The 42,487-nt window shown below is 67.1% G+C and carries 39 protein-coding genes and 1 tRNA gene; 12 read left to right on the top strand and 28 right to left on the bottom strand.

The features are described from left to right. Positions 1-38 precede the first annotated feature (38 nt). From A9975_RS10620 to A9975_RS10590, 7 genes are all read right to left on the bottom strand, one after another. A complete protein-coding gene (locus A9975_RS10620; RefSeq protein ID WP_183032648.1) occupies positions 39-1,229 on the bottom strand; it encodes a Xaa-Pro peptidase family protein in 1,191 nt (396 codons plus the stop codon). 69 nt (positions 1,230-1,298) lie between these two features. Next, positions 1,299-2,267: a tripartite tricarboxylate transporter substrate binding protein gene (locus A9975_RS10615; protein ID WP_183032647.1), complete on the bottom strand. Its 969-nt coding sequence runs from the start codon at positions 2,265-2,267 to the stop codon at positions 1,299-1,301. Positions 2,268-2,398: 131 nt separating this feature from the next. Further along, the gene (locus A9975_RS10610; RefSeq protein WP_183032646.1) at positions 2,399-3,061 is read right to left on the bottom strand and encodes a TetR/AcrR family transcriptional regulator; all 663 of its coding nucleotides are present in this window, start codon (positions 3,059-3,061) and stop codon (positions 2,399-2,401) included. An 88-nt stretch (positions 3,062-3,149) separates the two neighbouring features. Then, complete coding sequence (locus A9975_RS10605) at positions 3,150-4,034, bottom strand: alpha/beta hydrolase (protein ID WP_183032645.1); 885 nt, start codon at positions 4,032-4,034, stop codon at positions 3,150-3,152. 13 nt (positions 4,035-4,047) lie between these two features. After that, on the bottom strand, positions 4,048-4,707 hold the full coding sequence (leuD, locus tag A9975_RS10600) for a 3-isopropylmalate dehydratase small subunit (RefSeq protein WP_183032644.1): 660 nt from the start codon (positions 4,705-4,707) through the stop codon (positions 4,048-4,050). After that, positions 4,700-6,118 (bottom strand): 3-isopropylmalate dehydratase large subunit, encoded by a 1,419-nt coding sequence (gene leuC, locus A9975_RS10595; RefSeq protein ID WP_183032643.1) that lies wholly within the window; start codon positions 6,116-6,118, stop codon positions 4,700-4,702. Before leuC ends, leuD begins: the two co-directional genes overlap by 8 nt. 54 nt (positions 6,119-6,172) lie before the next feature. Next, positions 6,173-7,183 carry a tripartite tricarboxylate transporter substrate binding protein gene (locus A9975_RS10590; protein WP_183032642.1) on the bottom strand — a complete coding sequence of 337 codons (1,011 nt, stop codon included), beginning with the start codon at positions 7,181-7,183 and terminating at the stop codon, positions 6,173-6,175. A 164-nt stretch (positions 7,184-7,347) separates the two neighbouring features. On the opposite strand from A9975_RS10590, the gene A9975_RS10585 reads away from it, so the two are divergent. After that, complete coding sequence (locus A9975_RS10585; protein WP_183032641.1) at positions 7,348-8,268, top strand: LysR family transcriptional regulator; 921 nt, start codon at positions 7,348-7,350, stop codon at positions 8,266-8,268. A 5-nt stretch (positions 8,269-8,273) separates the two neighbouring features. Here A9975_RS10585 and A9975_RS10580 read toward each other — a convergent pair whose 3' ends face one another. From A9975_RS10580 to A9975_RS10565, 4 genes are read right to left on the bottom strand one after another with little or no spacing between them, the layout of a single operon-like run. Continuing rightward, the gene (locus A9975_RS10580; RefSeq protein ID WP_183032654.1) at positions 8,274-8,414 is read right to left on the bottom strand and encodes a hypothetical protein; all 141 of its coding nucleotides are present in this window, start codon (positions 8,412-8,414) and stop codon (positions 8,274-8,276) included. Beyond that, positions 8,411-9,046, bottom strand: coding sequence for a flavin reductase family protein (locus A9975_RS10575; protein WP_150992047.1), 636 nt, complete (start codon positions 9,044-9,046; stop codon positions 8,411-8,413). Before A9975_RS10575 ends, A9975_RS10580 begins: the two co-directional genes overlap by 4 nt. A gap of 22 nt (positions 9,047-9,068) precedes the next feature. Continuing rightward, positions 9,069-9,881, bottom strand: coding sequence for a GntR family transcriptional regulator (locus A9975_RS10570; protein ID WP_255503152.1), 813 nt, complete (start codon positions 9,879-9,881; stop codon positions 9,069-9,071). A 13-nt stretch (positions 9,882-9,894) separates the two neighbouring features. Continuing rightward, on the bottom strand, positions 9,895-10,881 hold the full coding sequence (locus A9975_RS10565; RefSeq protein WP_255503151.1) for a polysaccharide deacetylase family protein: 987 nt from the start codon (positions 10,879-10,881) through the stop codon (positions 9,895-9,897). A 312-nt stretch (positions 10,882-11,193) separates the two neighbouring features. Here A9975_RS10565 and A9975_RS10560 point away from each other — a divergent pair, with 312 nt between their 5' ends. Genes A9975_RS10560 through A9975_RS10550 form a run of 3 tightly spaced genes read left to right on the top strand, consistent with a single transcriptional unit; the run spans position 11,194 to position 15,901 of the window. Continuing rightward, positions 11,194-12,369: an ABC transporter substrate-binding protein gene (locus tag A9975_RS10560; RefSeq protein WP_183032640.1), complete on the top strand. Its 1,176-nt coding sequence runs from the start codon at positions 11,194-11,196 to the stop codon at positions 12,367-12,369. 44 nt (positions 12,370-12,413) lie between these two features. Further along, entirely contained in the window at positions 12,414-13,292 is an 879-nt protein-coding gene (locus tag A9975_RS10555) for a branched-chain amino acid ABC transporter permease (RefSeq protein WP_183032639.1), read from the top strand. After that, on the top strand, positions 13,289-15,901 hold the full coding sequence (locus tag A9975_RS10550; protein ID WP_183032638.1) for an ATP-binding cassette domain-containing protein: 2,613 nt from the start codon (positions 13,289-13,291) through the stop codon (positions 15,899-15,901). Before A9975_RS10555 ends, A9975_RS10550 begins: the two co-directional genes overlap by 4 nt. A 17-nt stretch (positions 15,902-15,918) precedes the next feature. Here the strand turns inward: A9975_RS10550 and A9975_RS10545 are convergent, their stop codons facing one another. The 4 genes from A9975_RS10545 to A9975_RS10530 form a co-directional block, all read right to left on the bottom strand. Next, on the bottom strand, positions 15,919-17,028 hold the full coding sequence (locus A9975_RS10545; RefSeq protein WP_183032637.1) for a bifunctional nicotinamide-nucleotide adenylyltransferase/Nudix hydroxylase: 1,110 nt from the start codon (positions 17,026-17,028) through the stop codon (positions 15,919-15,921). Continuing rightward, complete coding sequence (locus A9975_RS10540; RefSeq protein ID WP_183032636.1) at positions 17,025-17,468, bottom strand: GNAT family N-acetyltransferase; 444 nt, start codon at positions 17,466-17,468, stop codon at positions 17,025-17,027. The genes A9975_RS10545 and A9975_RS10540 overlap by 4 nt, the downstream gene beginning before the upstream one ends. 264 nt (positions 17,469-17,732) lie before the next feature. Beyond that, a tRNA-Cys gene (locus tag A9975_RS10535) sits at positions 17,733-17,807 on the bottom strand. A 107-nt stretch (positions 17,808-17,914) separates the two neighbouring features. Continuing rightward, positions 17,915-18,334: a hotdog fold thioesterase gene (locus A9975_RS10530; RefSeq protein WP_043343203.1), complete on the bottom strand. Its 420-nt coding sequence runs from the start codon at positions 18,332-18,334 to the stop codon at positions 17,915-17,917. A gap of 321 nt (positions 18,335-18,655) precedes the next feature. Here A9975_RS10530 and A9975_RS10525 point away from each other — a divergent pair, with 321 nt between their 5' ends. From A9975_RS10525 to A9975_RS10510, 4 genes are read left to right on the top strand one after another with little or no spacing between them, the layout of a single operon-like run. Then, on the top strand, positions 18,656-20,437 hold the full coding sequence (locus A9975_RS10525; protein ID WP_255503150.1) for a bifunctional diguanylate cyclase/phosphodiesterase: 1,782 nt from the start codon (positions 18,656-18,658) through the stop codon (positions 20,435-20,437). Between the two features lie 8 nt (positions 20,438-20,445). After that, complete coding sequence (locus A9975_RS10520; RefSeq protein ID WP_183032635.1) at positions 20,446-21,888, top strand: HDOD domain-containing protein; 1,443 nt, start codon at positions 20,446-20,448, stop codon at positions 21,886-21,888. 54 nt (positions 21,889-21,942) lie between these two features. Further along, entirely contained in the window at positions 21,943-22,296 is a 354-nt protein-coding gene (locus tag A9975_RS10515) for a phosphonate transporter (protein ID WP_220810695.1), read from the top strand. Between the two features lie 7 nt (positions 22,297-22,303). Beyond that, positions 22,304-23,605, top strand: coding sequence for a sensor domain-containing diguanylate cyclase (locus A9975_RS10510; RefSeq protein WP_183032633.1), 1,302 nt, complete (start codon positions 22,304-22,306; stop codon positions 23,603-23,605). A 1-nt stretch (position 23,606) separates the two neighbouring features. Here the strand turns inward: A9975_RS10510 and A9975_RS10505 are convergent, their stop codons facing one another. From A9975_RS10505 to glmU, 5 genes are all read right to left on the bottom strand, one after another. Next, on the bottom strand, positions 23,607-23,927 hold the full coding sequence (locus A9975_RS10505; protein ID WP_183032632.1) for a hypothetical protein: 321 nt from the start codon (positions 23,925-23,927) through the stop codon (positions 23,607-23,609). Between the two features lie 285 nt (positions 23,928-24,212). Then, positions 24,213-25,004 (bottom strand): response regulator transcription factor, encoded by a 792-nt coding sequence (locus A9975_RS10500; protein WP_183032631.1) that lies wholly within the window; start codon positions 25,002-25,004, stop codon positions 24,213-24,215. Further along, positions 25,001-27,025: a sensor histidine kinase gene (locus A9975_RS10495; RefSeq protein ID WP_255503149.1), complete on the bottom strand. Its 2,025-nt coding sequence runs from the start codon at positions 27,023-27,025 to the stop codon at positions 25,001-25,003. The genes A9975_RS10500 and A9975_RS10495 overlap by 4 nt, the downstream gene beginning before the upstream one ends. Before the next feature lie 579 nt (positions 27,026-27,604). Further along, positions 27,605-29,443: a glutamine--fructose-6-phosphate transaminase (isomerizing) gene (gene glmS / locus A9975_RS10490; RefSeq protein ID WP_183032630.1), complete on the bottom strand. Its 1,839-nt coding sequence runs from the start codon at positions 29,441-29,443 to the stop codon at positions 27,605-27,607. Between the two features lie 120 nt (positions 29,444-29,563). After that, positions 29,564-30,925, bottom strand: coding sequence for a bifunctional UDP-N-acetylglucosamine diphosphorylase/glucosamine-1-phosphate N-acetyltransferase GlmU (gene glmU / locus A9975_RS10485; RefSeq protein ID WP_183032629.1), 1,362 nt, complete (start codon positions 30,923-30,925; stop codon positions 29,564-29,566). Between the two features lie 257 nt (positions 30,926-31,182). Between glmU and A9975_RS10480 the strand changes: the two genes are divergently transcribed. After that, the gene (locus tag A9975_RS10480) at positions 31,183-32,049 is read left to right on the top strand and encodes a DUF6279 family lipoprotein (protein WP_183032628.1); all 867 of its coding nucleotides are present in this window, start codon (positions 31,183-31,185) and stop codon (positions 32,047-32,049) included. Positions 32,050-32,084: 35 nt separating this feature from the next. Here the strand turns inward: A9975_RS10480 and ttcA are convergent, their stop codons facing one another. From ttcA to A9975_RS10465, 3 genes are all read right to left on the bottom strand, one after another. Further along, positions 32,085-33,026: a tRNA 2-thiocytidine(32) synthetase TtcA gene (gene ttcA / locus A9975_RS10475; protein ID WP_183032627.1), complete on the bottom strand. Its 942-nt coding sequence runs from the start codon at positions 33,024-33,026 to the stop codon at positions 32,085-32,087. A gap of 155 nt (positions 33,027-33,181) precedes the next feature. Then, positions 33,182-33,595, bottom strand: a complete 414-nt coding sequence (locus A9975_RS10470) for a dihydroneopterin aldolase (protein ID WP_150992011.1) — start codon at positions 33,593-33,595, stop codon at positions 33,182-33,184. Positions 33,596-33,663: 68 nt separating this feature from the next. After that, a complete protein-coding gene (locus tag A9975_RS10465; RefSeq protein ID WP_183032626.1) occupies positions 33,664-34,491 on the bottom strand; it encodes an SDR family oxidoreductase in 828 nt (275 codons plus the stop codon). A 15-nt stretch (positions 34,492-34,506) separates the two neighbouring features. On the opposite strand from A9975_RS10465, the gene A9975_RS10460 reads away from it, so the two are divergent. Then, complete coding sequence (locus tag A9975_RS10460; RefSeq protein WP_183032625.1) at positions 34,507-35,715, top strand: class I SAM-dependent methyltransferase; 1,209 nt, start codon at positions 34,507-34,509, stop codon at positions 35,713-35,715. 39 nt (positions 35,716-35,754) lie between these two features. After that, on the top strand, positions 35,755-35,949 hold the full coding sequence (locus tag A9975_RS10455) for a DUF2905 domain-containing protein (RefSeq protein ID WP_150992005.1): 195 nt from the start codon (positions 35,755-35,757) through the stop codon (positions 35,947-35,949). A gap of 176 nt (positions 35,950-36,125) precedes the next feature. Here the strand turns inward: A9975_RS10455 and A9975_RS10450 are convergent, their stop codons facing one another. From A9975_RS10450 to A9975_RS10435, 4 genes are all read right to left on the bottom strand, one after another. After that, a complete protein-coding gene (locus A9975_RS10450; RefSeq protein WP_183032624.1) occupies positions 36,126-37,361 on the bottom strand; it encodes a multifunctional CCA addition/repair protein in 1,236 nt (411 codons plus the stop codon). An 8-nt stretch (positions 37,362-37,369) separates the two neighbouring features. Beyond that, positions 37,370-38,059, bottom strand: a complete 690-nt coding sequence (locus A9975_RS10445) for a glutathione S-transferase family protein (protein WP_183032623.1) — start codon at positions 38,057-38,059, stop codon at positions 37,370-37,372. Positions 38,060-38,259: 200 nt separating this feature from the next. After that, on the bottom strand, positions 38,260-39,285 hold the full coding sequence (locus A9975_RS10440) for a complex I NDUFA9 subunit family protein (RefSeq protein ID WP_183032622.1): 1,026 nt from the start codon (positions 39,283-39,285) through the stop codon (positions 38,260-38,262). 104 nt (positions 39,286-39,389) lie between these two features. Continuing rightward, positions 39,390-41,342: a lytic transglycosylase domain-containing protein gene (locus A9975_RS10435; protein ID WP_183032621.1), complete on the bottom strand. Its 1,953-nt coding sequence runs from the start codon at positions 41,340-41,342 to the stop codon at positions 39,390-39,392. A gap of 96 nt (positions 41,343-41,438) precedes the next feature. Here A9975_RS10435 and A9975_RS10430 point away from each other — a divergent pair, with 96 nt between their 5' ends. Beyond that, positions 41,439-42,047 (top strand): 5-formyltetrahydrofolate cyclo-ligase, encoded by a 609-nt coding sequence (locus tag A9975_RS10430; RefSeq protein ID WP_220810694.1) that lies wholly within the window; start codon positions 41,439-41,441, stop codon positions 42,045-42,047. Between the two features lie 199 nt (positions 42,048-42,246). Here the strand turns inward: A9975_RS10430 and A9975_RS10425 are convergent. Then, positions 42,247-42,487 (bottom strand): IS3 family transposase (locus A9975_RS10425; protein WP_183032620.1); only part of this gene is annotated, 241 nt, incomplete at its 5' end.

Raw genomic sequence — 42,487 nt, 5'->3', positions numbered from 1 at the left:
CTCCCGCTATCCCCCACTATCCCCGCTTGTCGCCGGCGTCACGCCACGGTTGCGTACTCCAGGGTCTTTGGCGTCTTCACGATGACCTCGGGGCGCTCGCCCACCACGACAGTATCGTCGAGCCGGAAGCCGCCCAGCCCATAGACATAGATGCCCGGCTCGGCCGAGTAGACCTCGCCGACCAGCAGCGCGCGCGTGTTGAAGGCCATGTCTTCCGGATACTCGTGCAGCATCAGCCCGACCGCGTGGCCGGTGCGGTGGAAGATGTACTCGCCCAGCCCCGCGCGCTCGATCACGGCCTGCGCGGCGGCGTCCATGTCGCAGACACGCCGGCCGGTCACCGCGGCCGCCACGGCGGCGTCGGTGGCCTCGGCGGCAACCTGGTAGCAGCGTGCCTGGCGCTCGTCCGGTTTGCCGCAGAACCACGTGCGCTCGTTCTCCACGTAGTAGCCATTCAGGCGCGGCAGGATCAGGTTGACGATGGTATCGCCGGCCGCGATGCGCGCGCCGCACGCGGCGCCGTCGCCATGCGGCGAGGCCGAGGCCGGCCCCGTCAGGGTCCAGCATTTGAGGATATCGAAATCCTCGCCGGGAAAGCGGCGCGCGGCCTCCTCCACCATCAGCGCCGACATGGCATGGTCCAGTTCCTGCACCAGCCGCCCCGGCCGAATGTTCTCGCGGTAGCGGTCCTGCACCCAGTCGGTCAGGCTCCCGAGCTCGCGCATCACCTGCAGTTCTTCCGCATGCTTGACCCAGCGCATGGCGCGCATCTCCGCCATGGCCGGGCGCAGCGTGAGCTCCGGCAGGTAGCGCTGCGCCGCCGCGAGAATCGGGTGGGCCACGTCCACGGCAATGCGCGAGCCGCCCAGCCCGTGCGACGCCAGCAGCGACGCCACCACCTCGGGCAACTGCGGCGCCAGCGCCAGCCGCTGCGATACGCGCGGATGCTCGGCGTAGTACGTCACGTCGCGCAGCCAGACCTTGTCCTTTTCCGTGCACAGGCGCATGTGGTTGGTGGACAGTTCGTTCATCACGGCGAAGGGTTCGCCGTTGCGCGGCACGAACACGAAAACGGGGCGCTCCCACGGCCAGACATCCAGCTGGAAATTGGTGGCGAACTGGAAGAAGTCCGGCGTGCTGAACACCAGCGCGTCAACGCGGATGCGGTCCATCAGCGCGTGCATCATCGCCAGGCGATAGTCGCGCACGGCGGTCGTGATCTGGGGCATATCTAGTCTCCTTGCTTCCTTGGTTCCTTGGTAATGGGGCCAGGCGGGTACGGGCAGATCCGGCCAGGATCAGAGGGCAATGCCGAGCTTGCGGATCATGGGGCCCCAGGCCTGCGCGTCGCGCTGCATATGGCGCTCCACCTCGGCCGGCGGCCCCTTGATCGGATCGAGGAACTGATTGGCCAGCTTGTCCTTGAATGCCGGCTCGTCCATGGCTGCGTTGATGTCGGCGTTGATCCTCTGCACCAGCGCCGCCGGCGTGCCGGTCTTTGCGACGATGGCGTACCAGCCCGGCACCGCCACGTCGTAGCCAAGCTCCTTGAAAGTCGGCACATCGGGCAGCGCGGCCAGGCGCCGTTCGCCGGTCACGGCCAGCGCCACCAGCTTCTTGCCCGCGATATAGGGCTGCACGCCCGCCACCACATTCATCATGGCCGGCGTCTCGCCCGACATCAGGCTGGTTGAGCCGCCGGCGCCGTTGAACGGCACATGCTGCAGCTTGACGCCGGCGCGTTCGGCCACCAGCTCCATGGCCAGGTGCGTGGAGTTGCCGATGCCGCCGGAGGCGTAGCTGATGCCGCCCGGCCGCGCCTTGGCGAGCCGCACGAATTCGGCAAAGCTGGTGGCATGCATCGCCGGCGCGACCACTAGCACGAACGGCGAGTTGGCCAGCATCGCCACGCCGGTCAGGTCGCGTTGCGGCACATAGGGCAACGTGGGGTACAGGAAAGGATTGAAGGCCAGGTTGGACACGCCCGCGAAGAACAGGGTGTAGCCATCGGCCGGCTGCTGCAGCACGTAGTTGATGGCCAGCACGCCGTTGGCGCCGGGCTTGTTTTCCACCACAACGCTGCGCCCCCAGCGCTTGCCCAGCGCTTCGGCCAGCGCGCGCGCGAGCACGTCGTTGCCCGTGCCGCCAGCCTGCGGCACCACCAGCCTGACAGGGCGCTGCGGCCAGTCCTGCGCCCAGCCGGCTGCGCCGCATGCCATGCCCGCAACCGCGAGCGCGGCGCTTAGTATCAGTGTGCGTCTGTTCACTTCGATCTCCTCTCGCATCCCTTGAGCGGCACCCTCGCATCGAGGTGCATCCGGTTTACTGTACCATGTGGTACACGAAGAGGGAAAAAATTTTCCGAGACTGCGGCGCCGATGCCGGCGCCGCGTACGGATCAGGCTTCGGGTGCGGATTTCGCGCCCGGGGCCGCAGGCGCATTCAGCATGCGCGCGAAGTATTTCAGCGCGGCAGTGGTGCCCTTGCGATCACCCGTGGTGACGAGATCCAGCAACAGGCCGCGCACGGTGGCGACCTCGATGCGAGCCCGCAGCTTAGCCTCGCTCGTGCTCAAACCAAGCTGCTTGTGAAAGCGCTCGGTCAGCGCGCCGGTCCAGCTGCCAATCACATCGTCGAGGAACACCTGGAAGCGTTCGCGATCGCGAATGGCGCGGCCGTAGATCTCGAACAGCAACTGGATGATGGGCAGGTAGTTGTCCGCCGAGTAGCGTGCCCAGGCCACCTCCAGCGCCCGTGCCGGATCGGACTCGCTGGCGGCCAGGCTGGCGCGCGCATCCAGCTCGGCATGGCGGATGCGGCGCAGCACCGCCTCCCAGAACTGGTCCGCCGAGCCGAAGTAGTAGATCAGCATGCGGTGGCTGGTGCCGAGCGCCTCGGCGATATGGCGCAGCGACAAGTCGCCGATGCCGTGCTCCAGCACGTGGTTGACGGCGCCGTCGAGCAGCTGGATGGCCTGGTCGCTGGCGGCGCGGCCTTGTGCGAGTGTTTCGAGCCTATCGAGCGTCTCGGTGGCAGCGGCGGGATTCTTGCGGGGCGGCATGGACTGGGGAAAGCGTTCGGTTGGGCACAGGGGCGAAGACAGCGAGTGTAAGCCAGCCCGGCTCGCCGCGCATTCGCCCGTTGCGTCCTTAGCCTGCGCCCAGCAGGAAGGGCAGCGTCTCGTCCAGCAGCAGCTCCGGCACTTCCTCGGCCATGTAGTGCCCGCATGGCAGGCTCTTGCCGCTCACGTTGCGCGCCACCTTGCGCCACTCTTCAAGCGGTGCGAAGCAGCGGCCCACCGCGCCCTGCTCGCCCCACAGCGCCAGCATCTCGCACTCGACCTTGCGCCCGGCGGCGAGGTCGGCACGGTCGTGCTCGAGATCGATCGACGCGCTGGCCCGATAGTCCTCGCACAACCCGTGCGCCGCGCCCGGCAGGCTAAGGCAACGCAGGTACTCCGCCATGGCCGCCTCGGTAAACGGCGCCAGGCCAGCGCTGCGGCTGCCCATGGTGCTGCGCAGGTAGAGCGCCGGATCGGCCTCGATCAGCGTCTCGGGAAACGGCGCGGGCCGGATCAGGAAGAACCAGTGGTAGTAGGCCAGCGCGAACTGCAGGCTGGTCTGCTCGTACATCGCCAGCGTGGGCGCAATATCCAGCGTGACCAGCCGCTGCACGGCATCCGGATGATCCACCGCCATGCGGTGCGCCACGCGCCCGCCGCGGTCATGCGCCATCACCAGGAAGCGCTCGAAGCCCAGCGCGCGCATCGCCGTGACCTGGTCCTGCGCCATGCAGCGCTTGCTGTAGTTGGCGTGGTCCGGCAGGCCGGCGGGCTTGCTGCTATCGCCGTAGCCGCGCAGGTCGGTGGCAACCACCGTGAAATGCCGCGCCAGCGTGGCGGCCACCTTATGCCAGATCACATGCGTTTGCGGATGGCCATGCAGCAGCAGCAAGGCCGGGCCCTGGCCGCCGACGACTGCGTGGATCTCGACGTCGCCGCATGGAATGCGATGTTGCGTGAACCCTTCGAACACGTTCCGTCCTCCTTCAGGCGGACAGCCGCGCCATGGTCTTGGCGGCGACGTCCTGCAGCCAGGGCTGCGACTGGTGATGGCGCTGCGCGAACGCGGCGATTTGCGACGACTGTGCCAGCGTTGCGCCGATCATGTCCAGCCCCTGGCGGAACATGGTGCGGTGGCGCTCGGCCAGCGTGAAGGTAAAGCGCAGCGCGTCGGCGCTCACCGACATCGCCGCGAGGTCGATCTCGATCCGCGCGGGCGTGCCGCCCGACACGGCGGCCATCAGCGCGTCCACTTCCGCCTGCGGCAACATCACCAGCAGCAGCCGGTTATTGATCGCGTTCGAGTAGAAGATCTCGCCAAAGCTGGGCGCGATCACCGCGCGAATGCCGTATTGCTGCAGCCCCCAGACGGCGTGCTCGCGGCTCGAGCCGCAGCCAAAGTTCGGGCCGGCCACCAGCACGCCCGCGCCCTGGTACCGCACCTGATTGAGCGTGAACTCCGGGCGCGGCACGCCTTGCGCGTCGAAGCGCATATCGTAGAACAGGCCACGGTCCAGCCCAGCCTTGTCGATGATGCGCAGGAACTGCTTGGGCATGATCTGGTCGGTGTCGAGGTTGCCGATGGGCAGCGGCGCGCCAAGCGCGGCGATCAGGTCGGAATCGTAGTCGGGCAAGGCATCAGGCATTGGTTTGCTCCAGGCGGCGCACATCGGTGATGCAGCCGGTCAGCGCCGCCGCGGCGGCCATGGCGGGACTCATCAGGTGGGTGCGCCCGGCGCGCCCCTGGCGACCCTCGAAATTGCGGTTGGTGGTGGACGCGCAGCGCTCGCCGGGTGCGAGTACGTCGTCGTTCATGGCCAGGCACATCGAGCAGCCCGGCTTGCGCCATTCGAAGCCGGCGTCCAGCAGCACCTGCGCAATGCCTTCGTCCTCGGCCTGCTGGCGCACCGCGCCGGAGCCCGGCACCACCATCGCGCGCACGCCTTCGGCCACCTTGCGCCCGCGCACGATGGCGGCCACCGCGCGCAGGTCTTCAATGCGGCCATTGGTGCAGGAACCGATGAACACGCGCTGCACCGGCAGGCCTTCAAGCTTGGCGCCCGCCTGCAGGCCGATATAGTCCAGCGCCTTGGCGGCAGCGCTGCGCGCCGTGTCGTCGACCGCATCCTCCACCGGCGGCACGCACGCATCGATGGGAATCGCCTGATCGGGGCTGGTGCCCCAGCTCACATACGGCGCCACGTTGCTGGCGTCGAACACCAGTTCGCTGTCGAACCTGGCATCCGCATCGGAATGCAGCGCCCGCCAGCAGGCCAGCGCGCGCTCGCGCAGCGTGGCATCGATATCGGCGGCGCGGCCCAGCACGTACTCGATGGCCGCCGCATCCGGCGCGATCAGCGCGCCACGCGCGCCGGCTTCCACCGTCATGTTGCACAAGGTCATGCGCGCCTCGATCGACAATGCGGCGATGGCGCTGCCGGTGAACTCCACCACATAGCCTCGCGCGCCCTGCGCGCTGATGCGGCTGATGATATGCAGGATCAGGTCCTTCGCGGTGGCGCCACGCGGCAGCACGCCATCCACGCGGATACGCATGTCCATCGCCACGCGGTACACCAGCGTCTGCGTGGCCAGCACGTGCTCCACCTCGGACGTGCCGATGCCAAAGCCAAGCGCGCCCAGCGCGCCGTAGGTGGTGGTGTGGCTGTCGCCACACAGCACCACCATGCCCGGGCGGATCATGCCGTGCTCGGGCGCGATCACGTGCTCGATGCCCTGCAGCGCGTCATCGGTATCGAACAGCGGGATGCCGTGCTGGTCGCAGTTGCGCTTGAGGTTGCGCGCCTGCAGCGCCGAGGCGGGATCCTGGATGCGGCGCGGGCTTTGCGCGTGGGTGGGGATGATGTGGTCCACCACCGCCACCTGCTGGCCCGGCGACGGCACGCCCCGGCCCCGCGCGGCCAGCCCGGCGAAAGCCTGCGGACTGGTGTATTCGTTCATCAGGTGCAGATCCGCGTAGAGCAGCACGTGGTCGGCATCGAGCGCGGCCACGGTGTGCGAATCCACCAGCTTGCGATAGTAGGTAAGGCCTGACATGGGACAGCCTGCTTGATATGCGTTGAAAAAAATGCGCGGCAGAAAGCACCGCGCTTACTCCGGCGTGATGCCGGCCTGCTTGATCTGCGCGGCCCAGCGCTTGATTTCCTTGTGCAGCATGGTGTCGGCCTGGGACGGGCTCATGGTGAGCGGCTCGAAGCCTTCCTTGAGCAGGCGCGCCTTGATCTCCGGCGCGGCCAGTGCCTGGTTCAGCGTCTGGTTGAGCTTGGCGATCACGTCCTTGGGCGTGCCGGCCGGCGCGCTGACGATGAACCAGGTCTCGAAGGTGTAGTTGGGCAGGCCCGCCTCGGCAATGGTGGGCACATCGGGCAGCAGCGCAGAGCGCTTGGGCCCGGTCACCGCCAGCGCGCGCAGCTTGCCGGCCTGCACCTGCGGCAGCGCGGCGGAGAGCACCGGGAAGCTGAGCTGCACCTGGCCGGCGATGGTATCGACCATGGCCGGGCCGCCGCCCTTGTACGGCACGTGCAGGATGGCCGTGCCGGATTCCGACTTGAACAGCTCCGCCGCCATATGGAAGGTACTGCCGGTGCCCGCCGAGCCAAAGCTCAACTGCCCGGGGCGGCTCTTGGCCAGCGCGATCAGTTCCTTCACGTTCTTGGCCGGCAGGCCGTTGGTCACCACCAGCACATGCTGCGAGGTGCCCATGGTGCCAACCGACATCAGGTCGCGCTCGGTGTCGAACGGCAGCCTGGCGAAGAGCGAAGGATTCACCGCCAGCGCCACGTTGTTGATGGCCAGCGTATAGCCATCGGGCCTGGCCTTGGCCACCTGGTCCATGCCGATATTGCCCGAGGCGCCTGCGCGGTTGTCCGCCACCACGGGCTGGCCGAGTTGCCGGCCCCACGCTTCGGTGATCAGCCGCGCGGCGATGTCGACGCTGCCGCCCGGTGCGAACGGCACGATCAGGCGAATCGGGCGTGCGGGAAACGTCTCGGCTCGCGCCGCCGCCGGCGCGAGCGCAACGGACAAGGCGACAGCACTCAAGGCGAGCGGTGTGCGGCAAATCCGGCAGATCCGGCGGGCGATGGCGGTAAAGCGGTTCATGTGGGGTCTCCTGGGTGGCAGGCTGGCTGCAAGGGAACGTCCCCGACGCCGCCGCGCTTATTGAGATTTGAGATGCCAGTTTAACCATTGAACCTGCCGCTATAATTTCATCCAAAGACTTTCATTCAGTCGCCTCATTCACTAATTGGGCCGCGGGCCGCATCGTGGACAACTTCTCCGACCTTGCCTTCTTCGTCACCCTGGTCAAGCGCGGCAGCCTGGCCGGCGCGGCCCAGCAGTTCGGCATCACGCCGTCGGCCGCCAGCAAGCGGCTGACGGCGCTTGAGGCGCGGCTCGGCGTGCGCCTGCTCAACCGCACCACGCGCCGGCTGAGCGTGACGCAGGAGGGCGAGGCTTACCTGGCGCAGGGCGCGCGCATCCTGGCCGAACTGGAGGAACTGGAGCAAGGGCTTGGCGGCAGTCGGGTGGCGCCGCGCGGGCTGCTGCGGGTCAATGCCACGCTGGGCTTCGGCAGGCGCCACGTGGCGCCGGCGGTGGGCGCCTTCCTGCTGGCCTGCCCGGAGGTGGAGGTGCAACTGGAACTCACCGACCGGCCGCTGAACCTGGCCGAGGCGGGCTTCGACGTCGGCATCCGCGTGGGCGATTTGCCCGACGCGCGCCTCACCGCCCGGCCCATCGCGCACAACCGCCGCCTGCTATACGCCGCGCCGCGCTACCTGGCCAGCCACGGCGAGCCGGCCTCGCCGCGCGAGCTGCAGCAGCACCGCTGCATCGTGATCCGGGAGAGCGACGCCACCTACGGCACCTGGCACCTGCGCTCGGCCAGCCGCCACGAAACCGTCAAGGTGCGCGGGCCGGCCAGCACCAACGATGGCGAAGTGGCCCTCGGCTGGGCCTTGCAGGGTCACGGCATATTGATGCGCTCGGAATGGGAGGTGGCGCCGATGCTCCGCTCGGGGCGGCTGCGCCAGGTGCTGCCCGACTGGGAGACGCCGCCGGCCGATGTGTTCGCCGTATTCCTCACGCGCGACCACCTCACGGCCAAGGTGCGCGCGTTCGTGGACTTTCTGGCGGAGCACTTCGCGGCCCATCGGATAGCGGGCGCGCCCTATAGTGGCTGGTAGCCCGGTCAGGCCATGCCGAGCACGAACACCAGCGCCAGCCTGTCGATCACCTGCGGCGCGCCAAGCCATTGGTAGTGCGCCACCGCGCCCTGGTTGACATGGGGCGGCACCGCATAGGCACCGCCATGCAAAAGCAGCCAGCTCACATCTCGTCCACCGCCGTGGTCGCCGTCACCACGCCCGCCTCTTTCTCCATCGAGAACCGATCCCGCGTGGTGACGTAGAAGCTGGCGCCGAATCGGCCCACCGGAAAGTAGTTCTGCAGCCGCACGCGCCAGGCCTGCGTATCGATCAGCTCGTCGCGCGCATGCAGCCGCAGCACGCGGCCTATGAAAATCTGCCGGCTGGTCGTCTCCAGCGTTTCCCACAGGGTGCACTCGAACGCCACCGGCGCCTGGGCAATTCGCGGCGGCGCCACCGCGCTCGATGGCAGCGACGTCAACCCCACGCGCGCGAGCTCGCTCTGCTCCGGCGGCAAGCGCTCGCCGCAGCCATGCATCTGCTCCGCCATCGCTTCATCGCACAGGTGCACGACAAACTCGCCGGTGCGCACGATATTGGCCGCGGTGTCCTTGAGCGCGCCGTCGTGCAGGCGGTTGATGCTGATCATCACGATGGGCGGCTCCTCGCCCAGCATGTTGAACATAGAGAACGGCGCGGCATTGACGGTGCCGTCTTCCGACAGCGTGGTGACCAGTGCGATCGGCCGCGGCACGATCAGGCTGGCCATCAGCTTGTAGCGCTGGTATTCGGTGATGGCCTCGAAATCGATTTCCATGCTTGTTTCCTCTGATTCGGCCTTACTCCCCGGCCAGGCCCAGCATCTGCGCGAGGCTCTTCTCACCCTGCATGCGGGACGTTTCGATGCGCTGCTCCAGCTCGCGCAGGTGCGACTCCATCCGTTCGACCGCGCCGGCGGCGTCGCGCCGCTCGATGCAGTCCACGATGGCGGCATGTTCGTCGTGCTCGCAGGGCGCATGGCCCGGCGGCTCGTACAGGCCGACGATCAGCGAGCAGCGCGAGACCAGTTCAGTGAGGTAGCGCTGCAGCACCGGGTTGCGCGCAAGCGCGGCGATGCGCAGGTGAAAGCCGCTTGCCAGACGCGCCCATGAGGGCTGGTCGAAGCGGTGCATGGCCTCGTGCTCGGCGGCCAGTTGCTGGCGCAGCTCGCGCAGGTCGGCGGGCGTTGCGCGTGCCACGGCGAGTTCCACCAGCACGCGCTCCATGGCGCGGCGCGCTTCGAATATCTGGCTGGTCTCGGCCGGCGTGGGCTCGGCGATGACCGCGCCCTTGTTGGGGCGCAGGTCGACGATGCCATCGTGCGCCAGTTTTTCCAGCACGCGCCGCACGACCGCGCGGCCTACGCCGAACAACTGGCACAGCTCGGGCTCGGGCAGCTTGGTGCCGGGCGTGAGCCGGTGGTTGAGCACGCCATCGAAGATGGACTGGTAGATGCGCGCATCAGCGTCGCCGCCGGGGTCCGCGCCGGCGTCCTTCGAGGTTGCGGCAACGGGCACGGCGTCGGGCTTCTGTCTGACGGCTTTTGGCTTTACCGCCTTCGGCTGGGCGGTGCGGGGCGATGCGGTGCGAGGCATGACGTCGGTCGGGGACATGGAGCTCATGATGTTAGCGCGAAGCAGCGGCCAGCGGCGCCACCTGGTCGAGGTGATCGCAGATTGCGCCGGGCGTGGTGAACCACACCTTGCCCTGGCGGCGGCTGCAGGCGATATGCGCCAGCGCGCGGCGCAGGTGGCGCAGGCGATACGGCTGGCCCACCAGGTAGGGATGCAAGGCAATGCCCATCACCAGCGGTTGCGGATGCCGCGCGTGGCAGGCCTGCGCCAGCATTTCGTCGAACTGGTCGATGATCATGTCGGCGAAAGCGCTGCCGTCCAGATGCCGGCCCACGATCATCGGGATGTCGTTGAGCTCCTGCGGATAGGGAATCGACCATAGCGGGCCGCCGCGTGTTGCCATGCGCACCGGGCGGTCGTCATGGCACCAGTTGAGCGTGTAGCGGTAGCCGGTCTCGGCCAGCAAGTCGGGCGTGAGCGCGGTCTCGGCGATCCAGGGCGACAGCCAGCCCGATGGCGCGGCGCCCGCGTGCGCGGCGATGCGCTCGCGGCAATGCAGCAACAACGCGCGCTCACCGGCTTCGTCCAGGTCGCTCTGCCGGCGTGCGTTGGTGTGGCCGTGCCCGATCAGTTCATCCCCGCGTGCCAGGCAAGCGCTGACCACCTCGGGGCAATGATCGTAGAGCGCGGTGTTGATCAGCACGCCGGCCGGCAGCTCCAGCTGATCGAACAATTCCAGGCAGCGCCACACGCCCACGCGGTTGCCGTACTCGCGCCAGCTGTAGTTGAGCACGTCAGGCTGTGGCGCGACCGGACCGAGGTTGGCGCCCAGCCCCTCCCCAAAGGCGAAGTGCTCGATATTGAAGCCAAGGTAGACCGCGAGGTTGGCGCCGCCGGGCCAGCGATAGGTGTCCACATCGGTGATGGGCCGGTAGCCAAAGCGCCCATGCGTGCGCAACGGCCCGTACTCGGGGCCGGGCGCCGCACCGTGGGGGCCGCCGGGTGCCTGGGCGGCGGAAGGGGTCGGGTTATGCGTCATCTTCTAGATTGCCTCAATGCGTCTTGCCAATGCAGGGGAGCCGCCAGCGCCGGCCATGCCCCGCTTTGGCGCCATCCGGGGGCATCTGGCGGTATCCGGCACCGACATCGAGCAGGCATGGCACCGGGTTGATCGTATGCAAACTGTTAAGCAGATCGTTCGCAAAAAGCAGGCCATATCGCAGACACGTTGATTTATCTATCGCTGCACCATTTCCGGATGGTTTGTCGACGTATGGCACGGCTCTTGCAAGCGGGACACCACGCATCGCCGACCCTTCCCTCTTGCCGCATTCCTTTCCGGAGAACCGCCATGTCCACCGTCTCACGCCGCGCCCTGCTCGCTGCCATCGCCGCCGCCTGCGCCCTGCCGGCCCTGCCCGCGCTGGCCGCCGACACCATCAAGATCGGCCTGGTCACCGCGTTGTCCGGCCAGTCGGCCCGCGCCGGCGAGTCGCTCACGCGGGGCATGACCATCGCCATCGACGAGATCAACGCCAAGGGTGGCCTGCTGGGCGGGCGCAAGCTGGAGCTGGTGCGGCGCGACGATGAAGGAAACCCCGCCAAGGGCGTGCTGGCCGCGCGCGAGCTGATCTACAAGGAGAAGGTAGCGGTACTGTTCGGCGGGCTGGACACGCCGGTGTCGATGGCCATCGTGCCGGTCGCCAACCAGGAGAAAGTGCCGTTCATGGGCCCGTGGGCAGCGGGCACGCCGATCACGCGCAATGGCGCCAACCCCAACTACGCCTTCCGCGTCTCGGCAGTCGATGAGGTCGTGGACAAGGCCATGCTGCAGTACGCGCAGAAGAGCTTCAATGCCAGCAAGCCCGGCCTGATCCTCGTCAACAACCCCTGGGGCGAATCGAACGAGAAGGGCATCGTGGCGGCGCTGTCCGCCAAGGGCATGAAGCCCGCTGGCATCGAGAAGTTCGAGGCCAATGACGTGGACGTGGTGCCGCAGCTCGGACGCCTGAAAGCGGCCGGCGCCGACGTGCTGTTCATGGTCGGCAACGTGGGGCCGTCGGCGCAGGTGGTCAAGTCGCTGGACCGCATGGGCTGGAAGGTGCCGGTGGTATCGCACTGGGGCCCCGCCGGCGGACGCTTCACCGAGCTGGCCGGACCCAATGCCAGGAACGTGCACTTCGTGCAGACGTATAGCTTCTTCGGCTCGCCTTCCCCGGTCAGCACGCGCGTGGTGACGGAACTCAAGGCGAAGTACAGCGACATCAAGGGCCCGGACGACATCACGCCGGCCGTGGGCGTGGCCAATGCCTACGATGCCACGCAGCTTGCCGCGCTGGCTATCGCGCGCGCCGGCTCGACCAAGGGCGACGCGGTACGCGAGGGCTTCTACAAGATCGACCGCTATGAAGGCCTGATCAAGACGTATGTGAAGCCGTTTTCGCCTGAGTCGCACGACGCGCTCAGCGAGAACGACTACGTGTGGGCGCAGTTCATCGACAACCGGATCGTGCCGGTGGCGAAGTAAGAGGCCATTTCAACAAGATTCTGGCGTCGCAACAAGGACTCACCATGTTATGGATCTCCGCCCTGATCAGCGGCCTCGGCCTGGGCAGCATGTACGGCCTGATGGCGCTCGGCTTTCACATTACCTACGCGGTCTCGGCCACAGTCAACTTCGCGCAGGGCAGCTCGATGATGCTGGGCGCGGTGCTGACCTACACCTTCGCCCAGACGCTGGGCTGGCCGATGCCGCTGGCGGTGGTGCTGGCACTGGCGCTGTGCGCGCTGTACGGGCTGGCGGTGGAGTTCCTGGCGGTGCGCCCGTTTGCCAGCCGCGGCTCCAACGCCTGGCTGATGGCCACGGTGGCACTCGGCATCGTGCTCGATAACGTGGTGATGCTGACCTTCGGCACCGAGCCGCGCAGCCTGCCCTCTGCGCTCGCCACGTCGGCGATGCAACTCGGCGACACGGGCCTCGGGGTGTATCCGCTGCAGTTGCTGATCCCGGTGATCGGGCTTGCGCTGGCCGGCGTGCTGCACCTGGTGCTGCGCCGCTCACGCTGGGGCGTGGCGATGCTGGCGGTGGTGCAGAACCGCGACGCCGCGCGGCTGATGGGCATTCCGATCCGGCGCCTGGTAGCGGCCGCGTTCGCGCTGTCCACGCTGCTGGCCGGCATCGCCGGCGTGCTGATCGCGCCGCTGTTCAACGTACAGTCCGACATGGGCACGGTGTTTGGCCTCAAGGCCTTCGCCGTTGCCATCCTGGGCGGGCTCGGCAGCGCCTGGGGCGTGATGGTGGCGGGCCTGATCTTCGGCGTGGCGGAGGCGCTGGTGACGGCCTCGCTCGGCTCCGGCTACACCCAGATCATCACCTTCTCCCTGGTGATCCTGCTGCTGGCCATGCGGCCGGACGGCTTGTTCGGGCGCGCGGAGGTGCGCAAGGTATGAACGATTCCACGCTGACATCCACGCGCGGTGGCGCGCCGCGCGCCGTCTCACCGCAAACCGCGCCTGCGAGCGCGCGCTCGCCGCTGCTGGGCCTGGGCACGCCGCTGCAGGTCAGCGCGATGGCGCTGGCCCTCATCGTGGCCGGTGCCGCGGCGCTGCTGGTCAACGGCTACTTCGTCTTCGTCATCGCCGGGGTGGCCATGCTGGCGATCTGCGGCGTGGGCCTGAACCTGCTGCTGGGGCTGACGGGACAGATCTCGTTCGGCCACGTGGCCTTCTATGCCATTGGCGCGTACACCGTGGCCATCCTCACCGGGCAGGCCGGCTGGAGCTTCTGGGCGGCGTGGCCGGTGGGCGCGTTGATCGCGTGCGTCACCGGCGCCCTGCTGGCGCTGCCGGCGTTGCGCGTGAAGGGGCCCGGCCTGGCGATGGTGACCATCGCCTTCGGCTTTATCGGGGAGCACGGCGCGGTCGAGTGGCGCGCGCTCACCGGCGGGCAGAACGGCCTGATGGGCATCGCCCAGCCTTCACTGCCGGGCGTGGATGGCGGCGAGCGCGCGCTCGCGCTGATTGCGCTGGCGGTGCTGGCGATCGCCCTCGCGGCCTATGCGCGGATTTCGCGCGGCGCCTGGGGCGCGGCCATGCGCGCGGTGCGCGACAGCGAGACCGCGGCGGCGTCCATCGGCATCGATCCTCTCGTGGTCAAGACCGTGGGCTTTGCATTCTCGGCCGCGCTCGCCGGCCTGGCCGGCGGCCTGTTCGCGCCGCTGCAGGGCATGGTCACGCCGGGCATGTTCTCCTTCCTGCAATCGATCCTGTTCGTGCTGGTGGTCATGATCGGCGGCGCGGGCACGGTGGCCGGACCGGTACTGGGCGCGGTGGTGGTGGGCGTCTTGCCGGAGCTGCTGTCGAGCCTGGAGAACCTGCGCTTGCTGTTTTTCGGCGGCCTGCTGTTGCTGGTGCTGTGGGTTGCGCCGGGTGGCATCGCCGGTGTGGCCGGCCAGCTATGGCAACGCGCCCGTGCGCAGCAGCGTGCCCCGGGGGAAGAGGCCAATGCCAGCTTGCCCGCCCTGCCCGCCGCCCGGCGGCGCGGGCTTGCCGCGCAGGGCTTGTCCATGGTGTTCGGCGGCGTGCGCGCGGTCGACGACCTCTCCTTCAACCTGCCCGCCGGCGCGGTGACCAGCCTGATCGGCCCCAACGGCGCGGGCAAATCCACCGTGCTCAATCTGTTGTCCGGCTACTACCGCCCGCGCGCCGGCGGCCGCACCCTGGGCCAGGCGGCGCTGCCCGCGCGCGGCGCCTGCCATAGCGCGCGCAACGGCATCGCCCGCACCTACCAGACCTCGCAGCTGTTCGCCGGCATGAGCGCGGCCGACAACGTGGCCATCGCCTTGCGCCGCGGGCGGCTTGGCGCGCTGCTGGGGATCGCGGGCTTCACCGCGCCGGCAGTGCGCCGGCAAGCGCTGGACCTGCTTGGCGCATGCGGCTATGCCGGCGATCCGCACGCCTGCGCGGCCGATCTGGCGCACGTGGACCGGCGCCTGGTGGAAATCGCGCGCGCGCTGGCCACCCGCCCCGCGGTGCTGCTGCTCGATGAGCCGGCCGCCGGGCTGTCGCGCGAGGACAAGGCGCGCCTGGGTGCGTTGCTGCGCAGGATTGCCGACAGCGGCATTGCGGTGGGGCTGGTCGAGCACGATATGTCGCTGGTGATGGACGTGTCGGACGGCATTGTCGTCATCGATGCCGGCCAGCATCTGGCGGCGGGCACGCCGGCGGCCATCCGCAGCGATCCGCACGTGCGCCGCGCCTACCTGGGCGAGGCCACGGTGCTGTCCGGGCAGGACAACGCCCAGGCAGCCCGCCCGCGCAAGGTGCCGTCCGACGCGCTGCGCGAAGTGCTGGGTGCGAATGCGCTCAGCGCGGGCTACGGCGCGGCGCCGGTGCTGCACGACGTGGCGCTGCAGGTCCGCGAAGGCGAAATGGTGGCGCTGCTGGGCGCCAACGGCGCGGGCAAGTCCACCTTGATGCGCGCGCTGTCTGGCCTGCACCGCCCCGTGCAGGGCGGCATCACCTTCGACGGCTTGGACCTGGCGCGGCTGGATGCCGAGCGCATCGCGGCCATGGGCGTGGTGCTGGTGCCGGAGGGCCGGCAGGTGTTCCCCGAGCTATCCGTGCTCGACAACCTGCGGCTGGGTGCATTTCCGTCCGGTCCGCTGTCCCATATGGAAATGGTCAAGCGGGTCGAGGCCATGCTGACCCGCTTTCCGCGGCTGCGCGAACGCCAGCATCAGCGTGCCGGCCTGCTCTCCGGTGGCGAGCAGCAGATGCTGGCGATCGGGCGCGCGCTGATGTCGAACCCGCGCGTGTTGCTGCTCGACGAACCATCGCTGGGCCTGGCGCCCAAGGTCATCGCGGAGCTGTTCGCCTCGCTGGACCAGCTGCGCGATGCCTCGATCAGCATCTTGCTGGTGGACCAGATGGCCGCGCTGGCACTGGCGCTGGCCGATCGTGGCTATGTGATGGAGGAAGGCCGCGTGGTGGCCAGCGGGCCGGCGGACGAACTGGCGCGAGATCCCGCGCTGGCGCAGGCGTACCTGGGTGGGCACTGAACCCGGCGGCGAACCGCTCAGCCCGCTGGCTGCGCCTCGCCGTCGAACAGATGCAGGAAGCGATCGAGGATCAGCAGGTGATCCTCGAACATCTGCCCTTCCAGCGCCAGCAGCTCCCGCTGCGGCACCCAGCGCACCGCGGCCGCGTCATCGGCGGCGGCCACGGCCGGCAGCGCATCGAGCGGCAGGTCAAAGAAGAAAGCGTGGGTCAGCGTGCGCCCGCGCTGGCTGCGCTCGGGATGATCGAACAGCGCCTGGTCGCGCAAGGATTGCTGCAACGCCGCCTTGGGCAGCCCGAAGCGCGTCTCCTCGTCGAGCTCGCGCAGCACCGCGTCGGCCACGCGCTCATGCTGGTCCAGGAAACCGCCGGGCAGCGCCCAGGCGCCGCGGCCGGGCTGTCCGCCGCGGCGGATCATCAGCACCTGGGCGCAGCAGCGCACCACCGCATCCACGGTCACGAAGACCGGCGGATACGGCGCGGCGGCCCAGCGGCGGCTGTGGTCCTGCAGGAAGCGGTACTCGGCCAGCAAGGTCGCAAACGCTTCGCGCCCGGCGAACTCGCGCAGGAAGGCGGCCACCGGCTCCGGCAGCACGCTCTGCAGCCCCTCCAGCCCGCCCTGCTGCTCGAACCATTGCCGGCGCACGTCGGCGGCGTTGAGCTGCCCGAAGCTGGGCTGCGGCACCAGCTCCCAGCCGGGGAAGTCATTGAGGTAGCCGGAGGAGGCATCCTTGAAATGCCCGAACAGGCCGACGCGCGGCGTGCCTTGCGAGCAAGCATCGATGGCCGCGCCCGCCACGGCGCGCACCGCCGCTGTCCAGCGCGCGCTTTCGTAGTAGTCGCGCACCACCACAAAGCGCAGGTCGGCAACGCGTGCGGCGTCCCATGCCGCGACAGCGCCCTCGATCATCTGGCGGCGCTCATCCGCGGAAAACGGATTCTTGACGGTGCGGGCGCCACCGGCGGAACCCAGCACCACGATCACCGTGGTGGCCTGCGCCAGCGCCTGGCGCAGCATGGCGAAGTGGCCGTTGTGGAAGGGTTCGAAACGGCCGATATAGACGAGGTAATCGAAGGGGACAGCGCTCGCCGGCCGGGCCGGATCAGTCTGGTTCGTCGGGTAGATCATTTCAGCTCGCAACACATGCATAGCGGCAGCGCGCCTTCTTGCTGCCGGAACTCGCGCGACGCGCGCACTTCCGGCGGCAGGCGATCCGCCGAGATCAGCGAGAAGCCGTAGCGGGCAAAGTAGCTGGGGCAACTGGCGCTCAGCAACACGGCGCGCGTGCAGCCGTTGGCGCGCGCGCGCATGAGCAGGGCGGAAACCAGATGGGTGGCGATGCCGCGATCGCGATAAGGCGGCAATACCGCGACCGAGCGCACGACCACGGTGTCGCCATAGCCTTCGGCACCGGCACAACCGACAATGCCGCCGTCGAGCACCGCAATATGGAACAACGCCAGCGAGGGATCGAGATCGTCGCTGGCGAGGCCACATGCTTCAAGGACTTCCGCGATTGCCGGCCAATCGGCCGGTTGTGCGGCGCGGATACGCAGATCTCTTGTCATTGCAATTATCTCCCCGCCACGCACGATGGCGGAGGTTGTCATGGATGGACTGCGCTGAGTTCACACTACATGATTCGGGCGACTTGTTCCAGCGGGGAAAACGGCATAAGCGACGCCTTATCCACCGAATGAACGAGGCGGGGCCGAGGCAAAATAGCCTGGCGAGAAAGGGAAAGAACGATGGGAAAGAACAAAGGGAAAGGAGCGCGAAGCATCGCGGCGCCCGGCCGCATGGCGCGATCGCCCTGGCCATGACCGGAAACCTGGAGGCGGGGGAACGGAATTGAACCGCCGTGTACGGCTTTGCAGACCGTCGCATAACCACTCTGCCACCCCGCCGCTGCCGGGACGCCGCGCTTTGGCGTCCGCTTACAGTGCGGGGCGCAGTTTAGCCGGAAATGAAAATCTCTGCACGGCGCCCGCACGCTTGCCGAAGGCCGCGGCGATCAGCGCGAAAGAATGGACATGGTGATCCGGGAGACGCAGACCATCTTGCCTTCTTCGTTGCGGATCTCGATGGCCCACACATGGGTGGTGCGGCCGATATGCACCGGCGTGGCGGTGCCGGTAACAAAGCCCGTGCGCGCCGCGCGCACATGGTTGGCATTGATGTCGAGCCCGACACAATACTGGGTCTCGCTATCCAGGCACAGGCTGGCGGCGCAGCTGCCCAGCGTCTCGGCCAGCAGCACCGAAGCGCCGCCGTGCAGGATGCCATGCGGCTGCACTGTGCGGCGGTCCACCGGCATGCGTGCACTAAGCGAAGCCTCGCCGATCTCGGTGAACTCGATGCCCAGTTGCTCGACAGCGGTGTCCTTGTGGCGGGCCTGGAGGTCTTTCAGTGAGGGGGGTGATTTCCACAGCATGCACGGTCTCCGATTGGTTTGTGCTGCATTCTAAAGGCAGTCGTTCGCAGACGTTCGCGGGCGGCGCATACCCGGCAAATTCGGGTCGGCCACGCTTGGGCCACCGATGTACCGGGCCCCTCTGTGCAACGGCGCCACAAACTCTTGCCAGGTAACGCATTCCGGTGATCGCGGGTCGCGGTTAAGCGTTAAACTGACATGCGCAGCATGGGTAACATGCACCTAAAATCACTTTAATGCGCGAGATAGCCAGGCACGGCAGCGCTGGCGGCGTTCGATCACCAGATCGCTCAATTCGGTCCGAGTTTCAACCAGAGTTCCATGACGTCGTTTACGTATGACGCAGTTCTAGCGGCGGAGCCCCCTGAATGGCCATCCTCCGACCGGAACGCACTGTTATCCGCCGGGGGATCGGCGCGGGATGCCTGGGCATTGCTCGAGGCTTCGGGCGCGCTCGCCCTGCAGATCGATGTCGCGGGCAATATCATCCTGGCAACCGAAGGCTCGGCGCAGCTACTTGCCTATCCCCGGGAATACCTTCTCAAATCCTCGATCCTGGATGTCGTCTCGTTCGAGCAGCGCGAGCAGCTTGCCGAGCTGCTGCGTGCCTGCGAGCAGGAAGCGCCTTGCAAGACCGGCCGCATCCGCTTCTCAGGCGGCGTCGGCGAAAGCCGCTGGCTGGACCTGCGTGTGTGCCGCCACGCCGACGAAGACGGCAACCCGAGCTTGCTGCTGTTTGGCTACGACGTGACCGACTGGGTCGACAACGAAGAACGGCTCATCGAGGCGTCCTTTCGCGACCCGCTCACCGGCGTAGGCAACCGCGCCATGGTGCGCGAACGCATTGCCGGGTACTTTGCCGAAGATGGCAGGGGAAAGGCGCCATTTGCGCTTGCCCTGATGGACCTCGACGGGTTCAAGAAGGTCAACGACTCGCTCGGCCATGAATTTGGCGACGCCTTGCTCAAGCAAGTCAGCGTGCGGCTGCTCGGGGCGGTTCGCCCGACGGACATGGTCGCGCGGCTGGGCGGCGATGAGTTCGTGCTGCTGCTCGACGGCATCGCCTCGGAAGCCGCCGCCATCGGCATCGTGGAGAAGGTGATCCATGTCTGCAGGCAGCCTTTTCACCTGGCCGGTTGCCAGATCCGCGTCACCACCAGCCTGGGGCTCACCTTTGGCGCGCTGGCCCATCAGTCCGAGTCGCAATTGCTCAAGCGTGCGGACCTGGCCATGTATGACGCCAAGGCGCAGGGCAAGAATCGATACTGTGTCTACACGCCGGAGCTGGAGCATCGGCTGGACGAGCAGTTCCGGATCGAACAGAACATGTTCGAGGCCGTCCAGAACGGCGAGTTCCTGCTTCACTACCAGCCGATCGTGTGGCCCGGCTCCGGCAAGGTCTGCGCGGTCGAGGCGCTGATGCGGTGGCAACACCCGACGGGGTCCGTCCCGCCGGCCGTGTTTATCCCGGTTGCGGAGCATAACGGCCTCATCAACCATCTCGGGGCGTGGGCGCTGCGCTGCGCCTGTGCGCAGCTGGCGAGCTGGGACGCGCTCGGGCTGGACGTGGGATACATATCGGTCAATGTCTCTCCGGTCCAGTTCAGGCACCCTGGCTTCGCGGACAGCGTCAGGCGGGCCATCAAGGATTCCAGCATCCGCTCGCACCGGCTGGTCCTGGAGATCACGGAAGGCGCGCTGATGACCGACCCGGAGGCGGCGCAAGACTTGCTGACGGAGTTGCGCGCACTGGGCGTGCGGTTCGCGGTCGACGACTTCGGCACGGGGTACTCGAGCTTGTCCTACCTGCGCCGCTTTCCGCTCTCGGCACTGAAGATCGACCAGAGTTTTGTGGCCGACATGATGGACTCCCCGCATGCGCGGACCATCGTGTTTGCCGTGTTGTCGCTCGCGCGGGAACTCGGGCTGGTGGCCATCGCCGAAGGCGTGGAGTCGGACGAGCAAAGCCAGCTGCTGGCCGAGCAAGGCTGTGAGCTGGTGCAGGGCTGGCGCTATGCGAAGGCAATGAGCCCGGCCCAGTTCGTGGACCAGGCGCAAGCCGGCACGCTGCAGCTTGGCAGTGCCCAAGTGTTCTCGAAGTAGGCGCCGCCATGTCAAACCCTTCAAGCAACACGTTCTTCGAGACACTCTGGAGCCGCATGGCGCAGCAAGGGGATTTCCCCACGCTGCAGTTCTGCATCGACAACGTTTTCAAGACACTGAACAGCGACACCAGCGTCGGCGAAATGGCTGCGGGCGTGCTGTCCGATTTCAGCTTGTCGCAGAAGGTCATACGCCTGGCCAACTCCGCCATGTATCGCTCGTTCGGGGGCGAAGTCACGACGGTGTCGCGCGCCATCCTGGTCCTGGGGGTCGAGGCGATCAGCCACCTCACGCTCGGGGTCCAGTTGCTGGATTATTTCTCCGGGGTGGCCATCAACCGGCCGCAAGCTTCCACTGAACTGAAGCAGGCCCTGATCGCCGGCGAGTTCACGCGCGCGCTCAGCAACGCCCAAGGCATCAGGCAGGGGGAAGAAGCCGTGGTGTGCACGTTGATGCACCACATGAGCCGCCTGCTTCTGGTCTTCTACTTCGCCGAGGAGTGGGAACAGATCCAGGCCCTGTGCAAGGGTGACTCCGAGAAGGAAAGCGAAGCGTGCCAGCAAGTGCTGGGCGTCACCCTCGAAGACATCGCGGCAGCGGCGGCGATCAAATGGAGGCTGCCCAGCCTGATCGCGACGTCGATGCGCTGCCAGCGCTTCGATGCGGATTCGGTGCTGGAATCCCACGCCGACTGGTTGGGCGCGATTGCCGACATCTCCTCCCGCGCCGCCACGCTGGTGGCCAGGGACGCGCCGCAGGAAGAGGTCCAGGCCTTGCTGCTGAATCACGCCGAAGCACTGGGCCTGCAAGCAGGTGCGGTGGAAAGCGCAGTCCGGCAGGCCCTGGCGCTGAACGTCTCCATGACCAACGCGGAGTCACCCGAAGCGGCCGAGGCCACCCCGGCACTGAATGCCGGCAAGCCTAAGGATGCCCTCAAGCGCCTTCAGCAAAGCCTGCAGGAAGTCAAGCGCGAGGGCGGCGAGTTGCCGGTCTCCGAGCTGGCGCCGCTGGTGCTCGAATCGGCCATGCAGGCGCTGAACTTCTCGCATTGCTTCCTCATGCTGCTCAACCCGATGGCGAAGCGTTTTGGCGCACGGGTCGGATTCGGCGAGGGCATGCGCGAGAAGATGGAGGCGCTATCCTTCGAAGAAGGCTTCGTCCCCGATATCTTTCACTTTGCCGCCATCGGCAACAAGCCGCTGCTGCTTGAAGACTCCTTCGACAAAGAGGTGGCGCACCGCGTGCCCCGCTGGTATCGGGAGCAGATGCCCGATGCCCGCTCCATCCTGCTGGCGCCCGTGATGATCAAGAATCGCTGCGTCGCCATGATCTGCGGAGACTGGGGCTCGACGGCCTGCACGGGCGGGCTGTCCGATGGGGAAATGGAAGCCATCAGCCTGCTGACGCGGGAGATCTCGGCGAGCTTCCTCAGGTCTGCCGAGCACAGATAGGCGCGGCGCTGGCCGCAGGCATTGTTAACCCCGGATTGGAAAATGAGGATGAGGATGAGTTTTTCGGAAATTTCGCTGGAGCAGCTGGATAGCCTCTCGGCGCAGGACGCCGACGCCCTGCCCTTCGGCACCATCGGCTTTGCGTCGACGGGCATCGTCGAGCGTTACAACGCCACCGAGTCGCGGCTCGCGGGATTGTCCCCGGAGCGGGTGCTCGGCCGGCATTTCTTTGCCGAAGTGGCCATCTGCATGAACAATTTCATGGTGGCCCAGCGCTTCGAGGACGCCGACTTGCTGGACGAAACCATCGACTATGTACTCACCCTGCGCATGCGCCCCACGCCGGTCAAGCTCCGCCTGCTCAAGGGTCCCGGCCGCGACCGGCGCTATGTGCTGATCCAGCGATAGGCGCGCCATGGCAATGGCACATCCTGGGGAGAGCCGGGACGACCTGGCCGCTCTCGCGGCCGAGAACGAGGAGTTGCTGACCTTCCTCTATATGTCTCCGGCAGGCATCCTGCGCATCGACGCATCCGGCAACGTGGCGATGGCAAACCCCAAGGCAGCCCAGGTGTTGATGCCCATCTCGCGCACGGGCAGCCTGGACAATCTCTTCACCGTATTCGAGGACCTGGCTCCTGAGCTAAGGAGCATGGCGGCCACGTTCGCGCATGAGCGCGGCTATATCTGCGAGAACCATCGCATCTTCCTGCCCACGCGCAAGCAGCAGGAGCCCAATGTCCTGTCTTGCTCCATGTTGCGCGTCGCCCAGGACTGCACGATGGTGGTGCTCACTGACATATCGAAGGTAGTGGCACAGGAGCGCAGCCTCAAGCAGACCGAATCCTGGCTCGCCGCGGTCTATTCGGCGGTGAATGATTTCGCATTCTTCTCCCTGGACGCCACCGGCCGGATCGACAGCTGGAACCAGTCCGGCCAGCGCCAGACCGGCTTCGAACTGCAGGACGTGGAAGGCGCCACGCTGCGCCTGTTCTGCCATCCGGACAGCGACTTCCCCGCGCGGGCCGACGAGCAGCTCCGGCTCACGCGCGAAAGCGGCTGGCATGTGGAAGAGCTATGGTGCGTCACCCGTGACGGCCGGCGTTACTGGGGCCAGTTGCTGGTGGCGGCGCTGGAGGAGATCGACGGCAAGGTTTCCGGCTACTCGGTCGTGCTGCGCGATGTCACGGAACGCAAGCTCAGCGTCGACAAGGTCAAGGAGCTGCTCACCAGGGACCACCTGACGGGGGCCGCCAACCGCGGGCATTTCTTCGACGTCGGCGAGGCGGAAGTGGTGCGTGCCCGGCGCCTGCGGCAGCCCTTGTCGGTCGTCATGCTGGACGCCGACCATTTCAAGGCCATCAACGACAGCCTCGGCCACGCGGCGGGCGACCATGTCCTCAAGGAACTGGTGGCCTGCTGCCAGGGCGTGCTGCGCGCCATCGATATCATTGCCCGGCTGGGCGGGGAGGAGTTTGCCCTGCTGCTGCCGTCGACCGATGCGGATGGCGCCAGGGCGACAGCGCAGCGCATCCGGCAAGCGGTGGAGCAGCACGTGTTCCACTTCAATGGCATGGACATCCGCTGCACGGTAAGTCTGGGTTGCGCCACGATGCCTGGCGCCGGGGGCACGCTGGACGATGTGCTGGCAGCGGCCGACAAGGCCCTTTACCGGGCCAAGGCCGCGGGCAGGAACTGCGTGACGAGCCAGGACTGATCTAGTCCGAGCCCTGCGCCGGGCCGGCGGCAGCTGCCCCGGCCGCCACGGCTCTTGCCTTCGCGCGGTTCCACGCATTGCCAATCGCAAGCCCGGCAGAGGTCGGGACGTACATGCTGGAGTCCTCGGCCGTGCTGCCGTCGTACTGCAGCAAGCCTGAATCCATCATCTTGCGGATCTGCCAGCGGTGAACGATTTCGTCGTTGCCTTGCGCGCCAGGTTCCACCAGCACGACGCTTGGCAAGAGCCTGCCCCAGGGATCGCGAGCGATGCGCAGGATCGCCCCGTTGGCCACTCTTCCCAATAGCTCGCTCTGCCTCATTCTTGCTCCACGCTACTTATGCTTCTGACGCTTTTTCCCGGGTGTGGCGGGCATCGAGGTTTCCCGCGCGGCGCACGGCACCTTTAAGCCAACCGGCCAGCCCCGTGACGGGTGGTTGAGCATACAAAAATCCTTGCCGGCAAAGCTCACAAATACTCACAAATACTCACAAATACTCACAAATACTCACAAATACTCACAAATACTCACAAACACTCACAAATACGCACAAGCTCTCGCAAGCACGCAACAAGCTCAAAACCGCTCACCGCCGGCCTCCCGGCGCTATCCCTCAGCCTGGTCCAGCCAGCGCTGCACCAGCAGGTAGCCGACGCCACGCACCGTGCGGATCGCCGGGCCATGCGGCCAAGCCTGCGAGAGTTTGCCGCGCAACCGGCTGATGGCGACATCGAGCCGGTGCTCGTCGAAGTCAAGGTAGTTGCCACCCAGCGCTTCCACCAATTGGCGGCGGCCGGCGGGATCGGGCGCGCTGCGCCGCAGGGCCTGTAGCAGCTGGCCTTCCACGCGCGTGAGCAGGAGCGGGTTGCCATCTGGCGTGATGGCCATGAGACGGCGCGCATCGAGGCACCAGGCCGGCGCGGGCGCGTCGGCAAACGGCGGCAATGGAACGTCGGGCGTCACGGGGCCAAGGCGGCGCAGCAGGTTGGCGATCACCAGCAGCAGCTCTTCCGTGCGCGCCGGCTTGACGAGATAGCCATCGGCGCCGCCGCGCAGCCCGGCGAGCCGGTGGTGGGCCATGCCGCGCGCGGTCAGCATGACGATGCCCAGGTCGGGCCGGGTCCGGCGCAGGCGCTCGCAGATGGACAGCCCATCCTCATCCGGAAGGCCCAGGTCCAGTATCAGCAACCGGCACGGCTGGCTGGCCAGGTGCGCGTCCAGCGCGGCTGCATCGGCCAGGCTTGCGACGGCATAGCCGGCGTGGCTCAAGTGAAAGGCCAGCTCCGTGCGCAGGCGCTCGTTGTCCTCGACCAGCGCAATGGGAACCCCTTCGGCCATCCCTTCGCGCATCCCGGTTGGGGCGCCCTCGGAAGCAGCAAGCGCGGCGGCGACAGTCATGCGGCCTCCGGCAGCCACGCCACGAAACAGGCCCCCTCGCGCCAACCCGGATCGCAGCACAGGGTCCCGCCATGCAGCTCCATGATCTTGCGCGCCAGCGGCAGGCCCAACCCGAGGCCGGGCTGGTCGGCAATTTCGCCGAGCCGGCGGAATTTCTCGAAGATCACGTCTTCCTTGCCCAAGGGCACGCCGGGCCCCTGGTCGCGAATGCGCCAGGCCACGCCGCGCACGCCCTCGCGCATGCCAGCGGCGATGTCGATCAGGATGCGGCTCGCCGGGTAGGCGTACTTGAGCGCGTTGTCGAGCAGGTTGAGCAAGGCGAAATGCAGCAGGCGGACATCCCCATCGAGCTGCGGCAACCCGGCCCCGGCTTCCAGGGATACCCGGGCCGCCGCTTGCGGCTCAAGCGACGCGAGCACTTCCCGGCTGAGATCGGCGAAGCCAAACGGCGCAGTGTCGAGCTGCTGTTCGCCGGGCACCAGCCGCTCGCGCGCCTCGGCCAGCTCCATCAGGAGCTTCAGTCGCCGCACGGCCAGCTGGATGCTCTGGTAGCGGCTCTCGCGCTGCGCGCGGTCGCCGCCGATGTCATCGAGCAGGCGCAGGCTATAGGCCGCGGCATCGATCACCGCCACCGGCGTGCGAACCTCATGCGTCATCATTGCGAGCAAACGGCTTTGCTCCTCGAACGCACGCCGCTCGCGCAGGGAGGACGCCATCGCCTCGCAGGCCTGCTCCCGCTCCCGCTTGCGCCCGCTTTCCGCTTCGCGCACGCGCAGCACAATGGTCAGGTGCAACGTCAGCATCAGCGGCAGGTCGAGCAGGTGTGCGCTTTGCATCGTGACGAGGCTCAGCGGCAACAGGCCAAACGCGCCAAGGCAGCCAGGCAGGATGATGAGGCAATACAACGAAAGCGAAGCTGCGACCAGCCGTCCGGAAGCGCCTCCGGTGCGCCACAGGCGAAGATAGAGGGGTATCGAGAGCAATTGCCCCAGCAACACCCCGATATAGAGCGTGCAGACCGCAGTACCGTAGTGATCGCTCGATGACGACAAGGCGACCGCCAGGCCCATCAGCATGAGGCCCCGGTAATAGCCCAGCAGGTACGGCGCGCGCTCGCGCAACTGCAGCAGGCAGATCACGAACAGGCTGGCGCACGCCCATTGCAGCCCCACCAGGGCCTTGGTGGCCAAGAGCGGCACGGTGGCATCGTGCGGAAAGAGAAACTGGCTGGCCAGTCCGTCAGCGGCAAACCAGCGCAGGGTCGCCACTGCCACGAGCAGGGAAAAAGCACCGTAGAGCGCGCGGCGGGTCAGCAGCCAGCCGGCCAGGTAGAACAGCACCGCCGTGGCCACGAAACCCAGGTGCATGCCATAGCCGATGTTGGCAGCCGCGCTTGCCGCGCGCAGCTCGGACCCATGCCACAGCCGCAACGCCACCACCATCGTGCCGGTGGTCCGGATGCGCAGGTAGAGCACATCGCCCGGCTGCGGCTGCGCAAGCCGGAAGGCCAGGTTGCGATTACTCCCGTCGGGGCCGTCGCGGGCCTCGAAGGGCAGCGCATTGCCGCTGCGGCGCTCCACCCAGGCGCCGTTCGCTGCTGCCTGGTACAGGCGCACATCGTCAAGCGCCCCCGGCCAGATCTCCAGCCAGCGCTCGCCACCCTGCGCCGCCGCGGGCAGCACCACCTTGAGCCAGACCACGTCATAGGTAAAGCCCTCGCTCAAGCCGCCGCGCAATGGCTCGAATCCGTGGGCATGCGCGGCAACCTGCGCGATCGTGAGCCGCCCGCCGGGATCGCGCAACCAGGATACGTCGGGGCTTTGCAGGGGCAGCGGCCCGGCATCGGAGGCCCAGGCCCGCGCCACCAGCAGCCAGGCCAGCAAGCCGATGAGACCGGCCGCATGGAGGCGACGGGCCAGCATGACGCCAGCGCCATGGCGCCAGGGCGGATCGGCGGCGCTCATGCGGGCAAACCAGGTGGCCGGATCACAAGACCGATCCTGCTGCACTGCGTGACGCATGACCGTGACCGCCCGCTGCCAGGATGCAGGGACAACGAGAATTGCGAGGCTGCAGGCGCGTGACTCCGCCATCTGGGCACGCCAGCAATCCTGGGCGGCAGAGGAGCCGCCCGGCAAGCCAATCTTCAGTCATTCCCGAGGCAAGGTGTGCGGCGGGACTCCTAGAGCACCTGGTCCGCATTATCGTATTTGGTGTTTTATCTTCTTATCTTTTTGTCTTCTTCCCGCTGATCTCGTGATCTGGTGACCTGGATCTGCAGGAGGCCCATGCGGGGCACTTCTTCGGCGAGAACACAGCCGTGCGCGATTCTTGGCTATTGGCCGGGATTGTTCAAGTCCGCCAAACGAACGAGGTGAACCGGCGGCGGGAGCCGATACCAAAGTAGGCAACTCACCGATAGCGGGTGGCAAGCAAAAAGGCCATCCTGAGACCAGCATCGACGCGAAGGCGGCCACCCGGCCGCGCGCCTTCCACCGGCAACTGGCATGAATAGACGCTTACCCATGCCGGCCATGCCGTCCGGCCGGCCAGGCGTTCCTGGCCATGCCGTGCGGCGCGGCTTGCAGCTATCGCTTGCGTTACTCCACCGTGACCGACTTGGCCAGGTTACGCGGCTTGTCCACGTCGGTGCCGCGCGCGCAGGCAGTATGGTAGGCCAGCAACTGCAGCGGCACCACGTGCAGGATCGGCGACAGGTCGCCGTAGTGCTCGGGCAGGCGGATGACCTGGATGCCTTCGGTGGAATGGATATGGGTGTCGCTGTCGGCGAACACATACAGCCGGCCGCCGCGGGCGCGCACTTCCTGGATGTTGGACTTCAGCTTTTCCAGCAACGCGTCGTTGGGCGCCACCGTGACCACGGGCATGGCCTCGGTCACCAGTGCCAGCGGGCCGTGCTTGAGCTCGCCGGCCGGATAGGCTTCGGCGTGGATATACGAGATTTCCTTGAGCTTGAGCGCGCCTTCCAGAGCGATCGGGTAATGCAGGCCACGGCCCAGGAACAGCGCATTCTCGCGGCGGGCAAAGTCCTCGGACCAGGAGATGATCTGCGGCTCCAGCGCCAGCACGCCGTGCAGGGCCACGGGCAGGTGGCGCAGGTTGGTCAGCGCCGCGGCTTCCGCCTCGGCCGTGAGCCTGCCGCGTACCTTGGCCAGCGCCAGGGTCAGCATGTACAGTGCGGCAAGCTGGGTGGTGAAGGCCTTGGTCGACGCGACGCCGATCTCGGTGCCGGCACGCGTCAGGAAGCGCAGCGCGGTCTCGCGCACCATGGCGCTGGTGGACACATTGCACACAGCCAGGGTGTGCGTGTGGCCCAGCGACTTGGCGTGGCGCAGGGCGGCCATGGTATCGGCGGTCTCGCCAGACTGCGAGATCACCACCACCAGCGCGCGCGGGTTGGGCACGGTTTCGCGGTAGCGGTACTCGCTTGCCACCTCGACCTGGGTCGGGATCTTGGCCACGGATTCGAGCCAGTACTTGGCGGTGCAGCCCGAGTAATAGCTGGTGCCGCAGGCCAGGATCAGCACGCTGTCGATCTCGCTGAACACGCTCTGGGCGGTCTCGCCGAACAGTTCCGGCGTAATTGCGTCAATGCCTTCCAGCGTATCGCCGAGCGCGCGCGGCTGCTCGAAGATTTCCTTCTGCATGAAGTGGCGGTACGGGCCCAGTTCCACCGCCGCGGCGTGCGTCTCGACCACGCGCACTTCGCGCTCGACCAGGTGGTCGTGCACGTCGCGGATGGTGGCGCCTTCGCGGGTGAGTTCCACCACGTCGCCTTCTTCCAGGTAGATGATGCGGTTGGCGGTACCCGCCACGGCCAGCGCGTCGGAAGCGAGGAAGGATTCGTTGTCGCCCAGCGCCACGACCAGCGGCGAGCCGGCGCGGGCGCCGACCACGCGCTCCGGACGGTCCTTGGAGAACACGGCGATGGCGTAGGCGCCGTGCAGGCGCTTGGTCACGGCCCGCACCGAGGCGAACAGGTCGCCGCGCGTGGCGCTGCTCGGGTAGGTGTAGACCTGGTGGATCAGGTGGGCCACCACTTCGGTGTCGGTCTGCGACTCGAAGCCATAGCCGGCGGCGCGCAGCTCTTCGCGCAGCGGCTCATAGTTCTCGATGATGCCGTTGTGCACCAGCGCGATGGACTCGCCCGAGAAATGCGGGTGGGCGTTGGTGGTGTCGGGCTTGCCGTGCGTGGCCCAGCGCGTATGCGCCACGCCGGTCATGCCGGCCAGGCCGGACGCACGGGTCTGCTCGTCCAGGTCGGCCACGCGCGAGACCGTGCGGGCGCGCTCGAGCGCGTTGTCGCGCACTACCGCTACGCCACAGGAATCATAGCCACGGTACTCGAGGCGACGCAGTCCTTCGATCAGGACCGGAACAATATTGCGCGAGGAAACCGCGCCGACGATGCCGCACATATTCTTCTCCCACAGGGCGCGGACACAGCCGCACCGGATGATTGGCGCGAGGACGGCGCTGCCATCTCCCGCGAATTGCCATTGCCGCCCGGCCGCATCCCGGCCCGGCGGTGGCGGGGCTTATTTCTTGGCTTGCTTGACCGGACGCTGCCACGCGTCGAGCGTCATCTGCTTGGAGCGCGACAGCGTCAGCTTGTCGGCCGCCGCCTCCTTGGTCAGCGTCGTGCCGGCGCCAATGGTGGCGCCGCGGCGCACGGTCACCGGCGCGACCAGCTGCGTATCGGAACCGATAAAGACATCATCCTCGATGACGGTGCGGTACTTGTTCGCGCCATCGTAGTTGCAGGTGATGGTGCCCGCGCCAATATTGACGCGCGAGCCGACCGTGGCGTCGCCCACGTAGGCAAGGTGGTTAGCCTTGCTGTGCGCGGCGATCTGGCTGTTCTTGACCTCGACGAAGTTGCCAATGTGCACATCCTCGCCCAGCACCGTGCCGGGACGCAGGCGCGCATACGGGCCGATGCGGCCGGCCGCGCCAACGCTGGCATCCTCGAAATGGCAGAACGGCTGCACCCGCGCGCCAGCGCCCACGGTGCTGTTGCGCAGCACGCAGTTGGCGCCGATATGGGCGCCGTCTTCCAGGTGCACGCGGCCTTCGAACACGCAGTTCACGTCGATGGTGACGTCGCGCCCGCAGGTAAGCTCGCCGCGGATATCGATGCGCGCCGGATCCAGCAGCGTCACGCCGGCTTCAAGCAGGCGCTGCGCCAGGTTGCGCTGATGGATGCGCTCGAGCTCGGCGAGCTGCACCTTGCTGTTCACGCCCAGCGTTTCCCACAGCGCATCCGGCTGCGCGGAAACCACTTCCATGCCGTCCGCCACCGCGCGCTCGACGGCGTCGGTCAGGTAATACTCTCCCTGGGCGTTGTCATTGCGCAGCGTGGACAGCCAGCGACGCAGGGGGCCGGTGGGCGCCAGGATGATGCCGGTGTTGATTTCACGGATGGCGCGCTGCGGCTCGCTGGCATCCTTTTGCTCGACGATGCGCACGATCTTGCCCGCCTCGCGCACGATGCGGCCATAGCCGGTGGGGTCATCCATTTCAACCGTCAGGATGCCGAAGCGCTCGCTGCCGGCCGCGGCCACCAGGCGCTGCAGCGTGGCGGCTTCGGTCAGCGGCACATCGCCGTACAGCACCAGCGTCGGCTGGCTGTCGTCGAGCAGCGGGAGCGCCTGCGCCACCGCGTGGCCGGTGCCAAGCTGCTCGGCCTGCAGGGCGAAGGCAACGTCTGGCGCGCCAACGGCCTCGCGCACGCGGTCGGCACCATGCCCAACCACCACCACGAGCCGGGTCGGCAACAATTTACGTGACGTTTCAATCACATTAGCAAGCAGCGGCCGGCCAGCGAGAGGATGCAGGACCTTGGGCAGCGCGGAGTTCATCCGCTTGCCCATTCCTGCAGCGAGAATGACGATATTCACAAGGAGGGTCCTAAGTGAGTGTGTCCAGCAATCAGTATGAATCACCCCCTCGGCGAGCCCGGGGGCCAGCAGCGTTGGCCAGGGTCCTGGCCCGAAGCCCGAAACCGGCGGCAAAGCCAGCAACGGTTGGGAATCGCGGGCACGATCAGCTGCCAAAACGCGCGGAAAAGGATTCTATCATGGGGGTTTTGCGCCGTTTGACCGCTTATCCCTTCCTGCGCGGGGACCGTCTCCGGCGTCTCTTTCTGGTCACAGCCGTGGCCGCCCTGACGGCCTGCAATGCCCTGAAGCTAGGCTACCAGCAGGGCGACCGGCTCGCCTACTGGTGGATCGACAACTACGTGGACGTCTCCGCCAGCCAGGAACCCCTCACCCGCGACGCCATCGCCCGCTTCTTTGCCTGGCATCGCAAGGACCAGTTGCCCGAGATCGCCGGCCTGCTGCGCCAGGCCAAGAGCGAGGTACAGCAGCCGCTCTCCGCCGCCGCGGTGGGCAAGATCCAGGACGACGCCCAGCGCCTGGCACGCGTTGCCTTCGATCGCTCCGCACCCGACGTGGCCGACCTGCTGCTGACGCTGACCCCTGAGCAGATCGCCCGCATGGAGAAGAAATTCGCCGATGCCAACTCCAAATACCGCAAGGAATACCTGCGCCCCGACCCGGCGGCCCGCGAGGAAGCCCGGTTCGACAAGGTGATGGACTACGCGCGGCTGGTCTATGGGCGCTTTTCCAGTGACCAGGAGGCCACTATCCGCCGCGCCATGGCACCCGTGGTGCAAGGCGCCGAGGCGCGCTATGCGGAACGCGTCAAGCGCCAGCAGGAATGGCTGGCGCTGGCGCGCCAGGTGCAGGCCGAGCATCCGCCCAAGGCCCAGGTCGTGGAGATGCTAAGGCGCTATGGCGATCACTGGCAGAACCCGCCTACGCGGGAGCGCAATGCCCGTTACGACGCCAACAACGAGGCCGGGCTGGCGCTGACCGTCACCATTGCCAACCTGACCACACCGGAGCAGAAGGCCCACGCGGCGGATCGCTTCCAGAAATGGATCGATGACGCGAACGCGTTGACGCGGGATGGCACCGCCAACGCGGCGGCGCCCCAGCCAACACGCGCTGAGAACTGACGAGGGGCAAGGAGGCCGGGAGGCCGGCCCGTGGCCTATTCGGCGGCAGGCTGCGCCGGGCTGGCGGGCGCGGACTTCTCGAAGCGCACGAATTCCAGCTTGTTCTCTTCCATGCCGCCCGCAAAGACCAGCGGCTGCTGGGAGAAAGTGCTCTCGCCGAACAGCGATGCCTCGTCCACCTTGGCCAGTCCGGTTGCCAGCGCGTTGAAATCGAACAGATCGGTATCGGCCAGATGCGACGGCACCACGCTGCGCAGCGCGGCAAAGATATTGTCGGTGCGCCCCGGATTGGTCCGCTCCCACTCCAGCACCATCTCCTTGACCTTCTTGCGCTGCAGGTTTTCCTGCGAGCCGCACAGGTTGCACGGGATGATCGGGTATTCCATCGCGCGCGCGTAGCTGGCGATGTCCTTTTCAGGGCAATAGGCCAGCGGGCGGATCACGATGTGCTGGCCGTCGTCGGTGGCCAGCTTGGGCGGCATCGCCTTCATCTTGCCGCCGAAGAACAGGTTCAGGAAGAAGGTCTGGATGATGTCGTCGCGATGGTGGCCCAGCGCGATCTTGTTGGCGCCGAGCTCCTTGGCGGTACGGTAGATCACGCCGCGGCGCAGGCGCGAGCACAGCGAGCAGGTGGTCTTGCCCTCGGGCACCTTCTCCTTGACGATGGAATAGGTATCCGCGTCGACGATCACATACTCCACCCCCACCGATTTCAGGTAAGCCGGCAGGATGTGCGCGGGAAAGCCCGGCTGCTTCTGGTCCAGGTTCATCGCGATCAGCTTGAACTTGACCGGCGCGCGCTTTTGCAGCGCCATCAGCACCGACAGCATGGTGTACGAGTCCTTGCCGCCGGAGAGGCACACCAGCACCGTGTCGCCGTCCTCGATCATCTTGAAATCGCCGATGGCGCGGCCCGTCTGCGACTGGAGATAGGTCTCCAGACGGAAGAAGTTCTTGGAATGCGTGGTGGCGGTCATGGCGATGGGGCGAAGGGGCGATCGGGTACAGCAAAGCAAGGGCAAAACGGCGCACAATGCGGCAGTTGCATCACATGCAAGCTGCCGGGGCCGGAGAACCCGGCATTTTACCGTGAGCTGCCACCCTGCGCCGGCAGCCCGCCAGAGCGACTCACTTACTGGCCAACCGGCTCGCTCTTGATGTGGAACACCTCGACGCCGACCGAATCGCAGTCCGGGTACACATCCGGCTTTTCTGTCGATACGCGCACGGCGCGCACCTTGGGATGCTTGAGCATGGCGCGCGCCACGTCGTCGCACAGGGTTTCCTGCAGGTGGACGTGGCCCTGCGCCATGCGCTCGGCGACCGTATTGCGCATGAAGTCGTAGTCCACCACTTCCTGCAGCTTGTCGTCCTGGGGCGTGCTCTGGGCCAGCGGCACGAACAGGTCGATATTGATCAGCACGCGCTGTTCGCCCTTTTTCTCGAATTCGTGCACGCCGATATTGATCTGCACTTCGTAGTTGCGCAAGAACATGCGGCGGCAGTCTTGCAGGCTGGGATGTGTGAGGGCGGCGAGCATGGTCATGATGGGCAGAGGAAAAAGAGGGAGAAGGCGCGCACGGACTTGGCGCGCGCGCCGGGTACGTTATTGGATCATTCGGTCAGGAACATCACGTCGCGCGCCAGCGGCATCAGGTGCTGGCCACCGTCGACGTAAAGCGTGGTGCCGGTCACGGCGCGCGCTTCGGCCAGGTAGGCCACCGCCTGCGCGATGTCCTCCGGCGTGGACGACTGCCCCAGCGGCGTCATGCGGTGGGCGCGCCGGAAGCCCGGGCTGGACTGGTCGCCGGAGACCATGGTGATGCCGGGCGCCACGCCCACCACGCGCAGCTTGGGTCCCAGCGCCTGGGCCAGCTGCACGGTAGCCGTCTGCAGCGCCGCCTTGGACAGCGTGTACGACAGGAAGTCCGGATTCAGGTTATCCAGTTTCTGGTCGAGCAGGTTGATGACCACGCCGCGCTGCGTGTCCGACATGGCACGGTGCATTTCGCGCGCGAGCAGCAGCGGTGCGGCCACATTGGTGCGCATATGCGTATCGAGCGAGGCATAGGAAAAGCTGGTGGCCACGTCGTACTGGAACAGCGAGGCATTGTTGACCAGGCAGGTCGGCACGCCCAGCGCATCGGTACAGGCCTTGATCAGCGTGGCGGTGGACGCCTCGTCGGCCAGGTCGGCCTGCAGCACGGCGGCACGCTGGCCACCGGCGCGGATCTGTTCGGCCAGCGCCTCGGCCTCGGCCACGGAGCGGTGGCAATGCACCGCCACGTCCCAGCCGCGCTGGGCCAGTTCCAGCGCGATCACACGCCCGAGCCGGCGCGCGGCGCCGGTGACGAGCGCGATGCCGCGCGCGGGGGTAGCGGAGGCTGCGGCGGCGGTAGCGCCGGCAGGCGATGCGGAGTCAGGGGTTTCGGAGGCTGGCATTGCTACAATCGCGGTATGCACAAAGGCGCTAGTTTACCCCTTCCCCCCGCCGACGCACTGTCGGCGTCCGCCGCGCTTACCGCGCACATCGGCCAGGCTATCGACGACGCGGGCGGCTGGCTCGGGTTCGACCGCTATATGGCGCTTGCGCTATATGCGCCCGGGCTGGGCTACTACAGCGGCGGCGCCGCCAAATTCGGCCGCGACGCGCGCGATGGCAGCGACTTCATCACCGCCCCCGAACTCAGCCCGTATTTCGCCCGTACGCTCGCGCGCCAGTTCGCGCCGCTGCTGGCGCAGGGCCTGTCGCAGGTCCTGGAGTTCGGCGCCGGCACCGGCCGGCTCGCCGCCGATCTGCTGCTGGCCCTGGAGCAGGAAGGCCAGTTGCCCGAGCGCTACGCCATCGTCGAGCTCTCCGGCGAGCTGCGCGCGCGCCAACAGGCCACGCTGGCCACGCGCGCGCCGCATCTGGCCCCGCGCGTCACCTGGCTGGATACGCTGCCCGAGCATTTCGAAGGGATCGTGGTCGGCAACGAAGTGCTGGACGCCATGCCGGTGCGGCTGTTCGCCCGCAGCCACGGCCGCTGGCTGGAGCGCGGCGTAGCCCGCCTGGACAGCGATGCTGACGCATCTGACGCATCCGACGCAGCCTTCGGCTTCTCGGACCGCCCCGTGGCGGCCGACGCCCTGCCCGCATCCCTGCACGGCGTGGCCGGCGACCACGACATCGTCACCGAAACCCACGCCGAGGCAGAAGGCTTCATGCGCGCGGTGGGCACGATGCTCACGCGGGGTGCGGTGTTCCTGATCGATTACGGTTTCCCCGCGGCCGAGTATTACCATCCGCAGCGCGTCGGCGGCACGCTGATGTGCCACTACCGCCATCACGCCCACCCGGACCCCTTCCTCTACCCTGGCCTTCAGGACATCACCGCCCACGTCAACTTCAGCGGCATCGCCCACGCCGCGGCGGATGCCGGGCTGACGGTGGCCGGCTTCGCCTCGCAGGCGCGCTTCCTGATGAATGCCGGCATCACCGAGCTGCTGATGGCGCTGGACCCCAACGACACGCGCAACTTCCTGCCCGCCGCCAACGCGGTGCAAAAGCTGCTGTCCGAGGCCGAGATGGGCGAACTGTTCAAGGTGATCGCGCTGACCCGCGACTTTGATGCGGCGCTGCCGCTGGCAGGCTTCGCACGCGGCGATCGCAGCCACGCGCTATAGTCCGCGCATTTCACCCTCTCCCCCCTTAGGCACCCCAACATGCTGCGCTGGACCCTCACCATCTTCCTGGCCGTCATCGTGCTGTCGGCGGCACTGCCCTGGCTGCAGAAGCTGGGGTTGGGGCGGTTGCCGGGGGATTTGCGGTTTCGGTTGTTTGGGAGGGAGTTTGTGTTGCCGTTTGCTTCGACGGTTTTGTTGTCGATGGTGGCGTTGGTGATTGGGAAGTTGTTTTAGGGTGTGGGGCGGATACTGCGGACACTGCAGACACTGCTGGCCTGCAACTGCAGCTACAACTGCAACGGCTTAACGTCAACTGCAACTGCAGTTTCGCCTCCCCGCAGGGGAGGTGAAACTGCCTTTGACTTTGCAGTTAAGCAGCTGCAGTTGCAGATGAAGTTGCAGTTAAACCCCTACCCCCCAACCTTAACCTCCACTGCCGCCACCCGCGCAGCATGCACCCGATCCTTGATCAACCCAGGATCCCCAGCACACTCCCGCGCCACGGCCCCGGCGTCCACCGAAGCCGCCGCCTCCAGCGCCATCATCAACCGCGCCGCCTGCGGATACTCCCGGTCCTCAAACCCAAGCCGTCCCCGCGCATCCGCCTCGCATGCCTGCAGCGCTTCAGCAAACCGCGCCGGCTTGCGCAATGCATCGCACCGCTCCAGCAAACGCGTCAGCGCGGCAGCGCCGAACGCCTCGGAGCGATGGATATTGCCATGCTCGCGCGCCACCACCACAGCCAGGTCACGGCAGTCAGTGGGCACCCGCAACCGCTTGCAAACCGCCTCCAGCAATGCCACGCTGCGCTGCTCGTGCCCGATATGACGCGGCAGCACATCCTCGGGCGTGGTGCCCTTGCCCAGGTCGTGCATCAGCGCGGCAAAGCGCACCGGCAACGAGGTGCCCATCGCGGCGGCGGTATCCACGACCATCATCACGTGCACGCCGGTATCCACCTCCGGGTGGTAGTCGGCCCGCTGCGGCACGCCCCATAGCCGGTCCAGCTCGGGCAGCAGCCGCGCCAGCGCCCCGCATTCGCGCAGCACCTCGAACATGCGCGAGGGCCGTGCCTCCATCAGGCCGCGCGCGAGTTCCTGCCAGACGCGTTCGGCCACCAGCGCGTCGACCTCGCCGGCTTCCACCATCCGGCGCATCAGCACCAGCGTCTCGGGGGCTACCGTGAAATCGTTGAAACGCGCGGCAAAGCGCGCCACGCGCAGGATCCGCACCGGGTCTTCGGCGAAGGCGTCCGACACATGGCGAAACTGCCGTGCGGCAAGGTCGCGCTGCCCGCCGTAGGGATCGATCACAGGGCCCGTGAGCGCGCCGTCATCACCCACCGCCCGCGCCATGGCGTTGACGGTGAGGTCGCGACGCACCAGGTCGTCTTCCAGCGTCACATCCGGGGCGCAATAGAACGAAAAGCCCTTGTAGCCTGCCGCGGTCTTGCGCTCGGTGCGGGCCAGCGCGTATTCCTCCCGGGTCCTGGGATGGAGGAACACGGGAAAATCCTTGCCTACCGGCTTATAGCCCTGGGCTTCCATCTCGGCCGGGGTCGCGCCCACCACCACATAGTCGCGGTCCTGGCTCGACAAGCCCAGCAGGGCGTCGCGAATGGCGCCGCCTACGGCATACACCTGCATGGACGAACTCAATGGTTGATCACAATCGCGTCGGCGCGATCGGGGGTGAGGCGGTAGGGCTCGTCGGAGGCAAGGAAATCGCGCTCTTCACGGGCATCGGCGATCCACGCCTGCATGGCCGGCAGCGCCAGGATAAAGTCCGCATATTGCTTGGCGGCCTCTGGCAGGTGGATGCCATAAGTGGCAAAGCGGCTGACCACCGGCGCGAAAAATGCGTCGGCAATGGTGAATGCACCGAACAGGAACGGGCCTGCGGCCGCATGGCGCGCGCGCAGGTCCGACCAGATCGCGGCGACGCGGTCCACATCGCGCTGCACCGCTACGTTCCAGCCCATGCCGGGCAGCACCGCGGTGACGTTCATCGGCAGCTGGCTGCGCAGGTTGCCGAAGCCCGAGTGCATCTCCGCGCAGATCGAGCGCGCATGCGCACGCTCGGCACGGTCGGCCGGCCAGAGCTGCTTCTCGGGAAAGGACTCGGCCAGGTATTCGGCAATCGACAGCGAGTCCCACACCGAGACATCGCCATCGACCAGCACCGGCACCTTGCCGGTCGGCGAGTGCTTCGCAATCGCTTGCTCAAACCCGGCCACGAACAAGCGCACCTTGACCTCCTCGAACGCAATGCCAGCCTGCCGCATCAGCAACCAGGGGCGCAGCGACCAGGAAGAGTAATTCTTGTTGCCGATGACGAGCTTCATCGCAAAATCCTTGCAGGAAAACGTGGGGGATCACGCGCGGCCGGGGCAAGCCCGCGGCGCGAAGCGTGCGGACGCAAGCGCACGGCGGCGAACGAACCATTGTAGCCAGCCACGCCAAGCGCCTCCAAGCGAATTACGCTCGCAGCGATGTGAATCCTGGTCACATGCGAAGGGCAAGGCCGGGGCGGGCGGCCTGCCGCTCAACGATACCCGCTGCGCCGCAGTCCCAGCATCTGGCTCTCGTGCCCGCGGCCCGCCAGCACATCGGTCATCACCACCTCCAGTCCCACCGGCTGGCCCAGCCCGAGCTCGGGCGCGATCGGCCCCTGCATGACATTGTCGAGCCGCATGGAGTCCAGGTTGTCGCGCGACATCACCGGTGCGCCCGGCATGTGCTCGAGGATGGCTGCCTGCACGCGGGCCAGGGCGTCGGGCAGATGCAGGACCGGGCGCGGGTGGCCGCTGGCGCGGCCGGCAAAACGCACCAGCTCCTCCAGCGTATAGACCATCGGCCCCGCCAGGTCGTAGGCGCGGCCGATGGTGTCCCGCGTCGCCATGGCGTTGACCATGGCCTGCGCCACGTCCTGCACGTACACCGGCTGGAACCTGGCGTGCGCGCAGGCGAGCGGCACCACGGGCGCCAGTTGCTGCAGTTGGGCGAACAGATTGAGGAAATGGTCGTCGGGGCCGAAGATCACGGACGGACGGAAGATGGTCCAGTCCAAAGCGCTCTCGCGCACCACGCGCTCGCCGTCGCCCTTGCTGCGCAGGTACATCGACGGGCCGGCGCTGTCGGCGCCCAGCGCGCTCATGTGCAACAGCCTGCGCACGCCGGTACTGCGGCAAGACTCGACAATGCGCCGCGCGAGGTCCACATGGGCAGCGGCAAAGGCCGCGCCATAGGGCTCGGCGCGTTCGCCATGGAGAATGCCGACCAGGTTCACCACGATGCCGTCGGTGCCCAGCGTGCCAATGGCGGCGTTCAGCTCAGCATCGTTCCTCACGTCCAGCTCGATCACCTCGACGCGCGGCAGCAGCAGCAGGTGCTGCGCATGCTCGGCGTCGCGGGTAGCGACCACGATGCGTTCGGGGTCCAGAGGCGGCTCCACGACGGTGCCCGGCTCCAGCGGCGTGGCCGACGCGGTGGCGACACCTGCCAGGCGGGCTACCAGGTGGCTGCCGACAAAGCCGGCCCCTCCGATCACTAGAACGTTGCTGGTCTGCATGGATCTCTCCGCGGCAAGGGACGACTGGCGCACGCTCCAGGGCTGGAGCATGCGCCGGTTACCGCATGGCCTGCAGACCGCGCTGCCTCGAAGGCGTTAGAACCTCAGGGCAGGCTGGTCGTGGTGATCTGCGACGGCGACACCACGCCCAGGCGATCCTTGAGCGACTGCGGCCGGCCGCTCATCAATGCAGCATAGTACGTGGCGTTCGACAGCACATTCTTCACGTAGGTCCGGGTCTCCGAGAACGGAATGGTCTCGGCGAAGATCGCGCCCTCAACCTGGCGCGGCAAGCTGGAGCGCCAGCTCTTGGGACGGCCCGGGCCAGCGTTGTAGGCGGCCGAAGCCAGCGTCCAGGAGCTGTCCAGGTCAGTCAGCACCATGCTCATATAGTTGGTGCCGAGCTGGATGTTGATACTGGGATCGCTCATCATCGTGGGCGAGAAGTCCGTCATGCCGATCTTGCGCGCAACCCACTTGGCAGTCGCCGGCATCACCTGCATCAGGCCATGCGCGCCGGCGGAGGAGCGCGCGTTCATGATGAAGCGCGACTCCTGGCGCACCAGCCCATAGGCCCATGCCATATCCAGGCCCACGTCATCGGTGGCGCGCTGCATGATGTCGCGGTATGGCATCAGGAAGCGCAGCGAGAAGTCATGCTCGGCCTGGGTGCGGTCCGCAGTGTTCACGGCGCGGTCCAGCAGCTCGATGCGGCGGGCGTAGTCGGCGGCGGCCAGCAGCTGGCGGTCGGTCATGCCGCGCAGTTCCCAGTTCCATTCGCGATTGCCCTCGAAACGCAGGTTCAGGTCATAGAACTTCTGCGCGCGCAGGAAGCCCGGGCGGGTGCGCATGGCATTGACCTCGGCATCGCTGACCTGCGTGCGTGCCGGCAGCACGATGCGGTTGCCCAGTTCCTCGCTGGCCAGCTGGCCGTAGAAGTTGAACTGGCCGGCGATCGACTGGAACTGCTTCTCGGCCTCGGCGCCGCGGTTGTCCGCCTTGAGCGCGCGCCCGTACCAGTACGTCCAGGCCGGGTCCTTGGCGCGCAGCTCGGGGCGCATCAGCTCCACTGCCTGGCGCACCTGCTTCCAGTCGCCCTGGCGCAGCGCGGAGCGCACGCGCCACTCCTGCGTTTCGTCGGACAGCCACTGGTTGCCGCCCAGGTCCATCTGGCGGCGGTAGTAGCCGGCTGCCTCGGGCGCAAGCTTCTTGGCGGCGTACTGGCCGACCACGCCCCAGCCGGCTCCCTGCTCGTCGCGCGACAGGCTGCCGGCGTTGGCGCTCAGGTAGGCCGCGGCCTGGGAGGGATCGTTGCGCGCCATCTTGACCACGGTGGCGAGCGTGTTGCTGTCGCCGCGCGCGTCCGGCGCGGTGGCGGCGATGCGCCCGGCCAGCGTCACATAGTTCTGCTCCAGCGCCTGGCGTGCCTGGAAGGCCACGTCGCTCGGCTCGATCTGCCTGCTTTGGGCCAGGTAGCCGATCAGGTCGACACAGCCTTCGCCGTAGTAGCGCGGATCGCTCAGCGCCGCGCGTGCATCCGCCGCCACGTTCTGGCCCTTGAGCGCGCGCGACAGCAACGCGTAGCACTCAACCTGCGTATCGTCCTTGAGCACGAACTGCGGGTATTCGGCGTCGAAATTGGCCCAGTCGCGCTTCTTGCCCAGCACCAGCAGCCAGTCATTGCGCATGCGGTCGGCAATGGCCTCGCCCTTGTAGCGCTGCAGGAAAGCACGTACCTGGTCGTCAGGGGCGTCGATGCGGGCCAGGCCGCTGGCGTCGAACATCTGCGGCTTGATGCGGAAGTACTCGACGTAAGACGAGATCGGGTAGTCCACCAGCGTGGCCGAGATGGCGTCGGTGCGTGCCACGTCGTTTTTGCGCGCGGCTTCGCGCAGCGCCACGAAAGCGTCGTCGGGGTTGCTCGGGATGGCGAGCGACTGCGATTGGGGTTGCGGCTGGGGCCGTTTCTGCGCAAATACCGGCGTGGCAAGCACTGCGCACGCGATCGCCGCCAGGGCGGCCTTGGCCGCACGCTGCGGATATACTCCCTTCGGCATTCTTCTTCCTTGTTGTGACGGCCGGACAGGACCTTTCGAGGGCGCGCATCCGACCGTGCAATGTTGGGTCAACAGCAGACATTATCCCACGCAGCCATGCCCAGCGACGACGTTCGCAGCCCCTCCGGCAAGCCCGGAAAGCCCGACTCCGGCGTGCCGCGAGCGGCACTGCGCCGCCAGTTGCTGGCGCTGCGCGGCGCATTGCCGCAGCGCCCCGCCGCCGACGCCGGCATCGAAGCCGCGCTGGCCGCCCTGCTGGAGCGCCTGCCCGTGCATCGACTGGGCTTTTACTGGCCGATCCAGCAGGAGTTCGACGCCCGTGGCGTGGTCTCGCGCTGGCTTGCCAGCGCTCCCGGGCGGCAAGCGGCCCTGCCGGTGGTAAGCCGGCCGGGCGCGCCACTGGATTTCCACCAGTGGGAACCGGCCACGCCAATGGTTGCCGGGCATTACGGCATTCCCGTGCCCGACGGCACGCCGCCCTTGCTGCCAGACGTCCTGCTGATTCCATGTGTCGGTTTTAGCGGGGATAAGTTCCGCCTGGGCTATGGCGGCGGGTTCTACGACCGCACGCTGGCGGCACTGGCTGCCAGCGGGAACACGCCGGTGGCGATCGGCATCGGGCATGAGGCCTGCCGGATTGCGTTGGTGCCGCAGGAGCATGATTTGCCGATGGATTGGGTGGTTAGTGAGGGGGGGGTGTTTTGAGGGATATGGGATGCGGCCTTATCCCATTTTTTTTGGAGGGGGGGTCGCTGTTTCTCTGATCGGCGTTGGTTTTTGGACCCAAGGGCCATACGACATCCCCCTGCGGGGGCTGCCGGTCACTTTTCTTTGACCGGCAAAGAAAACTAACGAAAAGAAAGCTGAGGTTCCCCTTGTTTTTCGCCTTCCAAGGGTAAGGGAGTCAAGCCGCCATGTCCCGTGGGTGTTCCCAGTCCCGGAGGTACTGGGCCGGGGACACATAGCCGAGCGTGGAGTGTCGGCGGCTCCGATTGTAAAAGATCTCGATGTAGTCAAAGAGATCGTCTTTGGCTTGCTCGTGCGTGGCGTAGCGCTGGCCATGCACCCGCTCGTTTTTCAGACTGTTGAAGAAGCTCTCGCTCGGGGCATTGTCCCAACAGTTCCCTTTGCGACTCATCGAGCAG

The sequence above is a fragment of the Cupriavidus sp. UME77 genome, from assembly GCF_014170355.1.
Lineage (GTDB): Bacteria > Pseudomonadota > Gammaproteobacteria > Burkholderiales > Burkholderiaceae > Cupriavidus > Cupriavidus basilensis.
This window is presented reverse-complemented; position numbering and strand designations above follow the sequence as displayed.

Excerpts from the sequence above, each read along its gene's own strand:
- A9975_RS10620 (WP_183032648.1), bottom strand. The coding sequence starts at position 1,229 with ATGCCCCAGATCACGACCGCCGTGCGCGACTATCGCCTGGCGATGATG.
- A9975_RS10610 (WP_183032646.1), bottom strand. The coding sequence starts at position 3,061 with ATGCCGCCCCGCAAGAATCCCGCCGCTGCCACCGAGACGCTCGATAGG.
- leuD (WP_183032644.1), bottom strand. The coding sequence starts at position 4,707 with ATGCCTGATGCCTTGCCCGACTACGATTCCGACCTGATCGCCGCGCTT.
- leuC (WP_183032643.1), bottom strand. The coding sequence starts at position 6,118 with ATGTCAGGCCTTACCTACTATCGCAAGCTGGTGGATTCGCACACCGTG.
- A9975_RS10590 (WP_183032642.1), bottom strand. The coding sequence starts at position 7,183 with ATGAACCGCTTTACCGCCATCGCCCGCCGGATCTGCCGGATTTGCCGC.
- A9975_RS10575 (WP_150992047.1), bottom strand. The coding sequence starts at position 9,046 with ATGGAAATCGATTTCGAGGCCATCACCGAATACCAGCGCTACAAGCTG.
- A9975_RS10570 (WP_255503152.1), bottom strand. The coding sequence starts at position 9,881 with ATGTCCCCGACCGACGTCATGCCTCGCACCGCATCGCCCCGCACCGCC.
- A9975_RS10565 (WP_255503151.1), bottom strand. The coding sequence starts at position 10,881 with ATGACGCATAACCCGACCCCTTCCGCCGCCCAGGCACCCGGCGGCCCC.
- A9975_RS10560 (WP_183032640.1), top strand. The coding sequence starts at position 11,194 with ATGTCCACCGTCTCACGCCGCGCCCTGCTCGCTGCCATCGCCGCCGCC.
- A9975_RS10555 (WP_183032639.1), top strand. The coding sequence starts at position 12,414 with ATGTTATGGATCTCCGCCCTGATCAGCGGCCTCGGCCTGGGCAGCATG.
- A9975_RS10550 (WP_183032638.1), top strand. The coding sequence starts at position 13,289 with ATGAACGATTCCACGCTGACATCCACGCGCGGTGGCGCGCCGCGCGCC.
- A9975_RS10545 (WP_183032637.1), bottom strand. The coding sequence starts at position 17,028 with ATGATCTACCCGACGAACCAGACTGATCCGGCCCGGCCGGCGAGCGCT.
- A9975_RS10540 (WP_183032636.1), bottom strand. The coding sequence starts at position 17,468 with ATGACAAGAGATCTGCGTATCCGCGCCGCACAACCGGCCGATTGGCCG.
- A9975_RS10530 (WP_043343203.1), bottom strand. The coding sequence starts at position 18,334 with ATGCTGTGGAAATCACCCCCCTCACTGAAAGACCTCCAGGCCCGCCAC.
- A9975_RS10525 (WP_255503150.1), top strand. The coding sequence starts at position 18,656 with ATGACGTCGTTTACGTATGACGCAGTTCTAGCGGCGGAGCCCCCTGAA.
- A9975_RS10520 (WP_183032635.1), top strand. The coding sequence starts at position 20,446 with ATGTCAAACCCTTCAAGCAACACGTTCTTCGAGACACTCTGGAGCCGC.
- A9975_RS10515 (WP_220810695.1), top strand. The coding sequence starts at position 21,943 with ATGAGTTTTTCGGAAATTTCGCTGGAGCAGCTGGATAGCCTCTCGGCG.
- A9975_RS10510 (WP_183032633.1), top strand. The coding sequence starts at position 22,304 with ATGGCAATGGCACATCCTGGGGAGAGCCGGGACGACCTGGCCGCTCTC.
- A9975_RS10505 (WP_183032632.1), bottom strand. The coding sequence starts at position 23,927 with ATGAGGCAGAGCGAGCTATTGGGAAGAGTGGCCAACGGGGCGATCCTG.
- A9975_RS10500 (WP_183032631.1), bottom strand. The coding sequence starts at position 25,004 with ATGACTGTCGCCGCCGCGCTTGCTGCTTCCGAGGGCGCCCCAACCGGG.
- A9975_RS10495 (WP_255503149.1), bottom strand. The coding sequence starts at position 27,025 with ATGCGTCACGCAGTGCAGCAGGATCGGTCTTGTGATCCGGCCACCTGG.
- glmS (WP_183032630.1), bottom strand. The coding sequence starts at position 29,443 with ATGTGCGGCATCGTCGGCGCGGTTTCCTCGCGCAATATTGTTCCGGTC.
- ttcA (WP_183032627.1), bottom strand. The coding sequence starts at position 33,026 with ATGACCGCCACCACGCATTCCAAGAACTTCTTCCGTCTGGAGACCTAT.
- A9975_RS10470 (WP_150992011.1), bottom strand. The coding sequence starts at position 33,595 with ATGACCATGCTCGCCGCCCTCACACATCCCAGCCTGCAAGACTGCCGC.
- A9975_RS10465 (WP_183032626.1), bottom strand. The coding sequence starts at position 34,491 with ATGCCAGCCTCCGAAACCCCTGACTCCGCATCGCCTGCCGGCGCTACC.
- A9975_RS10460 (WP_183032625.1), top strand. The coding sequence starts at position 34,507 with ATGCACAAAGGCGCTAGTTTACCCCTTCCCCCCGCCGACGCACTGTCG.
- A9975_RS10455 (WP_150992005.1), top strand. The coding sequence starts at position 35,755 with ATGCTGCGCTGGACCCTCACCATCTTCCTGGCCGTCATCGTGCTGTCG.
- A9975_RS10450 (WP_183032624.1), bottom strand. The coding sequence starts at position 37,361 with ATGCAGGTGTATGCCGTAGGCGGCGCCATTCGCGACGCCCTGCTGGGC.
- A9975_RS10445 (WP_183032623.1), bottom strand. The coding sequence starts at position 38,059 with ATGAAGCTCGTCATCGGCAACAAGAATTACTCTTCCTGGTCGCTGCGC.
- A9975_RS10440 (WP_183032622.1), bottom strand. The coding sequence starts at position 39,285 with ATGCAGACCAGCAACGTTCTAGTGATCGGAGGGGCCGGCTTTGTCGGC.
- A9975_RS10435 (WP_183032621.1), bottom strand. The coding sequence starts at position 41,342 with ATGCCGAAGGGAGTATATCCGCAGCGTGCGGCCAAGGCCGCCCTGGCG.
- A9975_RS10430 (WP_220810694.1), top strand. The coding sequence starts at position 41,439 with ATGCCCAGCGACGACGTTCGCAGCCCCTCCGGCAAGCCCGGAAAGCCC.